The following is a 57,671-nucleotide window of genomic DNA, read 5'->3' as shown; positions in this document are numbered from 1 at the left end:
AACAACCTCATCGGCGTGCTGGAGGGCGTGAAGGACACCATCGGCAAGACCCCGGCCGGCCACGCCGGAGGGCAGGTCATCTCTGAAGGCGACATCCTCGCCGACCTGGAGTCCGGGGAGCTGCCCTTGGCGGGCTGAAGCACCGGACGTGATGGGGGCACTCACTGGTACGGGTGAGTCCGCCCCGGCTCGCCTGCTAGCTGGCCATGCCCGACTGCCGATCCAGGCCCAGCCCCACCCGAACGCCGAGCTTCGGTAGACCTACATCGATCCCATGATTACCGGCTTAGCGTTACCGCTGTTCCCCGAGGCCGCAGTAACGCGTCACCGCCCGGCCGCGGGGCCGGGCCTGCGGCCGGGATGCGACAGCCCGCGCGTGTGCACGCCGTCCGCCCGGGCGGGTGCGCAGGCGTCACCCGGCCACGCCTGTCCGGCCATGGGTGAGGGTGCCCGGCCGGGGCTCTGCGGGGGCAAGCGTGGCCTGCGGGCGGATTTCCGGGCGCCCGCCTGCCTTCGGCTCGGTGGCTCTGTCCGGCTGGAGCCGGCTCCTCTGGCGTCATCCGCGTACAGGGGCGGAAGGATTCAGAAGCGCGCTCAGACAGTGATCTTGGCGTCGATCCAGAGGCAGGTCTCCACCCGTGCATCGGCCAGGCAGGCCCTCGGGGAGGGGCGGGACGGCCTGTGGCCACGCGGCTGGCGCATGCCGTTCACTGTCCTGGCCCGGTGCGCGGGTTGACGGTGCGGCGCGGTCAGGAGAATTCCACGAACTTCCACTGCTGGAGCTTCGCCAGCGAGTCGCTGCGCCTCCTCAGCCACGGAAGCAGGCCCTCTCCGTGGAGCCCCTCTTCCATCGTGCGGGCCATGTCTTCCTCCTGGGTCTCGCGTCGGTTCAGGTTCAGGTGCGCGATGGGCTCCTCTTCGTAGGTGCTGATGTCCGCGTCCGCATCCCCGAAGTCGAGCACGGTGAGAACCTTGCGGTCGTCTCCCTGGACGGTGATGTAGCCGTCATCCGCCTTCAGGACCGACAAGTCGTCCTGCCCTGTGCCCCGCAGTGAGATTCCGTCCCGGAAGCTGCCGTGCAGAGCGAAATCTCCATACGGGTCGAAGTGCATGCGGTGTACCAGCAGGTTGGTCGACGTTCCGTGCGAGTTCTTCGCGGTGTCGAGGTACCAGCCCTGGAACCCGTTCTTTCCGGACGGCAGCCTCGGCTCAAGCACCGGCCGCGGCGGATTCGTGAACGTCCGCACCTCCGCCGAGCCGTTCACGTGGTTGATCTGTTCGTCCCTCGCCACGCCCTTGACACCCGGACGGGCTGCCAGACACAGGCCCGACTCCTCGTTCACGATGAGGAACTCACCCGCAGGGAATCCGTTGACCGACACGACCCCCACCACCTTCCGACTCAGTTGCAGTTCTCTGGCTGGTCTGACGCCGACGCACGGCAACCAGACCTCCAGGTGATTGTGCGATCACTATAAGTGACATGGCGTGATGGTTCGTCCGTCCGGTCGGACCGGATTGACGAACCGGCGACCGGTGCCCAGCGGAGGGCTATAAGATCGCCGAGTAGTTACGTTCTGCTCCTTATCTGCGACTCTCCGTGAGGGAATCGCTGGCTGGTGAGCGTTCTACCCAAGGGAGATCTCCATGAGCAACAACCATGTGACCGTCGAAAGCACCGACCAGATGAGCTTCGCCAGCAGGGAGTTCACCATTGACAAGAGCGCGAAGGAGGTCACCGTCAAGCTCACCCACTCGGGCAGCCTTCCGAAGGACGTGATGGGCCACAACCTGGTCATCGCCAAGACCGCCGACATGCAGAGCATCGCAACCGAGGGCATGACACAGGGCCTCGATAACGGCTACCTCAAGCACGACAACGCCGCGATCATCGCCGCCACCAAGATGATCGGTGCCCCGGAGAGGGAAGACTCCGTGACCGTCGAGACCTCGAAGCTGGAAGCCGACGGGGACTACTCGTTCTTCTGTACCTTCCCCGGCCACATTTCCTTGGAGAAGGGCAAAGTCGTCGTCAAGTGACGACCAGCAGATGCACCGCGGGCCGCCGGTTCCACTGAGCTGGCAGCCGTCGCCCCTCCGCCTCACACGGCGGGTTCCGCGTCGGCCGGATCCCTCAGCGGACGGCGGCCGGGTTCCTGAGGCCGGAAGAAGGCGTACCGGCCCAGGAAGTTGATGTGGTCGAACTGGAGTGGTGACAGGCGGGCGAGTAGGTCGTCGGTGACGGGGAATCCGTCGGCGGCGAGCTGTTTGGCGGCGCGGTCGAGGTAGAGGCTGTTCCACAGGACCACGCCGTTGAGCGCGAGACCCAGCGCCCCGAGCTGGTCCTCCATCCCCTCGCGGTAGTGCTGGCGCAGTTCGCCGCGCTGCCCGAAGAAGATCTTCCGGGCGAGGCGGTGGCGGGCCTCGGTGATGTTGAGCTGTTTGCCGATCATGCGGCGGTAGCCGGTGTCGGAGACGAACTGGAGCAGGTGCAGGGTCTTGAAGATCCGCCCGTAGTACGCGAACGCGTCGCCGAGCCCGGTGTGGCGGCCGTCCCGCGACAGCATGCGGATCAGGTCATAGCCGCGGACCTCGCCCGTAGTCAAGGAGCCGGCCACACGCAGCATGTCGCCCCAGTGCGCGCGCACCCGGTCGAGGCGCACGGTGTGACGGGAAGCTTCCTGGAGGGGCCCGTAGTCGGCGGTGGCGTGGGTGCGCCACAGGCGGGCGTCGCCGATGTCGGCGATCCGCGGGGAGAACTGGTAGCCGCAGATCGCGAACAGTCCGAAGACAATGTCGGAGTACGAGGCAGTGTCGGTGATGACGGTCTCGGGCTTCGGTCCGCCGTCCCGGTTGTGGAGGGCGTCGAGGATGCGCCGTGCAACGCGCCGGCGAGTTCGGCCAGGTGCGCGGCGGGCTCCGCGTCGAGTCCGAGCGCGGTGAGCACGGTGGGCTGGGCGCTCTCCCAGCGGTCTCCGCTCAGGAGCTTGGCCCGCGGGTCGCCCCACCGGTCGCCGCGCCGGGCGTAGACATCGCGGCGGCGCAGGGAGCGGTGCAGGTGCTCCAGCACGCAGAAGGAGTAGGCGGCCTTGTCCGCCAAACCGGGCTCCAGGCCGGGGGCGGCGAACACCAGCCGCCGCCACGAGCCGCTCACCAGGGTGTCGGAGACCTCGGAGGCGTCGATCTTCTTGCGGCCGATCAGATGCGGCAGCTGCTTCAGTGCTTTCACCACCGGGGCGCCGGCCTGCACGGCGCCGAAGTCGACGACGTCGACCAGCAGCCGGATGAAGCCGCGCACGGTGCTGTAGCGGGTGGCGAGCGCGGCCCGCCACTCCGCGTCCTCATCCCCCTCCTCCTCGGGGACGACCTCGGCGATGATCGCGAGGGCCTCGGCGAGCTTCTCGCGGGGCACGACCTTCTCGATCGCCGACCACGCGTCGACCACCGAGACCAGCTCCCCGGTATCGGTCGCCGGCGCGGTCTCCAGCAGCACCCCGACCGCCTTCGCGACCCGCCCCGCCGCCCGGCGCAGCCTCGGCAACGACCTGAGCTTCTCCTCCTTGCCGACCCGCTCCGCCCGCGACAGCAGCCGGGACGACATCAGGACGTCCAGAAGGTCCAAGGCGTCATCGACGGTCGCGGTCTCCAGATGCTGCACCGTGGCCAGCAGCGTCGCCGTCTTCCGGGACTCCTCCAGGTCCCGCAGGGTGGGCGCCTTCGAGCCCATCCCGTACCGGGCCAGCCCCGACATCCGGGCCGCCGGCACCACCGACGTGGGCACCAGGTGGGCGCCCAGGCCCTGGACCTCCTTCGCCCGCTCCAATGCCGCGGTCATCGCCGTCCCCGAGACGCGCATCGGCGGTGTCCGCAGCCGCTCCAGCTCCGAGACCCGCTTGCCGTCGGGAACCTTCAGCAGGTCGCGCATCGACTGCCTCAGGTCGTCCGGGACGGCCTCGTTCAGCGTCCGGTACAGGGCCGTGCTCTCGCTCGCGCGGACCTCGGCGACCAGCCGGGTCAACGTGGTGATCCCCGGCAGCAGCACCCGGCTGTCCACCAGCCACACCACCGCCCGGTCGAACAACGCCCGCGGCCCCTCCAACGACGCCCACACCCGCGCCGCCAGGAACGCGCGGACCTCGTCCTCCGCGGCCGGGAACTCGCGGTAGCCGCAGGCGTCCCGAATCTCCCACGCATGCTCGTACCGGTTCTGCCGCCGCGCCCCGTAATCGGCGAACTCCTCCGGCCCAATGTCGAGCTGCTCGGCCGCGAACCGCACCACCGCGGCCGGCACGACGGACAAGTCCTCGGTCGGGAACACCCCGAGCATCCGCACGCAGCCCCACTGCACCGCCCACCCCAGCCGGTTCGCCGGAGCCCGCTTCCCGCGGGCCAAGGCGAGTGCCTGCGCGTCCAGGCGGAAGAACTGCTCCAGCTCACCGGGAGAGGGCACGGCAGCGAACCGGCCGAAACGGGAGACCTGATCATCAGAGAGGAAATCAACTGGCATGACCCGGACCGTAGGACCGCTGAACAGCGGAAACAGCGCGAGTCATCGAACCGCAATCAAGATCGGCCAGATGTCGCTACTGGCCGTTCCGATCCTCCCCGAGGACCATGAAGGTCAACGCGCCACTGTGTGGACACCTCCAAAGCTGCTCGCAGTCGTGGTGGGTGCTGCCGAGATTGCGGTTGCGGCGCTTGCCGGAGCTCGTCGAATGCCGCACGGCAGGGATTGCCACCGTGACCAAACTGGTGGAGGCCTTGGCCTGCCGTCGGGAAGCAGTTGCCCCCGAAAGTGGGATATGGCGGCAGGGCGGGAGAGCCCGTAGCGGCCACCAAGGGCCTTTAGTCTTTATCGGATTTTTTATCCCATTTTCATTTCCTTGGAGATGGGCGGCTTGTATCTGTCGCTGCCGCCCGTGACGGCGGGGTCGACTGCCTACCTTGATGTCCGCGCGGTTCGCCGATGCTTGAGGCGGAGCGTGTCAAGCGCCTTGTCATGAGGGTGATGGCGGACCACGTGATCAGGGTTTCGGAGTGCTGGATGAGGCGTTCGTAGTCCCTCGCGTGCCGGCGGGCGTGCATCATCCAGGCGAGCGATCGTTCGACGACCCAGCGGCGGGGCAGGACGATGAAGCCGGAGGTGTCCTTGGGGCGGCTGACCGGCTTGATCGTGAGGTTCAGTCGCCCTTTCGCCCAGGTCACGAGCTTGCCCGTGTAGGCGGAATCGGCCCAGACGATCGTGATCTCGGGGTGGGTGAGGCGGAGCCGGAAGAGGATTTCCTTCGCCGCGTCGCGGTCGCTGAGGGAGGCGGGGGTGACCATCACCATCAGTGGCAGGCCGCGAGTGTCGACCACCAGGTGCCGTTTGCGGCCGTTGATCTTCTTGCCCGCGTCGTAGCCGCGGGTGGCCCGGGAGACGGTCTCTGCGGCTTTCACGGACTGGGAGTCGATGACCGTGGCGACAGCTCTGGGAGCTTTGCCCAGCTCGCGGCGGATCCGCGAGACGAGATGGTCACGGATCTGGTTGACGGTGCCGGCGGCCGCCCAGCGGGCCATGAACCCCCAGACCGTGCGCCAGGGCGGGAAATCCGCGGGCAGGGCCCGCCACTTGCAGCCGGTGTCCACGACGTAGCGGATCGCGTCCACGATCTCCCGCCTCGGATGCTTCTCCGGACGCCCGCCGACCACGGTGTCGCAGGCCGGGATGGGCAGAAGCTGTTCGATCAGGGCCCACTCGGTGTCGGTGGTGTCGGTGGGATAGCAGCGCCGGCGCATGACAACGGGTACCTCCAGGCATGGATGCGGGGGGCCGGACGGCGAAGCCGTCCGGCCCCCGCCAGGGTGGGATGGGTCAGGCCGAGGCGACGAGGTCGAGGGTGGATTCGATGGAGTTGAGCTGGGCGACGATGTGCCGTACCCACTTGTCGTTCGGGTGGGCAGCCGCGTGCGGGGCGACGGTGCCGGTGATGAACCGGCGGAACTGGGTCAGCTTCTCGCCCACCACCTGCCGCTCGTAGGCTTCCAGCGCGGCCCGTTCCGCGCCGAGCTGGTAACCGTCCGCGCGGGTCCAGATCAACGGTGGCCAGCCCTTGGACGCGGCCTCGTCCTTCAGCGCCGCCAGCCCGGAGCGGACCTGGTGCGGGGACAGTGCACTGGCCCGCACCAGCTGGTGGAACTCCAGACCGGCCGGGCGGGCTTCGAACAGGACGAAGCGGACCGTGTCCGCGTGCCGTCTGGCGGCGTCCCCCTTGCGCCGGGAGGCGCGGGGCACGACTACTCGCCCCGCAGCATGGCCGCGAGCTCGTCGTCCATGTCGACCTTGCCGGTATCGACCGCCGTCTCGATCCAGTCCAGCGTCGCCCTCACCTTCGCGACGCCCCGGTGCACGATCGCCGACTCGTCCTCGGACAGGGTCCGGTCCCGCAGCCCGGGGACGGCGCGGCCGGCCGCGGCGACGAACGCGTGGCAGGCGGTCACCAGGTCGAGAAACTCCACCGTCCGGTCGATGCTGCGGACCGCCGGCGCAACAGGGTCCGTGCGTTCGAAGTGGTCGTGTGCTTGTCGGCTGCGTTCGTTCTGAGCATGGTTGACCTGGAAGCGGGCTGTGTCGTCACTCATCGCCTTGAACGCGACGTCCGGCCGCCGGAGCAGGCTGGTCGCCGCCGTGGTGGCGACGTGCTCGTCCCGGGTGAACTCCTCCACCACCCGCACCTTGTCGTTCCGGGACACTTTGGCCGCGACCTGGGGGCGCTTGAGGAAGTCGGTGGTCACCGCCGCGGCGACCTCCGCCTCCTGGGCGAGCGAGTGGATCGCAGTGACCTTCTCCTGCCGGGAGACCGGCGTCTCCACCTGGAAGCCGACCCGGCGTTTGGCATCGTCCACGGTCCAGCGCTTCTTGCCGACGGGCAGTTTGCCGATCTCCGCGAACCGGTCGGCTTCACCGTCGATGCTGGCCAGCACCCGGTGCACTGTGAACGAAACCCCTGGGCGGCGCCGGTCGGCCGGCCAGCGCGAAGCCGTCCAGCGAGCGGTCTTGACCGTCGACAACGACAGACCGATATCGCCGGCCAGCATGTCCAGGGACGCTTCCACCGACCAGGCGTTCTCCGAGACCGGGCCACCGCGGGGGCGCATCGGCTCGACCTCCAGGGCGCGGTCCCCGATCGTGAACTGCCCGCGCGTCTGCTGTTCGACCACGTCCCGCAACTCGGCCACGATCTGCTCGTAGCGGGACAGAGTCACTTCTCCGACGTTGCTGTTCTCCTCCGGCATGGTGCACTCACCATCCAACTGCGGACATCGGTACGGCACTTCGGGCCGCATTGGACCGGTTCCGCTTCCTCCACGGAGAGTCAGACCAGAAGTAGGAAGATCACAACAAAAGATAGAAAATAACCGGCTTTGACTGGATCAGGTTCGTGGAAGCGTTCGCCTTACGGTCACTGTGACCGAGTCCCGAACGTTTCCTTCCGCGACCGCCAGGCGGCCACCTTGCACCGCTTCGAGCAGTAGACCGCCCGCACACTCCGGTCCACCCCCGCCGTCCAGCCCGCGCCGCAGACCAGGCACGACCTCCGGCCATCCTCGCCGCGGACCGCCGCCAGGCGGCGCCGCAACCGACGCCGCGACCGCCACTGCCTGGAACGACACGCTGCCGAGCAGAACACCGCGTGCGGCCGGGCATCCGGCCTCAGCCGTTCACCACAGCCCTCGCAGACCCTCTCTTTGGCCCTGTCGACACCCTCAACCACCGCATCAGCGTAGGGCTCAGGCTACTCACCAACGGGGGATCAGAAACGGGTTCTAAGGGCTCGCAGAGAAGGGTGAACCGTTCCGGGTTCGGTAGAAAACGTAGATTGTGGTGGTGAATTCTATCTAGGCGGCGGGCACCACTCCCGCGCAGAGCGCAGCGAGAAGTCCCCACGCCATACCGGCGAGCCGCCTGCGGCAGCTGCGACCCCGAGCATGCCGACCACGAGTGCGTTGCGCGGCTGCAGGGTGTCGGTCACTGCGCGGGCAACGCTGTTCGTCGTGGATGTGGCCGGACCCGGCGGATTCACTCTCGTCCTTCGTCGATCGGAGCTGGAACCTGTTCGTGGCGGCCGGGCGAAGGTCGCACCCAGCCGCCGTCCTGTCGGGCTAGCGTCGGATCGTGGCCGTCAGGGAACCCATGGTGACGTGGGGCGTCTGCTGCGGATCCGGGTGGGTGCGGATCAGCCGGTGCCCGACTCCCCACACCAGGGCGCCCAGTGCGAACCCGTACACGACGACCAGTCCGTGCCCGTTCTCCTGGGCGAACCACATCGCCAGGCCGAGCACGGGTGCCGCAATGGCGAGCAGGCGGTCCTTGTGATTCTTGGCGTGCAGCAACAGTCCTGCGGCGAGGGTCGCGGCGAGGAAGTAGGTGGCTCCCGAACTCCCCGCGAAGTTACGGGGATCGGTGCTGCGGCTCGTCTCCATGAACAGCGAGTCGATGTGCTGCGGAAGAAGGATCCCGGCCACGAACAGACAGAGCATCAAGGGCCCGCCCCAGAACCACTCCGCGAGGGCCGCGATCACGGCGAGGGTCGCGATGTTCCAAGCCCCGCCCAGGAAACCTCCGTTCTGCATGAAGACCGAGGTGGCCGGGCGCCACCAGCCGGACCTGCTCGGATCCGCGTCGAAGGCGTCCATGGCCCCCGCCCAGCCGAGTTGGGTCACCACTCCGGCGACTGCGACCGCGAGCACGGCTACGGCGGCCCAGGGGATGCGCCGCTGCGGGATCGACTCTGGGCCGAGCAGTGCCATGCCCGCCTTGAACATCAGCACGATCAGCGCTGCCGTGGTCACGTTGAACAGCAGATTGCCCATGACTGTCTCCCCCGTCGTTCGCAAGCGTGGTCGAATGCGGAGGTGACGCTACTGGACGTGATCCGCTCAGTAGGGGCCGGATTCCCTTGCTGAGCTGGTTCTTTGCGAACTCTATGCAGTCCGCGCCGTCAGGACACCCCACCGCCCGGATCCGCTGGGGGTCGCTCCGTCCGCAGCACAAGGGTCGGTCCGGCGGCCTTGGGACTGCAGGCGTTCGCTGGCGAGGAGCTGCTTTCGGGGCCATTCGCCTGCGAGGGATCGTCCGATCGGCACATGTGGTGGTTTCTAGCTGAATCACAGGTCGTTGCCGTTGTCGCGAACGCCCGCGAGGCGGTCGGACTCGATGAGCGTGCCGTCCAGGATGACGTGCGTCGATCGGCGACATCACCCGCGCCGCACTCGTCCTCAACGGAACCGCAGGTCCCGACGCCACTGCCTGGAACGACATGCCGTCGAGCAGAACCTCGCCCGAGGCGGAGCGTCCGGCCTCAGATCGCAACAGCTCTCGCACACCCGCTCTACAGCCCGCCCGGCGTCCTCGGACACCCAGCCAGCCTAGGTCACAAAGCTACTCAAAACCGGGGATCGAAAACAGGCACTCACAGGTTCGGCCGATCGACCGCTGAGATCTGAACTCCTGCTCCTGAAAGACCGTGCCGCTGCTGGCCGGCGTCCGGAACAGGCACGGCTGCGTCCTGTGTGGTACCGCCTGTCGTGCCCGGGATGGGTGTGGTCAGGGCGCGGTCGTGGGCGCGGCTGAGCAGCAGGACGGAGAGCACGGCCCCGATCAGGCAGCAGAACATGTCCCACTGGGTGTCCCAGACATCGCCCTGGGTGGCCAGGAACGCGTCCGCGGAGTGGCCGCCGATCAGCGACGACCACCATTCCAGCATCTCGAAGAAGGCGCTGAAGGCCAGGCAGGCGCAGACCGTGAGCGGCGCGAGCCAGCGACTTCGGCGCAGCGGCGACGTTCTGACGAGCAGCTCTCGTACCAGGACGGCGGGGACGAAGCCCTGCATGAGGTGGCCGAGCCGGTCGTAGGGGTTACGGGAGAGCCCGAGGGTGTCCCGCACCCAGTTCCCGGCCGGGACCTGGGCGTACGTCCAGTGGCCGCCGACCGCCAGAACGAGAGCGTGCAGCACCAGCAGCCAGCACAACAGGTCCGTCAGCGGGAAGCGCCGCCAGAACGCGAGGACCAGCGGCACACCGATGATCACCCAGAACGTCTCCATCACCCACGTCACCCGGTCCACCGGCTGCCACCCGGACACCGCCATGATCACCAGCACTGCCCCGAGCGCCACCACCGGCCCCCGGCGCCGCTCCGCCGCCCGCGTCTTTTCGCTCATACCGCCACCCCTGCCGCTCGACTCCCACCCTGTCTTCCTGTGTCAGTGCATGACGGTGAAGGTCGCGGCCTTGGGTGCGAAGGTCGTGTCGCGGTCCTTGGCAGTGGCGAGCACGGAGACGTACCAGGTGCCCCCGGGCATCGCGGCCGCGTCCGTGGCGGAGTCCTTCACCCTGTAGGTGCACACCGAGGTCGTGGGCGACGTCGCCCTGCACGTGGCGTTCTCGACGGCTTTCATCTCACCGGCCTTGGGAGCCAGGCCCGAACTTGCCGGCCACGCCAGCACCTTCAGTCCCTCCACGCCCGAGTTGTCGGCCACGACAGCGGTGAAGGTCAGCGACGCCCCCGCTCCACCGGCCGGCAGGGCGTAGTGGGCCGCGGCCTTCGTGATGGCCGGCTTCGCGGGCGCCGCGGCACCAGCGGAGGTAACCAGCGCGACGGCGCCGACAGCGACAGCACCAGCTGAGACGAGCGAGATGACGACGGTGCGCTTGGACATGGAATCCCCCAGAAATTGGCTACTGCTGCCTCACCGGCGGGCGGTCGGTTGGTACACCCGCGGTGTGGTGTGACCAGCGTGCGGCAGCTGCCCTTCGCTCGGCATGAGTACACCTACTCAACCCGCATACCTACGACTCGGTGCGGCTGTCACGGGCGGCCTGTAGCCGGAGTGAGATCTCTCGAACCTGAGACACCGTCACTGAGGTTTTCTCAACGAAGATCATTTCCAGGTTCCGTTGGAGACGAGTGCGGCGCGGGTGATGTCGCCGATCCGGCTGGGGCTGAGGGAGACGTGTTTGAGTGCGCGCCAGCGTTCCTCGAGTTCGGCGGCTGCGCGTTCGCCGAGGGCGCGCAGGTCTCTGATCAGGGTGTTCGTGGTGCGGGTGTCGGTGTGGAGGGCTTGTTCGGACCTGCCCTTGGGGCGGCGGACCGGGACGTGTATACCGATGCCGGCGCCGATGTAGCCCTTGTCGGCGAGTGTCGGCAGGCCGTCGGTGGCGGCCTTGTAGAGGGCGGGCAGTGCGTGGATGCGGACGGCGGTGATGCCGGGCGTGGAGCCGGGCTCGACGTCGGAGACCCACAGCGGAGTGCCGTCGGGGGAGGACAGAAACTGCACGTTGCCGCCGAATGCCTTGTGTTTCTAGCTGAACCACAGATCGTTGCCGGTGTCGCGGACGCCCGCGAGGCGGTCGGACTCGATGAGCGTGCCGTCCAGGATGACGTGCGTCATGCCGTCCCGCCGACAGCGGTTCAGGACGTCGTGCAGGTCTGGAGCCTGGTCGGCGAGGACGTCAATGCCTTCGTGCAGGTAGCGGTAGCCGGTGGCCTGGGAGATTCCGGCGTCGCGGGCCAGGCGGTGCACGCAGGCACTCACGGAACCAGCGCAGGACCAGCACGGCCTAGCGGAACGGGCCCAGTGCCCGAGATCCTCGCGGGGTGCGCAACTGCCGCCGATGGGCGGCCAGCAACCGGGACAGGTGGTCCACGACGTGGCGCGGGACGTCGAGCGTGGCAACATAGGTGACCAACGTGAAGCCTCTGGTGGTTCAGACACGATCTTGTGGTGAGACCTGTCCTACCAGGGGCTTTACGTCTGCCCACGACCAGGATGCGTTCGTCCGATCCACCCCGGAACGAACGGTTCACGAGGTTTCGCGAAGATCATTTCGCTGAGAAAACCTCACTGGTCTCGGCGCCCTGGTCATCGGCATGCCGCGCGAGGCAGCAGACCAGGCACTCGCCTGCCCAGCTGGCCGGCTCTAACACTCACCTCGTAGCCTCCGCGTATGACTTCTGATCCGTTCCAGTGCCGCTGCGTCCTCTGCCATGACTACGGTGACCGAGACGAAGCGGACCGTATGGATCTGACGATCATCGAGAATGTGCAGCGGCACGGATGGCACGTCGTGATGGTTCCCGAGGACGATATCGGTCCTGGATTCGCCTACACGATCGGCCTGTCACACACTCACAGCGCACCTGAACTCGCCGTGTTCGGACTCGATATCCACGGCATGCACCGCATGCTCAACAGGCTCGGAGAGAAGTCCGCCGCGGGCGCTGTACTGGCTGAAGGCCAGAGACATCCTGACGTTGGTGACGGTCACCAAGTCGCGCTCAGGCAGGTTGATCTGCGCTGGTACCGGACCTTCTTCGGACAGGCCACCGGGTTCTACCGGCGGCCTCCCTTCCCCGTGCTGCAGGTCGCGTGGCCCGACGCGGATGACCGCTTTCACTGGGAAGAACAAGCAGAGGAGAGGCATCAGGGTTCCCAGCCTCAGTTGTGGCTGCGCCCGAGTGAGCACCCTGTCGGGATCTGGACGACCGAACTCTGACCGGTGCCGACCAGCGACGGAGTGAACCGGCGCGAGAAGCTGCTGGAGCAAGATCATTTTGTGGAGCAGTTCGAATCCGGCCCAACCGTAGAGTTGCCGCTTGATCTTCTTGATGCCTGCGTCATAATGGACGAGCTGCTCGGGGCTGAGGATGCTCAGGGAGCGGATCCAGAGCAGTTCCAGGCGTCGGGCCGCATCGAAGGCAGGATTGATTCGGGCCGGGAACGGAAAATGGAACGGGCGGGGTTCACTGCCCATGAGCCCGGTGTCGGCTCGGTCCACCGTGGTTGCGGACGGACGCCGAAGGATGCGGACTGCCGAGGTACCCAGACCGGTCGGGCCTGTGGGAACAAACACGAGTCCTCCAAAGCGAGCTCAGCCATACGCCGTCAATTGATTACGTCGTGTGCCTGCCCGTCGCGTGACAGGCGATCACTGCCACGGCGTTCCTCGTTCGAGTGGTCCTTGCAACAAACTTTGCTATTCCCGCCTCTGGGCGGGCCGTGAGCCAGGACCACCGGATGCTCGCCAACGTTCCCTTGGTGGCAGTCCGCTCGCCCCGGCCGAACGGGGCGAGCCGCTGAGTCGTTACCAGCTGCGGTCACAGGCGCAGTGCACGCGGAGGCGTCGGCCAGCGACCGGCCGATCACCCCGCGTTCCGCGAAGGTGGCAGGTGCTCAGCGTGGATCCGGCTGGGGGCGATCTCTGGCCCGCCGCGAGAACTGCACACCTGATTCGACGCCCGTCATGCGAGACATCCGGCGTGTGGACGCTCGGGGCCCCCGTCGGCTCGCGATGGCTCATCGGCCACCTCGGAAGGCGCATCGGATGCGGTGATTCCGAGCTGGGCGAGGATGCGGGTGGACAGGTCAGCGAGGCTGGGTGAGTTGAGCAGGGTGATGGCGGTGAGCGTGCAGCCGAAGGTCCGCTCCACGGCTACGGCGAGTTCGGTGGCCATCAGAGAGTCGATGCCGAGGTCGCTGAGCCGGCCGGAGCGGCCCAGCCGCTCTACGGGGATCCGGAGAATCTGGGCGATGGAGTGGGCAAGGATCTCGATGGTCTGGCTCCCGACCTGTGCTGCCGGCAGAGCAGCGAGGCTCTCACGGAGCTGGCGGGGGTCCCTTTGCTGGTCGCCATGACTGGCGGCCGGGATGACAGCGCTCAGGCGCGGGACGTTGATGGCGTAGCGCGAGCGGCTGATGCGCTCCCAGTCGAACGCGCCACTCACGGCGACGACATCCAGGTCCGGTCGGGCGAAAAGCCCTTCCAGTGCCGCGAACGCGCTGGCTGTGGTCTGCGAGCCCAGACCGGTGCGCCTCAACGACTCGACCCTCTCCTCACGCGCGAGGATACCGACGTCACCCATGAGCCCCCACTGAACCGCGAGCGCAGATTCGCCAGCAGCCTTGCGCTGGTGGACCAGTGCCTCCACGGCCATGTTCGCAGCGACGTAGTTGGCCTGGAGACTATTCCCGACGAGTGCTGCCGTAGAGCTGTAGACGACGAAGAAGTCGAGGCCCCTACCCCTGGTGAGGTTGTCAAGGACGTATCCGCCACCGATCTTCGGGTGGAGAACCGTGCGGTTTCCGGCGTCGGTGAGTTCGTCCAGAGGACCGTCGTCCAAGACCATGGCGGCGTGAATGACGCCCCGAATCGGGGACCCTGATGCATCGGCGGCGTCGCATACGCCTCGCATTGCGGCAACGTCGGCGGCATCGGCGGCGTACGGGATGGCTGTGACTCCGCGGGCGGTCAAGTGCTGGAGGAGAGCGGTTGCCTCGGGTGTGTGCGCACCGCGTCGGCCGACCAGGGCCAGCCTCCGGGCGCCGTGGTCGGCGAGCCAGCGGGCGGTCGCTGCACCGAAGCCCCCGAGCCCCCCGGTGACCAAGTAGGTGGCATCCGGATCAAGAGCCAAAGGGGTGGGCTGCGGATGGACCAGAACAGGTTCGTCGAACGTCAGGACGACCTTGCCGGTGTGGCGCGAGTGGCGCAAGAGGTCGAGAGCCTCGCCCACCCGGTGTGCGGGGTACGTGTGATGCATCAACGGCTTATAGATGCCCCGGTGGACCCGCTGTGCGACTTCCTCGAACAGCTCGGGGCCCGCCGGGTCACGGCCCTCCACCAGCGGGGTGATGTCAGCGCCGAAGAATGCGAGGTTGTCCAGGAACGGGCGCGTGGGCAGTGGAGCATTGCTGAGGAAGTCCCGCTTGCCGAGCTCTACGAACCGGCCTCCGCAGGCCAGCAGCTCGAGACTGCGGACTTGGGCCTCCCCGGAGAGCGCGCTGAGGACTACATCTACGCCGCGACCATTGGTGATCTGCCGCACTTGGTCTGCGAACTCGAGGGTGCGGGAATCGAGGACATGTTCAACACCCAGCAGCCGCAGAAGAGTCCGCTTGGCCTCGGTCCCCGCCGTTGCGATCACCCGGGCACCCCTGGCCTGCGCACACTGTAGTGCGGCGAGGCCGACCCCTCCGGCGGCGCTGTGCACCAGGACGGTCTCTCCGGCCCGGAGACGAGCCAGATACTCCAAGCTGTAGTGGGCGGTGAGGTACACGACCGGCAGGGTGGCGGCATCTGAGAAGGCCATACCGTCAGGCATGAGGGCGACCATGTCGGCGCGTGCGAGTGCGAAGGCGCCCAGGGCGGCAGGGGCAACAGCGAAGACACGGTCACCGGGCGCGATGCCGGTCACGTCTGGCCCGCACTGTACGACCGTGCCGGCGCACTCAAGTCCCAGCTGCGGTACGCCGTTGCGTTCGTGGGCCGGGGGGACCAGGCCCATCGCGGTCAGCGCATCGCGGTAATTGACTGCGCTGGCCCGCACGCGGATGGCCACTTGGCCGGGGCCTGGGGCGGGCTCCTCATCCTCTTCCCAGTCGAGCCGGTACGACATACCGATGTCGTGGACGCGCAACCCGTACGCGGAAGGGGAGTCGGCGGCGACCCAGTCAGCCTGCTCAGCGAGGTCCAAGACGCGAGGCACGAAACGCCCTTGCGGTCCGAGAACGACTTCGTCCTCGAGTGAGCCTGACAGAAACTCACGGGCAAGCGCTTGCGCGGCGTCTGTCGCCTCGGGCCCGGACGGGCCGTGATGCACAGCGATCCGCTTGACCTTGGTCCGGCGCTGTTCGTTGCCGAGCGATCGTCCTGCCCCCCACACCGCGGCGTCCGCGGGCCGGGTGGAGGGCAGCACCGTCATTCGCCCCTCCTGCCCGATGTTGACGATCCACAGGGTGACTTCCACGCCTTCGGGCAGTGCTGCACAGGCGCGAGCGACCGCCTGGAGCACCAAAATGCGCGCAGCCGCTTTCTCTACAGTCCCGCCCGGCGTGTCGTCTACGGTCGGCGGAGTGGACTCGCCCCATAGGAGAACGACGTTGGCGTGCTGCGCGTCCTGGGGCAACAGGTCCGGCCAGTTCACGTCGCACGCGTTCAACGCAGTAGTGCGGACATTCTGTTGATCCGCGGCGGCCAGAGCGGTGGCCAGTTGCTCGACGGCCGCAGTGTTGCCCTCGTCCGCGGCGAGAAGCCAGGACGTGTCGCTCGGAGCGGAGGGCTCCCATGTGCACGGATCCTCGCGTGGCTGGCGGGATGCGAGGAGCACTGAGCAGGTTCTGGCTCCGGAGGTGTCGTCCTGCCCCACCCCGGCCACATCGCAGAAGCCGACCTGGCCGAGCAGGGAGGGCCAGTCATCGCTCGGCAGCCATGGGGTATTGGGACGTAGCCGGGTGTCGGTGGAGGCCCAGAAGCTATCGAGCAGCCCGAAGATGCCAAGGCTGGCCTCCTCGTCGTGCCATTCCACGGCCAGCAGGTGCCCGCCGTCGGCCAGGAGGCTGCTGACATACCCCAGAGACTGGACGAGGTTCTTGGCCGTGTGCAGGGAGTTTGCGGCGATGACGATGTCGAACGAGCCACGGACGAACCCCTGCTCGACAGGGTCCCGATCCAGATCCAGTGCGCGGAAGTCGACGAAGTCGTAGGCGGCGAACTTGCGTTGGGCCCGCTGGAAAAAGCCCGAGGAGATGTCGGTGAAGACGTACTGAGTGCGACTGGGAGGTAGATGGGGCAGCAGCTCGGTGGTGATGCCTCCCGTTCCGCCACCGATTTCCAGAATCCGCAGGGGCCGCTCCTCGGGCCACGACGAGACGGCGGTCTGCAGCAGAACCTCTGCGATCCTGTTGTACGGCCGCAGCAAGTCGTAGAAGCGTTCGGCCAGCCAGTCGCCGTCGGAGAAGAGCAGGTCGGTCGGATTGCATCGGCCACGCAGGACGTCCGACAGGTTGCCGCCGCAGTTGCCGAGCAGCATCAGCGCGTCGGCGAACGAGGGGAGCTCGCGCACAGCTTTCTGGAGAACCTGCTCCGGCTCTGGCACAGCATCCAGGTACCAGCGGCGGTCCCCGGCGCGGCCGGACGGGCGGAGCAACCCCTGACGTACCGCGCTGTCGATCAACAGGTTGAGGAAGTGAGAGTGCTTGCTGTCCACACCGGCATTGATCAGGTCCGTCACGCCAAAGTCGACTCCCCCCTCGTGTTCCCCGTTATGCGTCCGCGGCAGAATCGTGGTGATCGCGGCGGTCGTAAAGTGTGCCGCGAGCTCCTTGAGACCCTTCAGGTTCTTCTCAAGGCTGACAAGGTCCTCCGCCGAGGTCCGGCGAGAGAGTTCTTCCGCACACGCGGACACGACTGCTGAAGGAGCGGGCAGCGGGGAAGCCTGTGCACCAGCGCCCGGCAGTGGGGCCCCGCGCAGCTCCGTGGTCAGGAGCGTACGTCCGGTGTCCTTCCCGTCACGAAGACGCCGCAGCACACAGCCGTTCAGTTCCCATGCCACAGCGCCGGACGAGTCAGTGACGGTGACGTCCAGCACGCCGTGCTGCGAGTTCACGGCACGGGATCGGACATGGACGAACCCGCTGTGCGCGGGAGTCCGCCACGGACGGACCGACTCGATGAAGGTGGGGATGAACGGCTGGCTGTCGCTGATCTCCAACCACAGGGAAGCCGACGCCTGCAAGGCGCCGTCAGTCAGTGTGGGGTGCGCGCGATAGCCCTCTGAGGGCGACGCTGCAGTGTAGGAAGCAAGCACTTCGCCCGATCCGGCCCACAAGTCAGTCAGGGTGTGGAAGGCGGGCCCGTAGGGCAGGTTGACACCGGTGGTCATCCGCTGGTGTTCTTCGGCAGAGATGTGCCGGTTCATGCGGGCACGCACCGCGTCGAGATCGATCGCCTCCGGGGGGCGGCCCAAGAGGCGGCGGACACGGCCGCGCGCATGCGCGTGCCATGCCGCGGATGACCCTGTCCGGCTGGCGATGGAGACCCGCCCGTCATCCTTCGATAGAGACGTCTGAAGACGTACATCCATGGCCGGGTCGTCCCAGGGCAGCACCAGTGCGCTGACGAGGTCCAATCCATCGAGTTCGACCAGTTCCCCCTCGAACGCCCGGTGCCCGGCGGCTAGCGCCATCTCCACGTAAGCGGTCCCGGGCAATACCACATCTGCGCCGACCTTGTGATCGCCCAGCCACGGAAGCCTCGCGGGCTCCAGCGAGTTGTGCCAGGCCGGCTCAGCAGTCGGCACACGCAGCCCGAGCAGAGGATGGCCTCCGGCTTCGACGGCATCCGGCTGCTCCGGCTCCGGCTCGAAGCCGGAGGGCAGCCACCATGACGGATCACCATTCCAGTGCCGCTCCCGCTCCCAGGGATAGGCCGGGAGATCCACAACACGGCCGGGCCGGGGGAAGTACACCTGCCAGTCGACATCAGCCCCGGCGGCCATGAGCCGCGCGACGACAGCGTCGAGGGCTGCGGACGTCGCGGCGGAGCGGGAGAGAGTGGGAACCACCGCCGCTTCATGCCCGAGCTTCGTGGCTTGGCGTCGGACATACCCGGCCAGCACCGGATGCGGACCGACATCCACCACGGCGCTGCATTCCAGGGAGTCCAGCAGGTGAGTGACCGCGTCCCCGAACAGCACCGGCTCGCGGACATTGCGCCACCAGTACTCCGCATCCAGTTCAGGCCCGACTGCCACCGCACCAGTGACAGTAGACACGAACGGAATGTCGCACTTATTCGGGCTCAGCCCGGCCAGCGCCTCCAGCAGGGGCCCCCTGGTCCGGTCCATCGCCGAGGAGTGGAACGCGTAGTCCACCTCCAACTCGCGGAAAAACACGCCTTGTGGAGCCAGTTCCTCGTACAGATCCTCCAGAGCGTGAGCGTCACCGGAGACTGTGACGTCCTGGACCGTATTGACTGCTGCCAGCTCCAGGCGCCCGCCGTGGCCAGCCAGCACCTGCTGCACCTGCTCCGCGGGCAACCCCACAGCCGCCATACGCCCGGCGCCTGCCGTAGGCGCCTGCGCACGGCTGCGCTCGGCCACCACACGGGCAGCCTGTTCCAAGTCGAGGGCCCCTGCCGCGTGTGCAGCGGCAACCTCCCCGACGCTGTGTCCGGCTACGGCCGCCGGTGACACCCCGCGCTTTGCCAGCGCCGCGACCAGGCCCACCTGAACTGCGAACAGAAGGGGCTGGGCGATCTCGGCCCGTTCCAACCGTTCAGGGCTCACCGCCTTGGCAAGTTCTGCGAGGACCGACCACCCGAGCAACGGCGACAGCAAACCGTCGACTTGCTCTACAGCTGTCTGGAACTCCGCGTCCTGCTGCAAGAGGCGGATCCCCATCGCGGCCCACTGCGAGCCGTTGCCGGCGAAGACGAATCCCACGCGTCCTCGCGGGACGGCGCTCGCCGCCTGCACGGCCCCTTCCTGGCCCGCAGCAAATGCCCGCAGCGCAAGGGCCGCCTCGGCGGGACACGCAGCCAGCACGACTGCCCGCTCGCTGTGCTGGGTATGTCGCCTGCTCGCGGTCCACGCCAGGTCGTAGAACTCGTCCTCAGACGCCGCTTCCAGGCGAGCTGCCATCAGCTCCGCGGCTCTGGTCAACGCCGTGCGGGAACGGGCAGACACCATCACGGGCAACTGCCTGACGTCCGCTACTCGGGAAGGCGGCGGACAGGCCGCCGGCTGGGGGGCCTGTCCCAAGACGACGTGCGCGTTCGCGCCACCGAAGCCGAAGGAGTTCACCCCGACCAACCCTCGGCTGGCCGAGGAGCCCGCCGCCATACCGACAGGACGTGCCCGCAGCACCGGCTCCAGCCCAAGCCCCTCGAAGTCGATCGCCTCACTGACCGGCTCGGCGTGCAACGTCACCGGGATCTCTCCGTGCCGCAGGACCAGAAGCGACTTGAACACCCCGACGATGCCCGACGCCTGCTCAAGGTGGCCCATGTTGCTCTTCACGGAGCCAATTGGCAGCGCCGCCCCAGACGTGCGCCGCTTCCCCAATGCCCTCCCCAGGGCCGCGCACTCGACAGGGTCCCCGGCAGGAGTCCCGGTTCCGTGAGCCTCCACGTACACCAAATCGTCAGGATCCAGTCCGGCGCGGGAGTAGACATCCCGGAGCAGTTCCTCCTGTGCCTGCGCACTCGGCAGAGAGATTCCCTGGGTTCGGCCTGCTGCGTTCACTCCGGTCGCCAGCACCAAGCCATGAATCCGGTCTCCGTCGGTAACCGCGTCCGGCAGCCGCTTCAGCAGTACGACGCCGGCACCCTCCGAGCGCACGAAGCCGTCGGCCTGAGCTGAGAAGGCATGGCACCGGCCAGAGGGCGAGAGCATCGACGCCTTGGCATATCCCACGTAGTCGCTGGGGGCCAACAGCACATTGGCCCCACCGGCCAGTACCAGTGGAGCGGGAGTCGTCCGCAGAGCCTCGCACGCCTGATGCAGCGCGGTCAGCGAGGAAGCGCACGCCGTGTCGACGGCGATAGAGGGCCCGTGCAGATCAAATGCATGGGAGATGCGATTCGCCGAGCTGGCCACGCCGCCGGTCATCGTATATGCGTTCGTGCTATCCGGGCGCAGTTGCTGAAGCTGTTTGTAGCCCGGCGTGGAAACGCCCATGAAGACTCCGGCATTGGACCCCGCCCAAACAGCCGGATCGATACCGGCATCGTCGAACGCTTCAGTCGCGCACTCCAGGAGGAGCCGTTGCTGCGGGTCCATACGTGACGCCTCGCGTGGGAGCACCCCGAAGTACGAAGCATCGAATCCAGCGATGTCTTCGAGGAACCCTCCTGCCACGGTGTACGTCTTCCCGGGCCGTTCGCGATTCGGGTCCTTGAATTCTGTGACGGGAAAGCGGTCCTCCGGAACCTCGGTGACGAGATCCCGGCCCTGCGTCAACGCCGACCACAGCTCATCCATGGAGCTGATGCCACCGGGCAAACGGAACCCCACACCCACGATTGCCACGGCATCAGCGTAGGACCGTTCTGCGTTTCCGACTTCCCCATTAACGTCACGAGAAATCATCGTCACACCTCTCACCTGAACTGTGGCCTTCATCGCCTTCGGTTCCGAAACCGGACGGGGACATACTCTCTACGGTATCGAGATAGGCTAATTGCTGAAGCGGTTCGTTCTGGAAGAATCGCATGATGAGATCGGCGACTTCGGCAGGGCGCTCCGCATGAACGGCATGGTCCGCCTCTTTCACCGTCGCGAACCATGCTTCCCCAATCATGGATGCCACCCTCCTCCCCTCCCGCGGGGGTGTGGCATGGTCGTATTCACCCGAGACGACCAGTGTCGGAACCCCGACCAACCCACCGGGCGGAAGCGCCTTTTGCACGCATGCCCGCTGCAGCACATCCATGAGATGGGCGTTACTGTTCGGCCTGCTGTAATAGTCTTCCAACGCGCGGATTACGAGGTCTCGATTACGTACCGTACACGATGGATCGCGATTTACGATTATTGAGATCACGTAACGTCCGAAGTCTTCGATTCGCCCCTGCGTAATATGAGCCTCAACGGATTTCATGGCACCTCTGTGCCACCTCGGGATCTCGGGAGCGACTCCGAGCAGCACCATACGGTTGATGCGGGAAGGGAAGCGCTGGGCAAACACGTATGCCAGAGCGGCACCGTACGAGGTACCGACGACATTGACTCTTGGCGCATCAATCTCATGCAGCATGTGGCGAATTGATGCCGTGAGGAACTCTGCTCCACGAGAAGGAGGGAGCCGGTCGGCCGCTCCTTGACCGGGCAAATCTGCGGTGATCACTGACGTGAGAGGTGTCATATGGCTTTCCATCTCACGCCACCCGCACATGTCCATGAACGCACCCCCCACCAAAAGAACGGGGTTTGTGCTCGGATTGGGGTGCATGACGGTGCGGCATGAATACGAAAATCCGTCATAGGTAAGCCGCCGAACGGTTTCTACAGTCACCAGACTCGACTCCAGGAGAACTTCGGGGTCTGGGTGAACGCAGCCAGCCCGCAACCGCAATGCCTTTGCGAACTCTACCGACGATCCATCAGAAAGGCCAATTTCCACGCAATGCGCACGGAGCGTTCAAGTTCCATAATATCTATGGCTGAGTATGTTATAACTGACGATAAGATCGACGAATTTACGTATCTTTGTAAACGAGAAGGGCGGCAGGCGCAAGGACGCCTGGCTGTGTCGAAGTTCCTCGGAACGTCGTTGTCTGCCCCCGGAGATGCGGTATGTCCGGCCGACCGCTGACGTCCGCGAACTGAGTCAGAGCTGCTTCGCCAGGAGATGCCGCGTCGACGCGCGCCGCTGCGCCACCAGCCCCGTCAAGCGCCCGACTTGGTCCCGGGCCCGTCGCCATCCTGTGCTCTGGCGGTGCGCGGGCAGGCCTCCCACGTGGCGCCGCGCCGTCCGCCGCTGCCACTTGGTCGCCTGACGCACTGGGTTGCCCAGGTGCCGGGCCCCGTGGAACGCGGCTCGGTCGCGCTGGTGACGCAGGAATTCCGTGCCGCCGTCGCCCAGAGCGCCCCTGCCCCTCCCGGCAGCCATTGCGCTCGGTCGCTCAGCAGGGCCGCGGGCATTCGCCTGGCGGTTTCGGAGCGGGTGGTGTTGTCCGCCATTCGAGTGCAAGCGTGACAGAGAACGAATGCCCGTTTGAGCCTTCAAGTAGCTTTCAGGGCATGGTTTTTGAGCAGGCCAACCGGCCGGATCTCTGCGGGCCGGTGCTCGCCTCGGGCTGGGGGCGCTCTGGGGCGGTGGTCGAAGCGACAGCGTTGCTGCGGCGCCGGGTGGAGGAGCGGGTCGAGGGTGACGGGGCGTTGCGGGAGCCGTGCCGGAGCCGTGTTTTGGAGTCGGCTCTCGTTCTGGCGCTGATGCGCCGGCTGATGGCTTTCTCCGGTAGCCGCGAGCGGTTGACCCGGTATTTGTGGCTGCGGTGCCAGAGCGACGATCCGCTGGAGAGGTCCCTGGCCCTGGTGGGAAGCGGGCGGGGGCCGGCACCGGAAGGGGAGGATTTCCGTGCGCTCATTCTGGGCCAGGTGCCTTCGTACGTCGCGCCTCGACGGCGACTGGTTCTCGACGCGGTGGCGGTGATCCTCAGCGGGCACAGCGAGGGCCGCCCAGGGGCGGGCGCGGAAACGTTGGCTGATCGCTCGGAGCGTTCATCGCGTGGCGTCCTGCATCCCTGGGCCCGGGTGCAGAGCGTCGCGTCCGCGGTCATCGTTGGTTCCCCACATGGCGGATACGCCGGGATCAGTCTGGAGGATCTCGCGGTGCTCAGGGCGACTCAGGACGGCACGGGCAAGGTGTGGGAGGGGCATCTGCTGGCCCACGTATTGGCTCTGCACGCGTTGGCGCGGCTGCCCGGTCACGACGCCCTGGTGCGTGACGGCCTGGCGGCGATGCTGCCCCTGCAGCGTGCTGACGGGGGATTCCCGTTCGTGTCGGATATCGATACCTGGTGCACCACCACCGGAGGCCTGGCCCTCGCGGTGGCAGGGGCGCCGGAGCCGGTACTGCACCGGGTGGCGGGATATCTGGTGGGGGAGCAGAAGCCGTGCGGCGGCTGGTCCATCACGGCCGGCACGCGCCTCACGGACACTGACGACACCTCCGTGGCCCTGGAATTCCTTCAGGCTCTGAGCCCCGTCCGCTACCGGCACGAGATCGACGCGGGCCTGGCCAAACTCGCGGGGCTGCGAGGACCGGACGGAGGGTTCCCCACCTACGTCGCGGGCGGGCCCTCGGAGGCATGCATGACGGCCGCCGCGGTGAACGCCTTCACTCCCACCGGACACAGGGACACGCGGCTGCTGGAGGAAGCACGCCGGTTCCTGGCGGCCAGCCAGCACAGGGACGGATACTTCGAGCCGGGCTGGAGCAACAGCCGGCTGCACGTACTCTTCCGGGCCCGGATGGCAGCCGGTCCGACCCTGCCGGGACTGGCCATGGCCGCCCGGATCAGGCAACTGGTCACGGACACCCAGAACCCGGACGGAGGCTGGGGCAGAGAACCAGGCCACCCCAGCGACGCGATCAGCACCTCCTACGCCCTGCTCGCCCTCGGCAGACGGGCGGCCGCCGCAAGCCCACCGCAACTGGCGGGAGCCCGATGGCTGTGCGAACGCCAGCACTCAGACGGCGGATTCGCCTCCCCGCCGGACATGGTCGGCCCGCGCCCCTTCACTTACGACGTGCCGCTGCTCACGGACATCTGCGTCCTGCGTGCCCTGGGCCACCTCACCCGCCCACCGGCCGAAGGCCCGCACGACGGAGCCCGGTGGGGCATGCCCGCACCAAACCGCACCGACGGGCCGCCCGGCGGCCACGTGCAAGATGCCTCAGTGCTGGGCCGCCCTGCCTGGCCCAGTGGCCGTGTACGCGGTCCGCGTGGTCTGCAGCCCGCGGTGGACCTCTCCTCGCGACCCTGGTCCCGGCCGGCGAAGGGGCTTTCCGGGCAGAGCTTCCGGATGCCGGCACTCGCACACGCTCTGCCCCGCGCCCTGCACACCGACAGCGAGCGACTGGCGGCACAGACCCGGGCCTGGGCGCACGAGCACCTCGGCTTCGCCTACGACGGCGATCACGACCGCATCGAGCACAACACCGACGGGACGCTCTTGGTCGCGCTGAGCATCCCCCACGCCGGCTACGACCTCACGCTTGTGTGCTCCAAGCTCATGAACTACCTCATCGGGATCGAGAACAGCCTCGTCGACCGGGGCGCCCTGGGCGGCAGCTCCTTCGCGACCCGCGGCGTCTTCTCACGCCTCATGTCGGACCTGGTGGGCTGGCAGGACGGCGCCACCCCGCTGACCGCCGAATTCCGGTGGCTGCGCCGGCGCATGCCCCCGCCTGCGTGGCAGCGGTTCGTCGCCTGTATGGAGGACTTCGCCTATGGCTTCACCACCGAACTCGAACACTGGCGCGAAGAGGAGTACACCGGCTACGAGGAGTACCTGCACCAGCGACGAAGCAGCCTGGGGGTGCGCTGGCTCTTCGGATTCGCCGAAGCACAAAACCCCGCACTGCCGCTCCCCGAGGAGGCATTCCGCCGACCGGAGATGCGGGAACTGCACGACACCGCCGTCGACGGATACACCCTGATCAACGACCTCGTCTCCTACCGGCGCGAGGCCGCCATGGGCGACACCATGAACCTGGTGCACCACCTCCAGGAAAGTGAGGGACTCACCACCGGGGACGCGATGAACCGGCTGTGCACGCTCATCGACACAACCGAGGCACACTTCCTGGACCTGCGCGAGCAGGTGGTCCGGCACCACAGTGCCCACTCCACACCGACGCCAGCCCCCGACGGGAAAACGAGCGAAAACGCACACGAGGCGGGTGGGAATGATGAGGGGTTGCGGAGCTACCTCGACACCATCGGCCACATCATGACCTCGAATCTCTGGTGGGCCACCCTCAGTAACCGCTATGAACACGGCGGTCTCCATTGGGACGGAACCCGCTCGGGCACCATGACCCTTCATGCCGACCGGACCGAGTTCGTACCCGACTGCCCCTGAACACCCGGGACTCCGTCCGTTCGGACCCGCCCGGCGAGGGAGCCGTCGGGGGAGGTGTGACAGCGCTCACGTGCCCAGGAGGGTGAGTCGTAGCGCGCCGTCCCCCAATGGACGCGCAGGCCTTGATTGGCAGGCGTCGACACCGGGCGGCCCATGTAACGGCTCCGGGTTCCACGGGCCGGACGCCTTGTCCCACGCGCCGCACTGGCCCCCAGCCTCCGGTGACAGCTGCCGTGCGTGAAGAGTGCAGAACCCGCGGCGTGTCGCCCAGGACCGCTGCTCGTTGGGCCGGAAGAGCTGCGGGTTCGCGATCGGCATCCGCCGGCAGTCCGGGCAGGCGAAGGAGACGTTCGTGACCACTGGCATTCCGGCCGCGGGCTACCTTGGGGACCGTGCGGCACAGGACGGAGCGTGGCGAGAGCTGGTGCGGTTCGCGCGAGAGCGCTCGCCCTACTACCGCGATCTCTACCGGGACGCTCCCGCACATCCCGGCGCCCTTGGCGAGATGCCGATCGTGGACCTCCCGTCCTTCTGGGCCGCCCACCGCGCTCCGGTGAGTGGTGTTCTCACCGGAGCGCACCATGACGGGATCGTGTTCGCTACCGGCGGTACGACCGGAGAACCGAAACGCACCATGTACTCCCGCGAAGAGTTCCGCGCGACCAGCACGCTCAGCGCCGCCTGCATGTCACACGCGGGACTGCGGGCCGGCGACCGCGTCGCCAATCTCCTCTACGCCGGCGACCTGTACATGAGCTTCCTGTACGCCACCCACGCTCTGCGTGACAGCCCCCTGCCCGTGGTCGAACTGCCCGTCGGCGGCCACATTCCCAACGACCGGGTGGCCCAGATCATGGAAGGCGACAGAGCGACGGTCGCCATCGCCACCGCATCGGCCCTGACATCACTGGCGGCATACCTGTCCAGCCACGGACGAGTACTGCCCCGAGTGCGGCTGCTCCTGTTCGGCGGGGAAGCCCTCCACCGCGACCAGCAAGACCTGCTCGCCCGGGCCTTCCCCCACGCTCGCCCCGCACCGTACGCCTACGTCAGCGTCGACGCCGGCATCCTCGCAACCCCCGACCCCGACTCTGGCGATCTGCGGCACTACCGCCCCGCCGAACCGCACACCATCCTCGAAATCGTCGACCCCGATACCGGCAACCCCATCACCGAACCCGGGAAGACCGGCACCGTGCTGGCGACCAGTCTCCTTCGCCGGCTCATGCCCGTCATCCGCTATCCCGTCGGCGACCTGGCCCAGTGGACCGACCCCGCCTGCCGCCGACTACGCCTCCTTGGACGCGCAGCCGGTCACGCCCGCGTCGGCACCACCACCGTCGACCTGGATGTTCTGCGCTCCCGCATCAACACCCTCTCCCGCGACGGTGGCCCGGTGCCCCTCCAGGCCGTCCTGCGTCATCGCGACACCATGGACGAGCTCGTCCTGCGCATCGTCGGCAGCACCCCCGACCCCACCGCGTACCACCGCGCCCTGGAAGCGCATCTGCACACCACCCACCCGTCGTTCGACGAAGAAGTCACCTAAGGCCGACTCCACCGGCTGGCCATCGAATGGGTCACTCCTGACCAGCTCGACACTCACCCACGGACCGGTAAAACCCTCCCGCTCGTCGACGAACGCAACCCCACCCGACTCCTCTGAGGTGACCCTCGCCTATTTTCTGGAAGGTCGGGCCACAGCGCCGGTAGCGTGCCGTCCGGCTTGGGGATTCCCGCTTGGTTCGCCCGGCGTCCAGGACGCTTCTGCCGTCGTACGGGCGGACCGCGCATGGTGTCCGTGCGGGGACGGCCAAAAGGCAGGCGGGCTCCCGCCCTCGCGAGTGCGGGGCTGAACTGCGGGCTGTCCGCAGACAGCCCGCAGTGGTCTACGGCAACCGCGCGCAGGTCTTGCTTCCTGGCTCATCCTCGGCGCTTGACGCTGCCGGGATTGTGGCTTACGCGTGGGGGTTGAGGAGGCCGGTGGCGGATTTCACGACGTCGAAGCTGGCGTTGCCTTCGAAGAAGGTTTGTCCGGCCGGTACGGGGGTGGTGCCGAACGTCGCGGCCAGTGTCTTCGCGCCTTCCGGGGTCAGTGTCATGGGCAGGTCCTCGGCGCTCACCTTGGTCAGTGAGAGCTTCGCTCCGACGCGAGTGGAGGAGAACATGGCGATGCGCCGTCCCTGGTATTCAGCGGTCCATGTCCCGGTCATGTCCGGGCGCAGCGAGACTCGGGGGGTGGTGAATTCGGCGCGTTTGCCGTTGCGCTGGAAGGCGAAGCCGCCGGTGCCCTCACCCGCCAGCCCGGTCAGGTCGGTGTTGATCTGGCCGCTCTTGAGAGTCCCGCGCATGCACTTGTGGCCCTTGTATGTCACTACGGTGTTCGGCGCGACCGCGTCGAAGGTGATGCGGGCCTTGGACAGTGCCTTCTGGGCGCCGTCGGTCAGGCAGAAGAAGTACGGTTCACCCGCCTTCAGCTGCAAGGGCGGAAGAACGCTGGGCCGCGTCGGAACGAAGCCGGACTGCTGGGCGGAGGCTGACGGCACTACCGCCGCTAGGACGGCCAGCGAGCCGGTGACGAGGGCGGCCAGGCGCAGGGTCGACTTCTTCATAGCGGAACTCCCGAGGATGTAACGGATGGGCCTGGACCGGAATCGGATCGGGTCAGCTTCCTCAACGCTGCCGTTTTCTGGTCGTCACGGCCGCATTGTCTATGACCACTCAATTGCTCGAATCCGCTGCCGCTGGCACGCACCTGCGGCACGGAAAATCCGCCGTGCGATAGGCGAGGAGCGGGAGGGGGGAACGTGTTGCGTGGCAGGTACGAGCACCGGTTTCGACGAGTACGACACGGATGGGGATGGCGCAATGGGGTCCGCACCCGCGCCGACAAGCGGCAAGGGGCGCCCGCGGGTGCCCGGTAGAACGGACACGAAACCGCGCATTCCCCGCCTGCGGGGAACGGTCCACGGCCGCAATCCGTGGAGCGGCACGGGCGGACCGGTGGGCGTGGAGGCCATCGGATCATCAACTGAGGTAGGTCCTTTCGGGTGACCTGCGGCATGGTGAACCGTTTTTCCTGGTCAGTCTCCTGGCGTGCTGAAGAATCCTGAATGCCGCCGTATCGCCATCACTTCCCGGGCTGCTCAGACCCGGTGGCGGCAGCCGCACCGGCCGACACCGCTGTTTCTGCCGTGCCTGCGGGGGCGATGGTGGCTCCCACCTCATCACTCACCCACAGCCCCGCGGTGCGGGAGTGACAGGCTCGGGCAGCACAGTGCGGCGCGTCACCAGCGGTGGTGTCAGCCGTGACCGGTGGAAAGTGCCCTGCAGCCCCCGGCGCGGTTACGCGGGTGCGGATCGGCGATGTCGTAGTGGAGCAGGGCGGCCCCTTCACGCTCATCGCCGGGCCCTGTGTGATCGAGAATGCTGATATGGCACTGCGTCATGCAGAGCGGATCGCTGAGATCGCTCGGAGAGCCGGGGTCCCCTATGTGTTCAAGGCGTCCTACGACAAGGCGAATCGAAGCTCCGTACGCTCCTTTCGGGGCCCCGGTCTTCAGGAGGGCCTGGACACTCTGAGGCGAGTTCGGGCGGAAGTGGGGGCCCCGGTGCTCACTGATGTACACGAACGCCAGGACGTTGACGCGGTGGCAGAAGTCGCGGACGTGCTGCAGGTTCCGGCGTTCCTCTGCCGGCAGACCGACCTCCTGCTCGCGGTGTGCGCGGCAGGGCGTCCGGTGAACATCAAGAAGGGCCAGTTCCTTTCCCCCGCACAGGCTGGGCCAATGGTGGAAAAAGCGCGCTCGGCCGGCAACGACGCGGTCATGGTCACGGAGCGGGGCTTCGCGTTCGGCTATGAGGACTTGGTGGTGGACTTCCGGTCGCTGGTGATGCTGCGCGACACCGGTGCGCCGGTGCTGTTTGACGCGACGCACAGTGTGCAGCAGCCCGGTGCCGCAGGAGACACAACGGGCGGCCAGCCGCAGTTCATTGCCCATCTGGCACGGGCCGCCGTCGCAGTCGGTGTCGCCGGGGTGTTCATGGAAGTTCACGAGGATCCCCCGCGGGCCTTGAGCGACGGCAGCAACAGCCTGCACCTGGACCGCCTTCCGGCGCTGCTCGCCGAGCTCAAAGCAATGGACGAACTGGTGAAGGGAAACCGATGACACCGCCCCCCGAGGGCATCGGTGGCCGGGCAGACATCGCGGCGCAGATGCGGATGTGGATGCTGCAGGAGGCGCACGAAGTGCGCTCAGCGGCGGAGCGTCTCGAGCGCGCCGGGCCCGCAGAAGTATTCGGCCTGCTCGCCGGGTGCCCACGGCTCGTGGCAGTCACGGGTGCCGGGACCTCGGGACTGGTAGCGGCCAAGCTCGCGGCAACCTTCACCTCCTCCGGCACGGCGGCCCTCTTCCTGCACGCCAGTGACGCTCTGCACGGCGGACTCGGAATCGTCGCCGAGACAGACGTGGCGATCGCGGTCAGCAAGAGCGGCCGGACAGCAGAAACTCTGCTGGTGGTCGACGCCCTGCGCGGCGCCGGCGTTTCGGTGATCGCGCTCACCGGGGCTCCGGACAGTCCGCTCGCGAGGGCCGCTGATGCAGTTCTCGACGCGTCCGTCGCCGCCGAGGCATGCCCCTTGGGCATCTCGGCGACCGCCAGCAGCACCGTCGCGCTTGCTATGGGGCATGCCCTGGCAATGACCCTGGCTGCGCATCGTGGCTGGTCCCTGCGCGACCTCGCCCGCGTGCACCCGGCCGGAGCCCTGGGCAGTCTGACACGGGAGGAACTGTGAAGACCGTCGCTGGGGCATGGGGGGTCATCCCAGCCCGGTACGGGTCGACAAGGCTTCCGGGCAAGGTGCTGTGCGACATCGCGGGCAGCCCGATGATCGAGCACGTCTGGCGCCGCGTGATACGCGCACGCACCCTGGAACACGTACTCATCGCTACCGATGACGAGCGGATCGCCACGGTCTGCACCGGATTCGGCGCCACGGTGTCCATGACCTCACCTGCCCATATCAGCGGAACCGACCGGGTTGCCGAAGCCACAGCCGGCAGCAGCGCCCAAATCGTGGTGAACATCCAGGGCGATGAACCACTGGTCGACCCCGACTGGATCGACCAGCTCACCCTCACCCTCTCCAAGAACCCCGACATGCCCATGGCCACCCTCGCCAGCCCGATCAGCACCCCCCAACAGGTAACCGACCCGGGCGTGGTGAAAGTCGTCTTCGACTCCGCGGGCCACGCCCTGTACTTCTCACGCGCCCCGATCCCCTATGACCGCCACAACACCCACATCACCCGCTACCAGCACATCGGTCTCTACGCCTACCGTGCCAGCTTCCTCACTCAGTACACCCACATGCCGTCCGCCCCGTCGGAACAGGCCGAAGGCCTCGAACAGCTCCGTGCCCTCCACCACGGCCATCGCATCAGCGTGATTACCGTCCAGGGAGAGAGCACCGGCATCGACACGGCTGCCGACCTGGAGCAGATCCGTACGCGCCTCACACAACAGGACCGCTGACCCCACCCGAGGAAACCCAGCGGAACGACACCGAGCCGGAAGAATCGAGGCAGGAAAGGTACGACGTGCGTGACCAGTTGCAGGCCTCTTTCCAGTGAGCACTCCGTCCACTGTGGGTGCGCACCGGGCGTCAATAAACGGTGGGAGGAGACTCGTCTGAGTTGGCACGGGTTCGGTCAGGTGTGTGCAGATTCGTCACGGAAAGGATGCTGTTAACCCCGGGCCGAGTGCGGGAGCCGGGGTTCGTCGAGGCGGAGGTCCGTGGGTGTCGAACGTACGTGAATCCATTGCGGGGGAGCGGTCCTTCATCCCGCTGCCACCCCCTTCCACACCGCCTCCCTGGCGGAACACGCCCACCCGTCCTCCGCAGCCATCACCCCGCCGGACCCTCCCAGGGCCGACCGGCTTGGGCACCTCCGCTGCCCATGTCACCACCATGTTCACGTCCGGGCGAGGTCCCGGCAGCGTTGTGGCCGGTGCCCGCCCAGTTGAGCAAACGGACGAAGACCATGACTTCGAGATCCCGGAGATCTACGCGCCGTTCACCGACACGGTCAATCCGCACGCGCCCTTCGTGAAGACCATCGCCGAGCGATGGATCGAGGAAGCCGGACTCACCCCCACACCCGGCGCCCGGGACCGGATGCGCCGGACCGACCCGTACGGGGCCGCCGCTTACACCTGGCCCCACGCCAACTTCCCGGAACTCATCCTGATGACGAAATGGCTCACCACCGTCTTCCGCCTCGACGACCAGCTCGACGAGGGCCCCACCGGATCCCACCCCGGCCAATGCGCCGCCGTCATCTTCGGGCTCTACCAAGTACTCGACGGCCACCACCCACGCTCGCCGAGCCCGATCCTGAACGCCTTCGCCGAACTATGGGACCAGACCCGCCACCTGCTGCCCCAGCCGTGGACAGCAACACTCACCGCGAACATCAAACGCTGGCTCTCCACCTACCAGGAAGAATCCCTCCTGCGAGCGGCCGGCATCATGCCCGACCTCGCCACCTACCTCCAACGCCGTGAGTACTCCGTAGGCATGCCCTGGCTCTACGACCTCGCCACCCTCAGCCTGCACCCCCTGCTCCCGGCCACCACACTCACGAGCCCCTCCATGCGTACCCTGCGCCGCGCAGCGAGCCTCCACTCCGGCCTCGTCAACGATCTCCACTCAGCCACCCGCGAAGCCCTCACCGGATACCCCTGCAACGCCGTCCTCATCATCGAAAACACCACAGGCACCACCCGGCAGAGAGCCGCCGACACAGTCAACGACCTCATCACCACCCTCGCCCACGAAATGACCGCCGCCCAGCACACCCTCACCACCGAACTGGACCATGCCCACACCCCGCCACCCGCCCGCGCCGCCGTACTCCTGCACGCAGAACGCATCACCGCCTGCACCCGCGGACAAATCACCTGGCACGCCACATCACCCCGCTACGCCACCGACGACTTCACCAGCGGAACGACTGGCTACCCCGAAGACCTGTAATGGCGTTCAAGCAGGATGCCCACTCGATGAGCCTCAGAGGCCGTTCCGTATATCCGCACCTGGGAGGACCCGCACCGCCATTTCTCGGTGAAGGAGGCGCTTTCGGTGGCGTTGGAGAGCGAGTCACCGGCATTATCCGAGAATTCGATGCCACCGATTGGGTGTCAATTACTCGCAACCTTGCGCAGCTGTGCTGCGGCAGCTTCAGGTAGCACGTCGTTGACGAAAACGCCCACTCCAGCTTCGGAGCCGGCGAAGAACTTCAATTTATCCGCAGCTCGGCGAATAGTGAAGAGTTCAAGGTGGAGAGCAAATTCTGCCTCCATATCTGTATCGCCTGCCTTGGTGAATGGGGCCTGGTGCAAGGCGGAGATGTATGGTGTGGGCGACGCGGAAGCGCCGAACAGCCGATCAAACCTGCGCAGGAGCTCCAAATAAACCCTGGGAAACTCCACGCGAGCATCGTCGTCGAGCTCCCTGAGATCTCGCACCCGTCGCCTGGGATAGAGATGCACCTCATAGGGCCAGTGCGCAGCATATGGCACGAAGGCAATCCAGGAATCTCCTTCCCACACGACCCGGGTACCTTCATCTCTTTCGCTAGCTACGACGTCATCGAAGAGGTTGCGCCCTGTTTTTCTCCGATGCTCGGCAGCCGAGCGGAGCATAAAGGTGGTGTGTGGGGTGACGAAAGGGTAGCCGTAAATCTGGCCGTGCGGATGGTCGAGGGTGACGCCGATCTCCGCGCCCCGATTCTCGTAGCAGAACACCTGCTGAATCTCGGGCAGTTTGGCCAATTCTGCCGTGCGGTCAGTCCACGCCTCCACGACAAGACTCGCCTGCTCCTCAGTGAGGTCGGCGAAAGATGCGTGGTGATCAGAGGTAAAGCAGACGATCTCGCACCGACCTGACTCTCCGACGAGCGAAGGAAATCGGTTCTCGAAGACAGCCACGGCGTAATCACCGTCAGGGATTTCACTAGGCTGCCCATCACGGGATGGGCAGAACGGGCAGTGGTCGGACGGCGGATGGTAAGTACGGTCCTGACGATGCGGGGCCACAGCGACTGAGTCGCCGAGTAGTCTGTCGTACCGAATCTCTGAGGCCACGGTGATCGGGCTGAGAACCCGCTGGTCCACAGCAGAGCGTGCATCGCTGCCGCAGGCATCGTAATAGAACAGTTCACGACCATCCGCGAGTTTCGTCGAAGCTTTTCGCACAGTTGACTCCTCGCTATGAATTAGTTAGGCCGGTACCAGAATTCCAGTTCCGGGCGCTGCGTGCAGTGTAGGGGGGCTAGGGGCGGGTCGAGCTGCACTGATGACAGAAAAGCGCTTCGCGCGACGCCAGGAGACAATCTGAGTTTGACTGGTAACAAGAGCTTGTTCGCGTGGGCTGGTGGGGTGCAATCGGTGTGACGATTCGGCCGTTCGTGAGGGTGCGGGTACTCGACAGCGGATCTTGGCCGATGAGTTGTGGGCTCTGATCGAGCCGTTGATGCCGTGGCCGGAACGGCCGGCCCGGGCAATGGAGCACGGGCCGTTGGAGAACGAGCGGGTCTTGAGACCACACGTGACCAGCTTGCGTTCCCACCCGGCAGTCGGGCCCCTTCTCCGAAGCGAGATCTCCGGCAGCGTCAGACGCTGACGTCCGAGGCCTCATCAGCTCGGAGCATTCGAGTGATTCGTCGTCAAAGGCCGGTAAGCGCGAGTCGGATCGCTCGCGGCCTGCAGATCTCCGAGAGTTTCGGATCATGATTGTATTCGGCAAGAAACCCGTGACTCTCAGCGCTATGACGTTCACCGTCGCTGCTCTCTCGCTCGTTGCTTTCCCCGCGAGTGCCGCCACCGGGGGGTTCCCGCCACCGAACACCCCGTTCACGATCAAGACGGTTCTGGAGGATGGTAAAGCCCGGTGCGTCAGCCGTGCCGAGAATCCACGCATTATGCTCATGCGCTTCCGGCCCTGCGACACCAACGACAAGAAGCAGCAGTTCGTTCAGCGGTCCGTCGATGCACGCGGCTACGGCATCGTGTGGAATGTCGATGGATCATGCCTGGTTGGGAAGGTCATCGTCTCTGGCGCGCTGTGCAAAGGGCTGAACCCGACGAACAGTTCTTGGAAGCAGGCCAGCGACGGCCGAGTGGTGAACAACGGCGCCAAGAGGCTTGAATACTGGGGGCATGTCGGTTCGGGAGACACTGCCACCTTCTCGATCGGTCCCCTCTATGAGGTTGCGGCGAAGTTCGACCTGCTCCCGCTGCCCTCAAAGAACTGAGCCCATTTCCACGGTGGGGCCCGGGCCAGGACGGCCAGGCCCCACCGTGAACAGGAAGTGCCGAGGCCAACGGGCGCGATCCACGGCCGAGTACCCACACCATCACGAACGACCGAATCCTCACACCGGGCAGGGCCAACCAGCACGTCTCACCAAGATCGTGTTACGAGCTCTACCGCCGCAGAGGACGCGGGCGTTATGAGGGGCTCCGCCTCGGCGCGTCTTCGCTCGTACTCGAATTTACTGCCGTTCTGGCGGTCAGAGGTGCCCGTGGTCGGCGCCCCGGCAGGGCCGGGGCGCATCCTGGAAGGGCGTTCACTACCGAGCCCGCCCCTGGCTCCGCGTCTTACTCCTCGGGCGCGGCATCGTCCGCAAGCGCGTACGCCGCCGTGCGCGCCACTGCGGACGGCCCCTCCGCCGCGCGCTCTGCGGCGTACGACTCCTTCTCCCCGAACGTCTCCTCGGATTTCGCCCGGGACGACGCGCTGGACGCCGAAGCCTCCCCGTGTGACTCCGGGTTCGGTCCCGCGGCCGAAGCCGTTCCGCCCACCATCAGGCTGGCCAGCCCAATGAGGACGCTACAAGCGAGTCCAGAGACTGTCTTACGGGTGTATCCCATTACGCCGTCCCTTACGATGAAGAATGTCACGACTAAGGGCTGTCCCGTAATCCCCGGCGGGCGCACGACGACAGCTACGGCGCCTCGCCGCGTTGTCGGAACGCCCGAATACATCCAGTATGCGAGCGCCCTTCCGCCTTGCGATGCACCGCATCTGACGCCCCGCGCTGATCCACCAGGGATTACGGGACAGCCCTTAGTAGTCGATACGTAACCCTATGAGACAGTACTTCTCGGCTGATGACGGTGCGGCTCGCCCCCGAGCACCCAGTTCCGGGGCTGAGACGAAGTTCCCGCCCCTGCTGATCGTCCTGGCCGACAAGAAGAAGACCACCCTGGACAACCGGACCGCCGACACCCTCGCGGGCATCCGCACCCTGCGCGGCATCCACCGCCGCGAACTCGCCGTCGGCATCACCACCCTCCCCAACCTCCAAGAACACGGCCCCCTCCACCCGATCTGGCACAGCCCCACCAGCGAGAAGTCGCTGCGCCTGGCCGCGCTCATCAACGGACGGCGGGAGCACGGCGGGTGACGACCGCGCTCTGCTGCGAGTTTTTGTTGGTGGTGGTTCGGGGGTCGTGACGACGTCAGAACCGCAGGTGTGGGGCCGCTGTCTGTGGCGGTGTCAGTAGAGGAGGCAGGCGGTGACGGTTTTGCCGCCGCCTGCCTGGCGCGTGATCGCGGTGGTGCTGGCGAGGCGGTTGACCATGGGCCAGCCGAAGCCGCCGCCGGTGCCGGTCAGGTCGGGGGTGCGCATGCGCGGCAGCTGTGGGCTGGTGTCGTCGACGGCGACTTCGATGGCGTCGGGGCGGGCGTTCAGACGGAGGCGGAACGTGCCACCTCCGTGGCGCAGGGCGTTGGTGACGAGCTCGGAGACCACCAGGACGAGCGTGTTCGCCATGTCTGGATCGGGCGCCGGGGTGAGGCGGTCAGCGAAGGCACGAGCGGCCTGGCGGGCCTCGCCAATGCCGGCCGCGCTCTCGCCCTGGACCACGGTCGAGACGGGGAGCGCCGAGGTCCTGCTGACTGCTGTGCCGCTCATGCGCGTACACCCCACCTGTGATCGGTTGTACCTCTTATGACGTGACATCCCACCTGCCCGCTCTAATCGTCCTTCACGCTTCCCGGCGGATATGACCCAGTGCAGTTTTCACGTGCTGCGCACCGCAGGACATCACTGTCAGTCCTCACAGAAAACCTGTCATGATGGAGGTAGACATCTGGGTCTTGGTGGGGTTAGTGTCTTGTCCGTAGCCAAGAGATCGAGCAGGCCCGGCAGAGATGAACTGCGGGGAAGCAGGACACGTAAGTGCAGGTCGGTGCGGTGGTGGAGTTCCGAAGCCAGGTTTGTTGCAGGAAGGCGACGGGACTGACCCCGGACCGGGTGGCCCGCAGTAATCAGGGGCCACCGTGAGCAGTACCGCAGTACGCAAGTTGCAGTCCGCAGTACCAGTAGTCCCTCGGTAAAGGCGTCAGACTGCGGCGCGCGTACCGGGAGGTTCGGCAGTGGGGTTCTAAGCCAGAGCAGACGCAGGACGGGCGACGGGGCTGGCTGCCGGAACGTGGCGCTTTCGCAGGCCACGAGCAGTTCGCATCACCAGCAGTACCGAATGAGAAGCACCCGCAATTCGCAGTTGATCCCCCAGAGCGTAAACGGACCGCGGGGCCGACGGAGAGTTCCCGTCGGCCCCGCGACTGGTGGAGGATCAGGCGGTCGGGTACGAGCCAGTCACCGTGATGATCTCGCCCTCCTTGGCCCCCTCGCTTTCCCCGTACAGGAAGCCGACGTTCTCCACCGCCGCACCGTTGGCAGTGCCGGTCACCCGCAGGCGGTCAAGCTTCGAGCCGTCCGACCCCGCATAGATCTGAGCCTCACCGATCCACACGCCGCTGTCGGCGTCGCGGCCGTCCAGGGACAGGTTGAAGACGTAGCGGACACCGGCCTTCACGGCCTTCGGCAGGGTGAGGCCGAAGCCGTCCTTGGTCGCGGCGTTCGTCTCCTTCTTCGCCACGATCTGGGCGGTGAAGGTGACGACGCCGTTCGCCTCGACGTACTCGCCGGTGCCGTTGGTGCCCTTCACGTTCGTGAGCTTCGGAGTCCAAGCGGTCACAGTGCATGTCCTCTCATAGGTGTCTGCCAGTGGGGCAGACACCGCGGAGAGTGCACGTTCACGCGCCCTTGCGTCCCGGGCCCGACTCAGGAGGGAAGACGTCGCCCGGCCGAGGTAAGCCCAAAAGCCGCCAGTACTTGATCTTGGATGCTTCAGACGCCCCTCCGGCGCGTGTCGGCGCCTTCGAGCAAGTGCATCCTTACCACCCGAGCCCTACCGGGCTCTCGAACCGAACGGCTGGCCCTGTCCCGGAGACTGCAGGGAAATCAGTCTCTATCGCCGAAGTCGACTCCGTGGATACCGATCAGGTCGGTTGCGCATCCCTCCTGGCCGCACTTCCTTGCCGACTCCAGTACCAGGTCATCCTGCGAGTCACCGGAAACCTGGTGCGCCCTCTGGGCCACACCCGAAGTGGAACTGGAGGTATCGGGCGTGGCCGCAGCAACCGGGCTGATGCTGACCAGAGAAGCCGTGGCAGCCAAGGCGGTAGCGGCAAAGGCTGTGCGCAGGTACATGAAACACGTCCTATTTCACTTGGTGAGGACACCACGCGATCGATGGGATTCCTGCCCTTCGGCCGAAACCTCATCTCGAAGCATCGAGTAGTGGGTCACGCCCCATGGGGCGAATTCCATGGTCCTACGACAATGGTCCTGCGGCTTGCAGGACACTCGGCAAGGCGTGCGGATCAACTCATTGCCCATTTGATGCGCATCTCGGTCACGCCCCTTCACGCGCCCTTGCGTCCCGGGCCCGACTCAGGAGGGAAGACCCTGGTAGTTCGCCCTCTCCGAGACGTTGCTGACGACGACCTCGGGGGACGCCTCCAGCGCGCGCTGCACCGCGGCGGCCGTGCGCCGGGCCTTGCCTGGGTCGGAGTCCATGAGGGAAGAACGGAGGAATTGAGCGCCATCAGGATCGCCCGGGCGGAGCTTTGAGCCCGGGTACCGCAGGACATCGATAGTGAGGTGGTCTCCGGTCAAGCAACCGCGATCCCCGCGACCCCGACACCTTCCAGGCCGGGTCAGCGGAAACAGAAGGCCGGCGCAGTACCAGGGCCGGCAGATGGTGTAGCAGTTCCTTCGGGGCCCTGGTGCCACATGGCACCAGGGCCCCTCCAGCGCGTTCCTTAGAGAGGTGCAATGACAGCAGACGACTCGTTCGGCCGTCTCGACGACGACGACTACCCCGCCTACACCATGGGCCGGGCCGCCGACATGCTCGGCACCACCCAGGGCTTCCTCCGCGCCATCGGCGAAGCCCGTCTCATCACCCCGCTGCGCTCCGAGGGCGGCCACCGCCGCTACTCCCGCTACCAGCTGCGCATCGCCGCCCGCGCCCGGGAGCTCGTCGACCAGGGCACCCCGATCGAGGCGGCCTGCCGCATCGTCATCCTCGAAGACCAGCTCGAAGAAGCCCAGCGCATCAACGCCGAACACCACCGCGCCGCCGAATCGCAGAACTCGCCGTCCGCGGCCTGAGACGCCGGGCGTCGGCAGCTTCTTCGCGTCCTTTCACGCACGTGGCCCGAGACACCGTGGTGTCCCGGGCAGCAAGGGCCGGCAAGCCGCAGAAGCCGTTTTCCGTCCGGCCGCCGAGGGATTGGGGCCGCTGGAGACATCGAATGTGCGTGTGCATAATGTGAAGACAATGCGATGTAATTATGGGGGAAGCCGTGGGGAAGGCCGAAGAACGCAGCACCCTCTACCACCAGTTCCTCGGCCTGGCGGAACAGATTCAGCGCTTCATGAGCCCGGATCGAGGCCAGGCGCCGTTCCAGCCCGCGCGCTGGAAGGAGCTCACCGAGCCGGAGGTGAGGAGAGTCCTTCACCGCCGGGACTACATCCTGGTTCCCGGCGCTATCCCGTCCGCTGACACCCTCCGCGAGTGGAACGCTCACGCGGCCCGCGTGCTGAAGACAGCCGACGGAGTTCAGCTCAGAGATGACGCAGCCGAGTGCGGGCAGCGAAACGTTGAGTACGAGCCCGCCCCGTAGCAGGCCCCGCACATCGAGCACGGCGCGGCCGATTCCCAGTGGGTGGCTGCAATCCTGATTGGATGCCCGGCGGCGCCCATCACCGAAGCCGATGCCGCCGCCGGGTGTCCTGTGGCGTCCGCGTCCCGCCGGCGCCTTCCGGCGCGGGGTTTTCCGCCCCCGGCCTGCTCGGTCACGGCCTCGGCGCCACGCTCCGGCCTCGGCCAGCAGCGCGTCCGCCTGGTCGATGAGCCTGGAGGCGTCGATCGCCGCCGCCAGTCCGCAGCCGGGCTGTCGCCCTCGGATGTGGTCGCCGGTGGGGGCGGATGCGGGTCGTAGGCTCAGCAGCAGCGGGAGAGACTGCCGTCAGCGCAGACGGCCAAGATGGACAACACTCACGCGGACCTGCTGGTCGGTGATCTCGTACATCACGCGGTAGACGCCGACGTGGATGCGCAGCACGTCGGTGCCGCCGAACGCGCCCTCAGGTCTGGGCTCTTCGCCGAGACGGTCGACGGCGGCGAACACGACGCCCGGCAGGCCCCGCCGACGCCTGACCGGCACGCGGTGTAAAGAAAAGCTAAGAGCCACGCGCATGCAGGGTCGTCGGCCGGGCACATGAATGACTGCAGTCAACGAACGGTCCTGATCACGGCAGTGCCGGAGTCAGGAAGCAGGTGACGCCTTGCTCGACGACGCGATCACCGCATACAGAGAGATCGGAAAACGCATGCTTATTCTTGGCCTCATTCTGCTCCTCATCGGCGTGCTGGTGGGTGTCCCGCTGCTGACGACGGTTGGCGGCATTCTTCTCGTGGTCGGCGCCGTCCTGTGGATCCTCGGTGCGACGGGCCGCGCGGTCGGCGGACGCAAGCACTACTTCTAGACCTGCGGCGACCCGGGCCCGCGGATCGCAGACCACGTGACGCTGCCAGGCAGGCGGCTCACCGCAGACCGCCCGTGCCGAGGGCCCGGCTACAGACGTCCCATGGCAGCTCCCGCGCGTTCCGTTCGCGCCGGGGGCTGTCGCGCGTCCGCTGACCGGCAGGATCCTGCGGCGCCGTAGTTCCCGGCGTACGGCCTTCGAGTCGTACGCCTTGTCGCCCAGGACAGACTCGGGGCCCCTCGCGTCGGCCGGGCCGGCCAGCGACGGGCGGGATGCCGTCGACCAGATTGAGGGTCTGGGTGATGTCGTTGACGTTCGCCGCGGTGGTGATGACCTTCAGTGGAGTGCCGTGTCCGTCGCAGATCAGGTGGTGTTTGCTGCCCGTCTTACCGAACCCTGCGGCCTGCCCTGGGACGGCACAGCCCTCGGCACCCTCACCCTCCACAAGGGCCGCGCCGACTTCACCCCCACGCCCGGGGAGGGCAGATGGGGCTGAGCGGTCGTTTCATCCTGTTGTTTCATCTCGGGATGCGGCTTTGGCGTGCTGGTGTCGGGTCACCCTGCCCGGCAAGTCGAGGCTCTGGCATCCCCACCGCCTGCGGCGGTGGCTGTTCTCCGCCGCCCGTTTCGTCACCACCGACCCCACGTGATATCTACCCACCAATGGCTCCGGACCGGCGTGATCACAGGCGCGATCCAGTGACTCGACGCAACCCCGAACGCTGGATGACCAGCAGTAACGGTCCGTACCGACGAACTCGAACCACACACCGGAGCTGTGGAACCCGGCGCAGCCCGACGCGACAGCCGGGTAATCGTCGTACGGGCCGCCGGAGAATCCGGCGGCGCATCACGAAAGATCGATACTAAAGAGGCATTTCGGTTATGTATGAGCGTTATCGTATGGATGGTGCTGTTTTGCCTATAACGTGCATGCTGACCGATCAATCGAGCCAAAGGTTTACCATGCTCCTCAAGAAGCGCTCGTGCGCTCGTGCAGCATTCATCCTGGCCGGCGCGGCCGCTCTGGCGGCGACCACGCTCGCCCCGGCCAACGCCGATATCCCGCCGGCAGGCACGACCTTCCAGATTCGAACCCAGTTCGAGGGCAAGGCCATGTGCGCCGAGGAACCCAAACCCAACGACTTCGGCGTCCTCTTCTACCCGTTCTCCCACTGCGACAAGAGGAACCCCTACCAGAAGTGGCGGCTGAGCAAGAACGGTGAGGGCATCCAGAACATCCAGTCGAAGATCTGCCTCCATGACCACCAATACCTCGCCAAGCACTGCGTGTCGGTGCCTCGCGGGAAACTGGCGTGGAAGCAGGACGGGAAGGGCCACGTCTTCAGGCAGGATGGGGACGCTATCACCAGGAAATTCTGGTACGTCATCCCCCACAACTACAAGGGCCTGATCATGTCCTTCCAGCGCACCACGAACAACACTGTCCCCTCCAATGCAGGGACCTTCACGTTCCCTACGGTCTAACACGACGGGTCCGTGCCGCCGTAGGACGCGCACTTCCTCTTCTTCCGGGACAGAACAAGCCGATGGTCGGGCGGGTCTCGGGCCTGCGGTCGTGGCTGGCGGCGGGTTCATAGCATTTCGAAGGAACCCGGCGAATCCACGGGGCTTGTGGCGGCGCCCGCCCTAGCCTCGGGCTTTCACGTGGCTGGGTGTCCGATGCGTGATCGAAAACGTGAAGAGTGCTCCTGACCTGCGACGATGGGACTTGTCTAGGGTCCAGGTCGTTGCATGAAAGAAGCACTCCTCAGGTGAAGAAGCGTATCGGGTCCTATCCGCGTGTCCGCATCGAGGGCGGTGGCCGGGCGGTGGTTTCCCAGGCCGGAGTGGTGCTGCTGGTCGAGACCATCCGCAAGAGCGGCCTGGACACCGCGATATCGGCGGCGCTCGCGCCGTGGCGGCATCCCCGGGCAGTGCATGATCCGGGGAAGATCCTGCTGGACGTGGCCCTGGCGGTCGCGCTGGGCGGGGACTGCCTGGCGGATGTCGCGATGCTGCGGGCCGAGCCGGCCGTGTTCGGGCCGGTGGCCTCCGAGCCGACCGTCTCCCGGCTCATCGACAGGCTCGCCGCGGGCGGGCCGAAGGCTCTGACCGCGATCCGCTCCGCGCGGGCCGAAGTACGCCAACGAGTCTGGAAGTTGGCTGGCGCCTCGTCGCCGGACGCGCGCGGCTCTGTGATCGTGGACCTGGACGGAGTGCTGGTCCTGGCTCACTCCGACAAGCAGGACGCGGCCGCGACCTGGAAGAAGTCCTACGGACACCATCCGCTGGTGGGCTTCGTCGACCACGGACGCGGTGGCACCGGAGAGCCGGTGGCCGCGCTGCTACGGCCCGGGAACGCGGGCAGCAACACCGCTGCCGACCACATCACCACCACCCAACTCGCCCTGGCCCAGATCCCGAAACGTCACCGGCGCGGCCGGTCCACACTCATTCGCACGGAGTCCGCGGGCGGCACCCACGAGTTCGTCGCCTGGCTCTCAAAGCGGGGCAGGTGGCTGTCGTACTCGGTCGGGATGACCATCACCGACGCCATTCACCAGGCCGTCCTGAAGGTCCCCGCCTCCGCCTGGACGCCCGCCGTCGAGCCCGGCGGCGAAATCCGCGACGGCGCCTGGACCGCCGAGCTCGACGGTGACCTCCTGAAGGGCTGGCCGAGAGGGATGCGGCTGATTGTCCGCAAGGAACGGCCACATCCAGGTGCCCAGTTGCGGTTCACCGATGCTGACGGGCTGCGGCTCACGGCGTTTGCCACCAACACCACCGACGTCCCGATCGCCGCCCTGGAACTGCGGCACCGCCAGCGCGCGCGGGCCGAGGACCGTATCCGCAACGCGCGCGCCACCGGCCTGCGCAACCTGCCCCTGCACGACACCGCGCAGAACCAGATCTGGCTGGAGATCGTCCAGCTCGCCCTCGACCTGCTGGCCTGGCTGCCCATGCTCGCCCTGACCGGCAAGCCCCGGCTCTGGGAGCCCCGCCGTCTGCGGCTACGACTGTTCTCCGCCGCCGCCCAACTCGTCACCACCGCCCGCCGCCGGCACCTGAGATTCACCCGCCACTGACCTTGGACCGACGTGATCACCAGCGCAATCCAGCGCCTCGACGCATTCCCGAACCCCGGCTGACCAGAAGCAACAGCCCATCCCGACGAACTCGAACCGCCCACCGGAACCGTGGAACCCGGCGCCACCCGACGCGACAGCCGGGCCCTCAGTCTGCCCATCACCGACCCGACAAGCCAAAACGGACCGCCGGAGAATCCGACGGCCCGTCACGAAAGATCGAGGTTAGTCGTCCGAACCCCAGCCGCCGTCCTTGTTCTGCGTGTACTCGTAGCCCACGCTGTTGTTGCCGGCGGAGATCTGCGAACTGAAGTGCTGGAAGTCCGCGTCGTCATCAGCCTGTGCGGACGTGACGGCGATTCCACTGAGCACCAGGGATCCGAGGAGTACAGCGGCGATACGGCGCATTCAAGCGTCTCCACTCAAGTTGGTTGCTATGCGTACCCACCCATATTTGCCGGGTGACACATCAGGACGCGTGCGACGCGCCTGGGGCCGGCTGAGGGAACGATTCACCATCCGCGTCATTAACCTCGGGGTTTCATGAGGTGGGCTGTCCAAAGCGTGATCGAAAACGCGAGAAGTGCTCCTGACCTGCAACGATAGGACTTGTCGAGGGTCCAGATCGTGCCGTGGAAAGAGGCACTTCTCAGGTGAAGAAGCGTATCGGGTTGTACCCGCGTGTCCGCATCGAGGGCGGTGGTCGGGCCGTGGTGTCCCAGGCCGGGGGCGTGCTGCTGGTCGAGACCGCCCGCAAGGCCGGGCTGGACACCGCGGTATCCGCGGCGCTGGCGCCGTGGCGGAAGGCTCGGGCAGTGCACGATCCAGGCAAGATTCTGCTGGATGTGGCCCTGGCCGTCGCCCTCGGCGGAGACTGCCTGGCCGACGTCGGCATGCTGCGGGCCGAGCCGGACGTGTTCGGCCCGGTGGCCTCCGCCCCGACCGTTTCCCGCCTCGTCGACACCCTGGCCGCGTCCGGCCCGAAGGCTCTGAACGCGATCCGGTCAGCGAGAGCCGAAGTGCGTGAGCGAATATGGAAGTTGGCTGGAGCCTCGTCGCCGGACGCCTCCGGGCAGGTGATCGTGGACCTGGACGGGGTGCTGGTACTGGCCCACTCCGACAAGGAGGACGCAGCCGCGACCTGGAAGAAGACCTTCGGACATCACCCGCTGATGGGGTTCGTCGATCACGGAAGCGGCGGCAGCGGGGAGCCGGTGGCCGCACTGCTGCGGCCCGGGAACGCGGGCAGCAACACCGCCGCCGACCACATCACCACGGCCCAACTCGCCCTGGCCCAGCTACCGAAGAAGTACCGACGAGGACGCCAGACGCTGATCCGCACCGACTCCGGCGGTGGCACCCACGAGTTCGTCGCATGGCTCGCTCAGCGGGGAAGGTGGCTGTCGTACTCGGTCGGCATGACCATCACCGACGCCATCCACCAGGCCGCCCTCAAGATCCCGCCCGCCGCATGGACGGTGGCCGTCGAACCGGGAGATGAGATCCGCGACGGAGCCTGGGTCGCCGAGCTCGACGGGGACGTCCTGAAGGGCTGGCCGCAGGGGATGCGGCTGGTCGTCCGCAAGGAACGCCCACACCCCGGTGCCCAGTTGCGGTTCACCGATGCTGACGGGCTGCGGCTCACGGCGTTCGCCACCAACACCACCGGCGTCCCGATCGCCGCGCTCGAACTGCGGCACCGTCAACGCGCGAGAGCCGAGGACCGCATCCGAACCGCTCGCGCTACCGGCCTGCGCAACCTGCCCCTGCACGACACCGCGCAGAACCGGATCTGGCTGGAGATCGTCCAGATCGCCCTCGACCTCCTCGCGTGGATGCCGATGCTCGCTCTGACAGGCAAAACCCGCAGGTGGGAGCCCCGCCGTCTCCGGCTCCGCCTCTTTTCCGCCGCCGCCCAGCTCGTCACCACCGCCCGCCGCCGACACCTGAGGTTCGCTCGTCACTGGCCCTGGACCGACGTGATCACCAATGCCCTGGCACGGCTCGAAGCTCTCCCGGACCCCGGCTGACCAGCACATTCCCACCCCTGCGAGCAGCATCACCCCGACCGGAGCAGTGGAACCCGGCATCCACCCGACACGACAGCCGGGCCATCAGCCCGCCTGCCACCAGCCACACAACCGAAACGGCCCGCCGAAGAAACCGACGGACCGTCACGAAAGATCGAGGCTAATGGCGGCGGGGAGCCCGAGAGGGCTGGTGGGCGTGTCGGGCAGGTTTGGGATCAGTGGGCTGGGTTGGATGGGAGGGCTTTCCCCTATTAGAGGAGTTTCGATGCGTTCTTGTCGTGTGCTTGTGCTGTTTGCGGTGGCAGTCGTTGCCGGTCTGGCCGGTGTTGGTTCAGCGAGCGCGGGTGTCGCCCGGTCTGCCGGTCATGCAGTCGTCAGGGCTGACGGGGGTGATGGTGCCGGCCTGCAGGATCCGTACGAGGACACACGCGAGCTGGTGGATATCTACAGGCTGCACAGGATGCCCGACGAGGCTTCGTAAGGCGCCATTTGGTTGGGGCGGCGACGTTGCGGTGAGCTGACAGACAACCAGCTCCAGACTCGTTGGAGTGGGCTTGGGCCGGCACTTCCTCGCTGGCCGATCCTCTCGCTGGACGGCCATTGAACTCTGCGGTTACGCACCCAGCTGCTCATACACGTAGCTTGTCGAAGCTCGACGGCAGCAGCACTAAACCGGCCGGCGTTCGTGTTCTTCGATCCTGTAGCCCAGAGGTCACTAACGGATGTTCCGGCCCCTTTCCGCCGCCGCGCGGTGGAAAGAGCGAGTTGGTGAAGAGGGGACCATTCGTGTTCGGTAAACGCGGCGAAGGGGGACGGGGCCCCGCGAACTTCGACCAAGGGGGCGGCGCGCCGCCTCGTGCGGCGGGTGGTGTTCCCGTCTTCGGTCATGTCGGGGAGCTGCGCCGGGATCCTCTGGGATTCCTGCGGTCGCTTCCTGCTCAGGGTGATGTGGTGGAGGTGGGTCTGGGCCCGGTCAAGGCGTTCGTGGTCTGTGAGCCCGGGCTGGTGCGGGAGTTGTTGCTGGACGACCGCACCTTCGACAAGGGTGGCCGGTTCTACGAGAAAGGCCGGCAAGTGGTCGGTGACGGTCTCGCCACCTGTACGCATGACCGGCACCGACGGCAACGCCGCCTCCTGCAGCCGGTATTCCACCCCGGGCGGTTGCCCGGCTACGCCCGGGTCATGACGGAGCAGGCACAGGTGGTGGCCGGCTCTTGGAGTGATGGCCTGGTCATCGACGTTGATGCGCAGATGAGGAAGCTGGCGACAGCGACGGTGGTGCGGACGCTGTTCACGCCCCATGCGGGAGTAGCGGCGGAGACGCTGACCGCGGTGACGCATGATCTCCTGCGGGGTCTCGACTGGCGTCTGCGGAATCCGGTCAGGGCCCTGGAGAGGCTTCCTACGCCCGCCAACCGGCGCTTTCGGCGGGCGAAGGAGCAGATGCGCAAGGCGGTCGAGCAGGCCGTCGCCGCCTATCGGCGCCTTGGTGCGGATGAGGGTGACGCTCTCTGGGTCCTCCTTCAGGGGAGCGGTGACGAGGGACTCGATGCCGGTGAGATCCACGACCAGGTCCTCACATTGCTGATCGGTGCGACCGAGACGACCACCGACACCTTGGCCTGGGCGCTCTATCTCCTCGCCCGGCATCCCGGCCTCCAGCAGCGACTGCACGAAGAGTGCGTTGCCGTCACGGGGGGAGAGCGTCCGCCCTGGTTCGAGGATCTTCCCCAACTCGGTTTCGCCGAGCAGTTCCTGACCGAAACCCAGCGCCTCCACCCCGCGGTCTGGGTGGTGACCCGCAGGGCCCGCAGGAGCGCCATCCTGGGCCCTTATGCCCTGCCGCAGGGCGCCACCATCATCTTCAGCCCCTACTTGGTCCACACCCGAGCCGACCTCTACCCGCGTCCGGAAGTGTTCGACCCCGGCCGGTGGGCCGACCGGCCGGTGCGGCCGTCCGTGGACGGCACCTACCTCCCCTTCGGCGCCGGACCCCGAAAATGTATCGGCGACCGCTTCGCCATGACGGAAATGACCCTGGCCCTGGCCCAGATCGCCCAGCAGTGGACGCTGGAGCCCCTCGACCAGGCCCCCGTGCAGCCTCGCGCCCGCGTTGCCCTCACCCCCCATGGCCTGCGCCTGCGCGTACGCTCCCGCACCTGAACCGCCCGCCACGCCTGACACCCACCACCCCTGTTCCTCGGCGGACGACCGCGGGGCAGGGGTGGTTGCGTGCTTGGTGCGTGACGCGATCATCACGGGCGCGTTGATCACACGCCCCCTTCCGATCAGTTGCAGCACCAGGAGCTCTCTGTGCACTCGCCCTTCTTCCGCGCCCTGACGGTCGGTCTCCTGGCCGGAGCCGTGACCGCACCCCAGGCCACAGCCGCCCCGGCCCAAGGCCTGCTGCCCTCCCTTCCGATCGCCGGCGGCTCCACCTTCGACTTCTGCCTCACCGACGCCTCCGCCTCGGCGCTGTCCACGGCTGGGATCGCCATGGACGCCATCGCTCCTTCCACTGTGGTCAGCGACCAGGGTCACCGATGTGTCCGCACGGTCCTGGCGGGCGGGAAAATCAACTCTGATCTCTCTGGGCTCACCGCGACCGCCAAGGACGGCGGCTTCGCCTTCCACCACGGTTCCCACCGGGCCGAGTTCACCGCCATTGCCGCGAAAATCACACCTGACCGGACCGGGACCATCACCGTCACCCATCACAAGCAGCGGATCGACATTCTCACCACCAAACTCACCGGACTCAAGCTTTCACTGACGAAAATCACCGCGAAGAACGTCCCGATGAACCTCACCCCGGCCGGCGCGAACGCACTCGCCAAAGAATTCACCACCAGCCCCCTGCCCGCCGGCCACGAACTCTTTGCTGGAAACTCCACCGCCCAGGTCCTGCACCTGACCCCCTCCACAGGTCAGTAACACCACCCCAGCACCCGGCACCCGGCCCCCTGCCCCTGCCCTGGCCCCCGGCACAAGGGCGGGGGCCAGGGCATGCTGCTTCGCCGGACTGCCGCACCGCACCGGCGGCCCCCGTAACCCACCCCGGGGAGGCCCACCCGCTCCGCGGAAAATGAGAGAGCAATGACCAGTCCTGCACGACCGGTGTTCGACAGCGAAACCCGGATCACCATCCCCGAAACAGCCCTGACCCTGCCGGCCCTGCGCCATCCCGACCACGCGGAGATCGAACGGGCCAACCAGCACTACATCCGCACCCACCTGTGGAACCTGTACCGCAGCGAAGAAGAAGCCCAGAACAACCTCCGCGACCGGCACGCCCAGTGGGCCTGCCTCGCCAACCCCAATGGCCACAGTGAAAGGGTGCGCTACCACGCCTACTGGGTGAGCGCGTTCTTCCTCATCGACGACGCCCTGTCAGACCCCAACTGGCACGGCAGCTCGACCCACGCGGCCGACACCATCGTCAGCGAACTCGTGTCCGTCCTGGAGGGCGACCTCACCGCCCCCGGCAGCGGCGGCGGGCCGTACAAAAAGGTCGCGGCCATGGTCCTTGAGCCCATCCTGGAGGGTATGGGGCCCGGGCTGCGCGCGAGGTTCCTGGCCGACATGCGCCGCTACATTCACGAATACCGCGCGGAAGTCGCCCTGCGGGCAACCGGAAAGGTCCCCGACTTCGACACCTACATGGCCATGCACACCGCCTCCGGGTGCGACGCCGTCACCACCCTCGTCGAGTACGGGCTGCAGATCGACCTCACGGGAGCCTTCCGGGCACACCCCGCACTCCACGAGCTCAAACGGATCGTTCACGACAACTTCATCCTCGTCAACGACCTGTTCTCCTTCCACCGCGAACACAGCCAAGGCGACTACACCAACGCCCTCTCCGTCCTGGTCCTCGCCGAAGGAATGCAGCTCCAGGACGCCATCGACAAGGTCTGCCATCTCATCAGAGAAACGGAAACGCGGTTCATCAAGAAGAGCGGCGAGATGCTGACCAGCGCCCTCGGTGCCGACCCGGACATTCGCGCATACGTCGAGGAAATGGCATACGCCTTCTCGGCCAGCTCGCAGTGGTCCTACGAGACCCCGCGCTACCACAACGGAGAAAGGGGAGTCACACGCTTCCCCAGCGGAAGCGCCACCCTCACCCGCGACCGAATCACCTACGCATCAGCCAAGTGATCTGCACGACCAACAAGGCCCACCGCGATCCGCACCAGCCCCCCATGACGGTCAGCAGCCTAGGCCTGACCCAAGGGGGAGACGGGACGAGAGCGATCCTGGAACCCACGCCCCGGGCCTGCTCCGCCAGGCCGTGATCCGGGCCGCCTGATTCGCGTGGGCGGCGGGTCACCCGGCCCGCCGCCCACACCATCGGACGTTGGAGGTTCAACTCAACGGCCGGCCAGGCTGGTGACGTCACCAGCCCGAGGGGGACGGTTTCCCTTCCTCAACGCCTGCTGGGCTCTGGAGGGCCAGTACGGCCCGGTCTTGGAAGTCGGAGATGGATTTGGCGCACCATCGGCCACCACGCGAAGGCGACCGGCCTCGACCTCGACGCAAGAACACCCAAGGCGACGCTGTCGGACTGCATCGACCTGTCGAAGTATCAGACCTACGACACCAAGGCACACAAGGTTATCCCGCTACCCTCCGCCCAGCCGCTGCGCTACGTGACGACCGCCACGGCCGCGGCCGGTGGATGGTGACCGACATCAATCTAAAAGGCGGCCCGGGGTGCTGAGACGGGCGGCGGCCGCCGCGCTGCTCCTGGTCGGCGGGCTCGGTCCGGTCACGTACGCGGGCGGGTCTGGCGTGGGTGCTTCCCGGCCGCGACTGGCCGACGCGGTGACAAGGCGGGCGGCCCGGGCCCGCAGGGGTGCCCAGCGCGCAGTCTGGGGAGAGCTCCTTGCACGATCCAACCTCCCGCTACATCCCGCTGAGAGCTGTGGATTGCTCGCGATTCTGTGGACGCCCCGCACACCCGAGGCCCCGCCCAACACGACCCCCACGCACACATCAGGGCAGCTTGATCCCGGGGTCGACTCCGTCCAGTGCCCGCGCGCAGTGGCACGCCTTCGACTGCTCAGGAGTTAGCCCGGACACCGCGTCGAAGAGCACCGTGCGCAGCCGGTCCACATTGGCGGTGAAGACCGTCGTCACCTCGCCCTGGGAGACCCCTTCGCCTGCCTCGGCTCCCGCGTCCAGGTCCGTGACCAGCGTCATCGACGTGTAGCAGAGGCCCAGTTCGCGGGCGAGGACCGCTTCGGGGTGGCCGGTCATGCCCACCACGGACCAGCCCATCGCGGCGTGCCAGCGCGACTCGGCCCTGGTCGAGAATCGCGGTCCCTCGATGACTACCAGCGTTCCGCCGTCCACCGGTTCCCACTTCTGCCCGCGGGCCGCCGTGAGCGCAGCCTTGCGGCCCTCCGGGCAGTAGGGGTCGGCCAGCGACACATGCATCACGTTCGGGATGCTGCCGTCCGGCAGCGACTCGCCGTCGTAGTACGTCTGGGCGCGGGCTTTCGTACGGTCCACCATCTGGTCCGGCACCAGCAGCGTCCCCGGCCCGTACTCCGGCCGCAGCCCGCCCACCGCGCACTGGCCGAGCACCTGCCGTACGCCGAGGGACCGCAGTGCCCAGAGATTCGCACGGTAGTTGATGTAGTGCGGGGGCAGGTGGTGGCCGCGCCCGTGCCGGGGGAGGAACGCCACCCGCCGCCCGGCGATTTCGCCGAGGAAGAGGGAGTCGCTGGGCTTCCCGTAGGGGGTGTCTACCGCGACCTCGGTCACGTCGTCCAGGAAGGAGTAGAAGCCGGAGCCACCGATGACACCGATGTCCGCTGCTGGGGCCGCGACGTCTTTAGCGGTCACGTGGTCTGCCGAGTACGCCACATTCACCATGCCAATCACACTAGCCGGGGTTCCGGATTCGCTCCGCAGCGAAACGGATCGGTGGCGGCAGCAGGTCGATGCCGCCTCCCTCGGCCGGGCCAAGACTGCGATCCCGTAAAAGGTGCCGTGGCTTTTGGTCTCGCGGGCCTCCTCCGACGCGCGTCGGAGGAGTAGCCCCAGTTATGTCGTCTCAGTCTGCTCATAAGCCGCAGACTCACCCGCGAAGCCACCCCGAACTGGCGCGACACCTGAACCTCGAACCAAACACCCCCGCCGGCTCTTCGAGGGCGGCAAGGCCGTGTTGGAAGGCCTTGCGCTTAGCCGGGCCCGTTCGACATATCGGGGAACATTGTGCGGGGTCGGGGAAGGCGACGGCGCGGGTGAAGAAGTCGCCATACCCACCGACCCACCGGGTCGCGCGCCGTACGCTCTGCCGGTGCCGGCCCCGCCGGGCTGTCGGACCCGCTACCCCCGGGCCGGAGCAGAGCTGGAGTTCCCACCCCTGCTGATCGTCTTGGCCGACGAGAACGAAGCTTCTCCGCCGCGAACTCGACGCTGGCATTACCACCCTCCCCAAGCCCCGGTAGTGCGGCCCTCTCAACTCGATCTGGCACAGACCCATCAGCGACAAGCCGCGGCGTCTGATTGCGGTCATCAACGGACGGCGGGTGACAACTCGCCCCTGTGGATCGCTGATCCCCATATGAAAACAGATCTATATGCCCTTAATGAGAATATGTGTCCATGAATCGCTTTCCGGTTGCGAAGCTTCCTTCCCCTGCCACGCTCGTCGGGTGTCATGTCCGTCTGGAACCGCTGACCCCGGCGCACCTGTCGGATCTGTACGCCGCAGGCGGTGGCGACGAGGAGGTCTGGCGCTGGCTCTCGGTCTCTACCCCACGTACTCAGGGTGAGATGGGGGGCCTGCTGGATGGTCTGCTCGCGGACTGCCAGGCCGGGGCTCGGGTGGCCTTCGCGGTGGTCCGCCTCTCCAGCGGGCGGGCTGTGGGCTGGACCAGTTATGGGTTCTTCAGCGCCTGGGATGCTCGCGTGGAGATCGGCTGGACGTGGTATAGCCGTGCTGTCTGGCGTACCGCGGTCAACACCGAGTCCAAACTGCTTCTGCTTTCCCACGCTTTCGAGGATCTCGGCATGGAGCGGGTGTCCTGGCGCACCGACCGTCAGAATTTCCGTTCACGCAGGGCCATCACCCGTCTCGGAGCCGTGGAGGAGGGTGTTTTTCGCCGTGAGACGCGACGCGCCGACGGCAGCTGGCGTGACAACGTCTACTACGCGATGCTCAGCGACCAATGGCCTGGTGCAAGAGCACGGCTGACCGCCCGTCTGGCCGCCGGCACTTCGTGGCCCACCGAGCCGGACCTCGCCCCGTCCGCTTCCGGCCGACTGGCTGACGGCGAGGGCCGCTGAGTATCGCGGCAAGTTCAGCCCGGTCGCCACCGGCAGGGCCTGGTAACGCAAGAATGCCCAAAGCAACCAAGGGGCGGGAGCGTTTGCGGCCATTGGAGTGGAATGGAATAGCGCTTGGCCCGGCAGGCCGGACTTGTGGCACAGAGTTGTCACGGATGGGAGGGTCCGTCGTCTTGATGAGGGAGGGAAGCCAGAGTGTCCGCGATCGACTCTGCTGCGGTCCGCCGAGACCCGGCGGACCGTCAAACCGACATGTGGCTGGTGCTGGGGCCCGGTCTGACGGAGCGGCCGATCACGGGCTTGATCGCTGACGCTTTGACCCGGGAGTTCGGCGAGCGGTTCGCGGTGGTGTACAGCGAGGAGTTGCTGATAGGTCTCCGGCGCGGTCGGCCTACGCTGCACGACCTGAAGGGACGTGAGCTGATCGCGCCCAGGCTCGCGTACGGACGCGTGTGGACGCCCGCGGCGAGCGCGAACCGGGAAATCACGCTGTTACGGCACCTTGAGTCGATGGGGACCGTTCCATTGAATTCCGCCGATGCTGTGCTCATCTGTCTGAACAAGTTCTGGCAGATGCAGCAGCTTGCCCGCGCGGGGCTTCCCACCCCGGACACCCTCGCCTACGCCGGCGCCTCGCTGGACGAGGTGATCGACACAATGCCGCTGCCGTGTGTGGTCAAGGCCGTGCAGGGGCACCGTGGCGAGCAGGTATTTTTGGCCCCCGACACTGCGGCCCTCCGAGAGATCCGTAGAAATCTCGACCAGAACACCCCATACCTGTTCCAGGACTACGTGGCGCACTCGCACGGTCGTGACCTGCGAGTGGTGGTCATCGACGGGCGCGCGGTAGGGGCACAGGTACGCGCCGCCACCGAGGGAGAATTCCGCTCCAACCTGGCTTTGGGTGCGATCCCCACGCCCTGCACGGGCCGCTACCCCCAGGGCGAGCGTCTCGTGGTCCAAGCTGCCATTGCCCTGGGGCTAGGCGTCGCTGGCGTTGACCTGCTGTTCACCTCCGACAACGGATTCACGATCTGCGAAGTCAACGCCAACGTCGGCTGGCGTGAAGAGCGGAAAGAGATCACTGCCGCACTCGTCTCCGCCTGCCGAAACCGACTCACCCGATGGTCATAGCAGTGAATCGTCGCTTCGGAAGCGGAAGCCGCCGACGGAGCTCCAAACCCGAACACTTCCTGGCCTTCACCCCCATCGCCACCAGCCTCATCAACTACCGCCGCCTCACCAACTGAAACGACGTCTAACCTCGGGCTTTCACGTGGCTGGGATCCGATGCATGATCGGAAACGCAAAGAGTGCTTCTGACCTGTAGCGATGGGACTTGGCTAAGGTCCAGGTCGTCGCATGAAAGAAGCACTCCTCGGGTGAAGAAACGCATCCGGTCCTTGCCGCGTGTCCGCGTCGAGGGCGGAGGTCTCCTATAGCCCGCCTCGGTTACTCACAGGGTGAGAGTTGCTGGTCAGACCGACCGTCAGACGGCCAGCGGGCCCTGACAACCTCCATACGGCCCCTTCGTCCGGCTCCACCCAGGGAAAGGGAAGGCGGGTGGAGTCGGACGGCGCGGCCGGCCTCGGGGCTCGGCGCCCCTTTGCCTTTCAAGCGCGTCGGCTACGCCTCCGCGGGTCGGGTTCGGCTACGTCCTCGCGATCTGGCTGGGTGCTAGGCCGTGTCTTCAAAGCTGTTTTAGGTGTTGAGGGATCATGTCGGTTGTGGTGCGTCGTCATGAGCTGTCGGATGCTGAGTGGGCTGTCCTGTCGCGGTTGTTGCCGAGTTCGGGGACGGCGGGGCGGCCGCGGTCGGATGACCGCGTGGTGCTGAACGGGATTGTGTGGAAGTTGCGCACGGGGTCGGCCTGGCGGGATGTGCCGGAACGCTACGGCTCCTGGCAGACGCTCTACACGCGTTTCCGCAGGTGGGCACTGGATGGCACGTTCTCTCGCATGCTGCGGGCTCTGCAGGCGGAGAAAGATGCGGCCGGGGACATCGACTGGCTGGTGTCGGTCGATTCCACGATCGTGCGGGCCCATCAGCACGCCGCCGGCGGCAAAAAGGGGTCACCGAGGGGGACGAAGCGGGTGATCACGCCCTCGGCAGATCCCGAGGCGGACTGAGCACCAAGCTCCACCTGGTCTGCGACGGACACGGCCGCCCACTCGCCTTCGTTCTGACCGGCGGGAACGTCAACGACTGCACTACCTTCGAGGAGGTCCTGGACGCCATCTGCGTTCCCCGCATCGGTCCAGGCCGGCCACGCACCCGGCCCGACCACGTCATCGCGGACAAGGGCTACAGCTCCCGTAAGATTCGCGCCTACCTGCGAAAGCGCGGCATCCGCCACACGATTCCCGAACGCATCGACCAGGCCAGCGGCCGCCTGCGCCGAGGCTCACGTGGCGGCCGACCACCGCGTTTCAACAGGGAGGTCTACCGACTCCGCAACGTCGTCGAGCGCTGCTTCAACCGGCTCAAACAATGGCGCGGCCTGGCCACCCGCTACGACAAGACCCACGAGTCGTTCCAGGCCACCGTCACCATCGCCTCAATCCTGTTATGGATCTGACCTTTGAAGACACACCCTAGTGTTCCGAGTCAGGAATTCCGCGTATATGTGTAGGCTTGTTATATGGCGCGGATGGGGCGGCCGAAGGCCGAGTTGACTCTGTCGGATGAGGAACGGGCCGCACTTGAGGAGTGGGTGCGGCGTCGTTCCACGCCGCAGGCGTGGGCATTGCGGTGCCGGATCATCCTGGCCTGCGCCGAAGGTACCTCCAACAAGGACGTGGCTACTCAACTCGGTTCCACACCACAGGCGGTGGGCCGCTGGCGGGCCCGGTTCGTGCAATATCGAATCGCAGGTCTGGGTGACATGCCACGTCCGGGTGGCCCCAGGACGGTGACGGACGACCAGGTCGCCGCGGTCGTCACCAGGACGCTGGAATCCACCCCGAAGAACGCGACACACTGGTCGACGCGGTCGATGGCGAAAGAGATGGGTCTGTCTCAGTCGTCGGTGTCCCGGATCTGGCGGGCGTTCGGCCTGCAGCCACATCGCTCGGAGACCTTCAAACTGTCAACCGATCCGTACTTCGTCGACAAGGTCCACGACGTCGTCGGTCTCTACTTGGACCCGCCCGAACGGGCGTTGGTGTTCTGCGTGGATGAGAAGTCGCAGATCCAGGCCCTGGATCGGTCGCAGCCGGTGCTGCCGATGATGCCCGGTGTTCCCGAGCGGGCGACCCATGACTACGTCCGCGCCGGCACCACCACGTTGTTCGCCGCACTCGAGGTGGCCACCGGCAAGGTGATCGGCTCCTTGCACCGCAGGCACCGGGCCGAGGAGTTCAAGAAGTTCCTAGTCAAGCTCGACAAAGAGGTGCCTGGTGACCTGGAAGTCCACCTCGTCTGTGACAACTACGCCACCCACAAGACACCCGCCATCAAGAAGTGGCTGGTGGCCCACCCCCGGTTCCACCTGCACTTCACACCAACCGGCTCGTCCTGGCTCAACCTCGTCGAGCGATGGTTCGCCGAACTCACCAACAAACAGATACGGCGAGGCGTCCACAAATCCGTCCAGGCCCTTGAGAAGGACATCCGCAACTGGATCAGCGCCTGGAACACCGACCCGAAGCCCTACGTCTGGACGAAGACCGCCGACGAGATCCTCGAACGCCTCGCCAGCTATCTGAACAGAATTCCCGACTCAGAACACTAGGGGGCAGGGGCGAACAGAATGTTGGCGACCTTGTTGTCGTTGAAGTTGCTCTTGTCGGAGAGCCCCGGGCCCCCGGTGGTCTGGTGGGCGCCCTGGATCTGCGACTGCTGCTTGATGATCATTCCGTGGCCGGTGTCCGCGCTGGCGCCACTGGCGCTGGCGACGATGGCGGCTGCGGCGAGGGCGGCTGCGGCGAGGGGGAGCGATGCGAGAGCTGCCATCAGACGGATGGTGCGGGTGCTTGCCATGGGCTGGTCCTCCAGTGAACGAAAGCGTGGTGGTCCGGTGGTTGGCCGGACCGACTCTCAACGTCTGCAGTGGGGGCGAGTCACGCTGGTTGGACCGTTAGGCGCAAGGCTCCCGCCCTGGCGTCTGTGTGGACGTGGGTGGCCCGTTCAGGGCGTGTAGGCCCGGTTGGGTGTCCCGGTCTGGGGAGGCCGGGAGAGGCCCGTACGCGGCCTCTGGGTGTGGTCCGTGGTGTGCGGGTGGGGGTGTGGTCTGGTTTCGCCAATCCAACATGCTGCATCAGCTTGACACAGCAGGGGCAATCAGTGGTTCTAGGATTCACTATCCACGGAAATAAGAAAATTCCTGGAGAACCTTTTCGGCGGGCGGATTGAATTCCCCATGACTTGACGGTTCGGTGCCGGTTGGCCGAGTTGAGGTGGCGTGCCGGGCTTGCTTGTCTGAGTGTGGGGGATGCGGGCCTATCCGGGTCCGTTTCACCAGCGAAAGAGGTTCTGTGATGGGTATCGAGGATCGGTTCCAGAACAAGCCAGGGGATCTTCAGGACAAGGCGAAGGACGCTGTGGGGTCAGCGGAGGACGAGGGGAACGAGAAGGCTCGACAGACCAAAGACAAGGCCGATCAGCGCACGCAGGATGAAGCTCAGGACTTCGACGCCTGACCGGTGTAGCCACCTGCTCGGGCTGCCCCATGGGGCAGCCCGAGCAGGTGGGGAAACTTAGCTCCACCCTTTGCTAGCCCTGGCGTAGCCAGGTGGCCGGGGAGCGGAGCGGACGGGCCGGGGGTGGAGCGCAGCGGAATCCCCCAGTTCACGCGGAGCGGGAATTACCTTTCCTTTTGTGGAGCGCAGCGAAAGAAAAGGTAATTGCGGCGCAGCCGCAATTGGAAGGCGCGCAGCGGCTTTTACGAATTGCGCAGCAATTCGTTTCGCTCATATCGCGCAGCGATATG

General features: G+C 66.6%; 45 protein-coding genes and 4 pseudogenes (1 of these 49 running past the window's edge). 26 read left to right on the top strand and 23 right to left on the bottom strand.

Annotation, left to right across the window (positions count from 1 at the left end; genetic code table 11):
* A protein-coding gene (locus tag OG917_RS00240; RefSeq protein WP_328315421.1) for a hypothetical protein crosses the window boundary here: on the top strand, nt 1-138 show its 3' portion. The gene continues 117 nt to the left of window position 1, outside the view; only the last 138 of its 255 coding nucleotides appear in the window; its start codon lies off the left edge, out of view; its stop codon occupies nt 136-138.
* A gap of 611 nt (nt 139-749) precedes the next feature.
* Here the strand turns inward: OG917_RS00240 and OG917_RS00235 are convergent.
* Nucleotides 750-1,382: a hypothetical protein gene (locus OG917_RS00235; protein WP_328315420.1), complete on the bottom strand. Its 633-nt coding sequence runs from the start codon at nt 1,380-1,382 to the stop codon at nt 750-752.
* Between the two features lie 265 nt (nt 1,383-1,647).
* On the opposite strand from OG917_RS00235, the gene azu reads away from it, so the two are divergent.
* A complete protein-coding gene (azu, locus tag OG917_RS00230) occupies nt 1,648-2,040 on the top strand; it encodes an azurin (protein WP_328315419.1) in 393 nt (130 codons plus the stop codon).
* 62 nt (nt 2,041-2,102) lie between these two features.
* Here the strand turns inward: azu and OG917_RS00225 are convergent, their stop codons facing one another.
* The 9 genes and pseudogenes from OG917_RS00225 to OG917_RS00180 form a co-directional block, all read right to left on the bottom strand.
* Nucleotides 2,103-3,008: a Tn3 family transposase gene (locus OG917_RS00225; RefSeq protein ID WP_328315418.1), complete on the bottom strand. Its 906-nt coding sequence runs from the start codon at nt 3,006-3,008 to the stop codon at nt 2,103-2,105.
* 998 nt (nt 3,009-4,006) lie between these two features.
* Nucleotides 4,007-4,507, bottom strand: a pseudogene (locus OG917_RS00220) (DUF4158 domain-containing protein); the annotation flags it as partial.
* Nucleotides 4,508-4,875: 368 nt separating this feature from the next.
* On the bottom strand, nt 4,876-5,778 hold the full coding sequence (locus OG917_RS00215; protein ID WP_328315417.1) for an IS5 family transposase: 903 nt from the start codon (nt 5,776-5,778) through the stop codon (nt 4,876-4,878).
* Nucleotides 5,779-5,854: 76 nt separating this feature from the next.
* The gene (locus OG917_RS00210) at nt 5,855-6,274 is read right to left on the bottom strand and encodes a RacP protein (RefSeq protein WP_328315416.1); all 420 of its coding nucleotides are present in this window, start codon (nt 6,272-6,274) and stop codon (nt 5,855-5,857) included.
* Nucleotides 6,275-6,276: 2 nt separating this feature from the next.
* Nucleotides 6,277-7,275 carry a DUF6192 family protein gene (locus tag OG917_RS00205; RefSeq protein WP_328315415.1) on the bottom strand — a complete coding sequence of 333 codons (999 nt, stop codon included), beginning with the start codon at nt 7,273-7,275 and terminating at the stop codon, nt 6,277-6,279.
* An 867-nt stretch (nt 7,276-8,142) separates the two neighbouring features.
* Nucleotides 8,143-8,853 carry a hypothetical protein gene (locus OG917_RS00195; RefSeq protein WP_328315414.1) on the bottom strand — a complete coding sequence of 237 codons (711 nt, stop codon included), beginning with the start codon at nt 8,851-8,853 and terminating at the stop codon, nt 8,143-8,145.
* Between the two features lie 599 nt (nt 8,854-9,452).
* Nucleotides 9,453-10,130: a DUF2238 domain-containing protein gene (locus OG917_RS00190; RefSeq protein ID WP_443059044.1), complete on the bottom strand. Its 678-nt coding sequence runs from the start codon at nt 10,128-10,130 to the stop codon at nt 9,453-9,455.
* 114 nt (nt 10,131-10,244) lie between these two features.
* Nucleotides 10,245-10,700: a DUF5707 domain-containing protein gene (locus tag OG917_RS00185; protein ID WP_328315412.1), complete on the bottom strand. Its 456-nt coding sequence runs from the start codon at nt 10,698-10,700 to the stop codon at nt 10,245-10,247.
* 222 nt (nt 10,701-10,922) lie between these two features.
* Nucleotides 10,923-11,730, bottom strand: a pseudogene (locus OG917_RS00180) (transposase family protein).
* A 258-nt stretch (nt 11,731-11,988) separates the two neighbouring features.
* On the opposite strand from OG917_RS00180, the gene OG917_RS00175 reads away from it, so the two are divergent.
* Nucleotides 11,989-12,537, top strand: a complete 549-nt coding sequence (locus tag OG917_RS00175; RefSeq protein WP_328315411.1) for a DUF4262 domain-containing protein — start codon at nt 11,989-11,991, stop codon at nt 12,535-12,537.
* Between the two features lie 745 nt (nt 12,538-13,282).
* Here the strand turns inward: OG917_RS00175 and OG917_RS00170 are convergent.
* The gene (locus OG917_RS00170; protein ID WP_328315410.1) at nt 13,283-20,845 is read right to left on the bottom strand and encodes an SDR family NAD(P)-dependent oxidoreductase; all 7,563 of its coding nucleotides are present in this window, start codon (nt 20,843-20,845) and stop codon (nt 13,283-13,285) included.
* Nucleotides 20,846-20,891: 46 nt separating this feature from the next.
* A complete protein-coding gene (locus tag OG917_RS00165; protein ID WP_328315409.1) occupies nt 20,892-21,830 on the bottom strand; it encodes an alpha/beta fold hydrolase in 939 nt (312 codons plus the stop codon).
* A gap of 1,319 nt (nt 21,831-23,149) precedes the next feature.
* Here OG917_RS00165 and OG917_RS00160 point away from each other — a divergent pair.
* Both OG917_RS00160 and OG917_RS00155 read left to right on the top strand, forming a co-directional pair.
* Nucleotides 23,150-25,408, top strand: a complete 2,259-nt coding sequence (locus OG917_RS00160; RefSeq protein WP_328315408.1) for a terpene synthase family protein — start codon at nt 23,150-23,152, stop codon at nt 25,406-25,408.
* Nucleotides 25,409-25,760: 352 nt separating this feature from the next.
* Nucleotides 25,761-26,957, top strand: a complete 1,197-nt coding sequence (locus tag OG917_RS00155) for a phenylacetate--CoA ligase family protein (protein WP_328315407.1) — start codon at nt 25,761-25,763, stop codon at nt 26,955-26,957.
* A gap of 409 nt (nt 26,958-27,366) precedes the next feature.
* Here the strand turns inward: OG917_RS00155 and OG917_RS00150 are convergent, their stop codons facing one another.
* Complete coding sequence (locus OG917_RS00150; protein ID WP_328315406.1) at nt 27,367-28,020, bottom strand: hypothetical protein; 654 nt, start codon at nt 28,018-28,020, stop codon at nt 27,367-27,369.
* Nucleotides 28,021-28,716: 696 nt separating this feature from the next.
* Here OG917_RS00150 and kdsA point away from each other — a divergent pair.
* The 4 genes from kdsA (at nt 28,717) to OG917_RS00130 (ending at nt 32,447) form a co-directional block, all read left to right on the top strand.
* A complete protein-coding gene (kdsA, locus tag OG917_RS00145; protein WP_328315405.1) occupies nt 28,717-29,577 on the top strand; it encodes a 3-deoxy-8-phosphooctulonate synthase in 861 nt (286 codons plus the stop codon).
* The gene (locus tag OG917_RS00140) at nt 29,574-30,203 is read left to right on the top strand and encodes an SIS domain-containing protein (protein WP_328315404.1); all 630 of its coding nucleotides are present in this window, start codon (nt 29,574-29,576) and stop codon (nt 30,201-30,203) included. Before kdsA ends, OG917_RS00140 begins: the two co-directional genes overlap by 4 nt.
* Nucleotides 30,200-30,943 carry a 3-deoxy-manno-octulosonate cytidylyltransferase gene (gene kdsB / locus OG917_RS00135; protein ID WP_328315403.1) on the top strand — a complete coding sequence of 248 codons (744 nt, stop codon included), beginning with the start codon at nt 30,200-30,202 and terminating at the stop codon, nt 30,941-30,943. The genes OG917_RS00140 and kdsB overlap by 4 nt, the downstream gene beginning before the upstream one ends.
* Before the next feature lie 406 nt (nt 30,944-31,349).
* Entirely contained in the window at nt 31,350-32,447 is a 1,098-nt protein-coding gene (locus tag OG917_RS00130; protein ID WP_328315402.1) for a terpene synthase family protein, read from the top strand.
* 164 nt (nt 32,448-32,611) lie between these two features.
* Here the strand turns inward: OG917_RS00130 and galT are convergent, their stop codons facing one another.
* Nucleotides 32,612-33,667, bottom strand: a complete 1,056-nt coding sequence (gene galT / locus OG917_RS00125; protein ID WP_328315401.1) for a galactose-1-phosphate uridylyltransferase — start codon at nt 33,665-33,667, stop codon at nt 32,612-32,614.
* Nucleotides 33,668-34,239: 572 nt separating this feature from the next.
* Here galT and OG917_RS00120 point away from each other — a divergent pair.
* Nucleotides 34,240-34,725 (top strand): hypothetical protein, encoded by a 486-nt coding sequence (locus OG917_RS00120; protein WP_328315400.1) that lies wholly within the window; start codon nt 34,240-34,242, stop codon nt 34,723-34,725.
* Between the two features lie 346 nt (nt 34,726-35,071).
* On the opposite strand, the gene OG917_RS00115 is transcribed toward OG917_RS00120, so the two are convergent.
* Nucleotides 35,072-35,374 (bottom strand): hypothetical protein, encoded by a 303-nt coding sequence (locus OG917_RS00115; RefSeq protein WP_328315399.1) that lies wholly within the window; start codon nt 35,372-35,374, stop codon nt 35,072-35,074.
* 188 nt (nt 35,375-35,562) lie between these two features.
* Between OG917_RS00115 and OG917_RS00110 the strand changes: the two genes are divergently transcribed.
* Nucleotides 35,563-35,880, top strand: coding sequence for a hypothetical protein (locus OG917_RS00110; RefSeq protein WP_328315398.1), 318 nt, complete (start codon nt 35,563-35,565; stop codon nt 35,878-35,880).
* Between the two features lie 93 nt (nt 35,881-35,973).
* Here OG917_RS00110 and OG917_RS00105 read toward each other — a convergent pair whose 3' ends face one another.
* From OG917_RS00105 to OG917_RS00095, 3 genes are all read right to left on the bottom strand, one after another.
* Complete coding sequence (locus OG917_RS00105; protein WP_328315397.1) at nt 35,974-36,390, bottom strand: ATP-binding protein; 417 nt, start codon at nt 36,388-36,390, stop codon at nt 35,974-35,976.
* A gap of 664 nt (nt 36,391-37,054) precedes the next feature.
* Complete coding sequence (locus OG917_RS00100) at nt 37,055-37,459, bottom strand: hypothetical protein (RefSeq protein ID WP_328315396.1); 405 nt, start codon at nt 37,457-37,459, stop codon at nt 37,055-37,057.
* 758 nt (nt 37,460-38,217) lie between these two features.
* Nucleotides 38,218-38,343, bottom strand: coding sequence for a hypothetical protein (locus OG917_RS00095; RefSeq protein WP_328315395.1), 126 nt, complete (start codon nt 38,341-38,343; stop codon nt 38,218-38,220).
* Between the two features lie 258 nt (nt 38,344-38,601).
* Between OG917_RS00095 and OG917_RS00090 the strand changes: the two genes are divergently transcribed.
* Entirely contained in the window at nt 38,602-38,940 is a 339-nt protein-coding gene (locus tag OG917_RS00090; protein ID WP_328315394.1) for a helix-turn-helix domain-containing protein, read from the top strand.
* Nucleotides 38,941-39,122: 182 nt separating this feature from the next.
* Entirely contained in the window at nt 39,123-39,455 is a 333-nt protein-coding gene (locus OG917_RS00085; protein WP_328315393.1) for a hypothetical protein, read from the top strand.
* 345 nt (nt 39,456-39,800) lie between these two features.
* Here OG917_RS00085 and OG917_RS00080 read toward each other — a convergent pair whose 3' ends face one another.
* Nucleotides 39,801-39,998, bottom strand: coding sequence for a type II toxin-antitoxin system RelE family toxin (locus tag OG917_RS00080; protein WP_328315392.1), 198 nt, complete (start codon nt 39,996-39,998; stop codon nt 39,801-39,803).
* A 121-nt stretch (nt 39,999-40,119) separates the two neighbouring features.
* Here OG917_RS00080 and OG917_RS00075 point away from each other — a divergent pair, with 121 nt between their 5' ends.
* Nucleotides 40,120-40,320, top strand: a complete 201-nt coding sequence (locus OG917_RS00075) for a hypothetical protein (RefSeq protein WP_328322307.1) — start codon at nt 40,120-40,122, stop codon at nt 40,318-40,320.
* Between the two features lie 58 nt (nt 40,321-40,378).
* On the opposite strand, the gene OG917_RS30555 is transcribed toward OG917_RS00075, so the two are convergent.
* Nucleotides 40,379-40,765 (bottom strand): transposase, encoded by a 387-nt coding sequence (locus OG917_RS30555; protein ID WP_443058888.1) that lies wholly within the window; start codon nt 40,763-40,765, stop codon nt 40,379-40,381.
* Nucleotides 40,766-41,286: 521 nt separating this feature from the next.
* On the opposite strand from OG917_RS30555, the gene OG917_RS00070 reads away from it, so the two are divergent.
* Both OG917_RS00070 and OG917_RS00065 read left to right on the top strand, forming a co-directional pair.
* Nucleotides 41,287-41,808, top strand: coding sequence for a hypothetical protein (locus OG917_RS00070; RefSeq protein WP_328315391.1), 522 nt, complete (start codon nt 41,287-41,289; stop codon nt 41,806-41,808).
* A 287-nt stretch (nt 41,809-42,095) separates the two neighbouring features.
* Nucleotides 42,096-43,472 (top strand): annotated as a pseudogene (locus OG917_RS00065) (IS1380 family transposase).
* Nucleotides 43,473-43,634: 162 nt separating this feature from the next.
* Here the strand turns inward: OG917_RS00065 and OG917_RS00060 are convergent.
* Nucleotides 43,635-43,817, bottom strand: coding sequence for a hypothetical protein (locus OG917_RS00060; RefSeq protein WP_328315390.1), 183 nt, complete (start codon nt 43,815-43,817; stop codon nt 43,635-43,637).
* 245 nt (nt 43,818-44,062) lie between these two features.
* On the opposite strand from OG917_RS00060, the gene OG917_RS00055 reads away from it, so the two are divergent.
* The 4 genes from OG917_RS00055 to OG917_RS00040 all read left to right on the top strand — a co-directional run bounded on the left by OG917_RS00055 (nt 44,063) and on the right by OG917_RS00040 (nt 49,600).
* Nucleotides 44,063-45,439 (top strand): IS1380 family transposase, encoded by a 1,377-nt coding sequence (locus OG917_RS00055; protein ID WP_328315389.1) that lies wholly within the window; start codon nt 44,063-44,065, stop codon nt 45,437-45,439.
* A gap of 786 nt (nt 45,440-46,225) precedes the next feature.
* Entirely contained in the window at nt 46,226-47,602 is a 1,377-nt protein-coding gene (locus OG917_RS00050; protein ID WP_328315388.1) for a cytochrome P450, read from the top strand.
* A gap of 150 nt (nt 47,603-47,752) precedes the next feature.
* The gene (locus tag OG917_RS00045; protein WP_328315387.1) at nt 47,753-48,373 is read left to right on the top strand and encodes a hypothetical protein; all 621 of its coding nucleotides are present in this window, start codon (nt 47,753-47,755) and stop codon (nt 48,371-48,373) included.
* Between the two features lie 162 nt (nt 48,374-48,535).
* Nucleotides 48,536-49,600 carry a terpene synthase family protein gene (locus OG917_RS00040; RefSeq protein WP_328315386.1) on the top strand — a complete coding sequence of 355 codons (1,065 nt, stop codon included), beginning with the start codon at nt 48,536-48,538 and terminating at the stop codon, nt 49,598-49,600.
* An 837-nt stretch (nt 49,601-50,437) separates the two neighbouring features.
* Here OG917_RS00040 and OG917_RS00035 read toward each other — a convergent pair.
* The gene (locus OG917_RS00035) at nt 50,438-51,322 is read right to left on the bottom strand and encodes an S-methyl-5'-thioadenosine phosphorylase (protein ID WP_328315385.1); all 885 of its coding nucleotides are present in this window, start codon (nt 51,320-51,322) and stop codon (nt 50,438-50,440) included.
* Nucleotides 51,323-52,057: 735 nt separating this feature from the next.
* Here OG917_RS00035 and OG917_RS00030 point away from each other — a divergent pair.
* The 5 genes and pseudogenes from OG917_RS00030 to OG917_RS00015 all read left to right on the top strand — a co-directional run bounded on the left by OG917_RS00030 (nt 52,058) and on the right by OG917_RS00015 (nt 56,474).
* Entirely contained in the window at nt 52,058-52,741 is a 684-nt protein-coding gene (locus OG917_RS00030) for a GNAT family N-acetyltransferase (protein WP_328315384.1), read from the top strand.
* A gap of 195 nt (nt 52,742-52,936) precedes the next feature.
* Nucleotides 52,937-53,875 (top strand): RimK family alpha-L-glutamate ligase, encoded by a 939-nt coding sequence (locus tag OG917_RS00025; RefSeq protein ID WP_328315383.1) that lies wholly within the window; start codon nt 52,937-52,939, stop codon nt 53,873-53,875.
* A 29-nt stretch (nt 53,876-53,904) separates the two neighbouring features.
* A pseudogene (locus OG917_RS30550) lies at nt 53,905-53,991 on the top strand (IS5/IS1182 family transposase); the annotation flags it as partial.
* A gap of 468 nt (nt 53,992-54,459) precedes the next feature.
* Nucleotides 54,460-55,319, top strand: a protein-coding gene (locus OG917_RS00020) for an IS5 family transposase (protein WP_443058887.1) whose coding sequence is annotated in 2 segments (ribosomal slippage) — nt 54,460-54,820 and nt 54,820-55,319 — 861 coding nt in all. Because the reading frame shifts where the segments join, the coding sequence is not laid out codon by codon here.
* 72 nt (nt 55,320-55,391) lie between these two features.
* Nucleotides 55,392-56,474, top strand: coding sequence for an IS630 family transposase (locus OG917_RS00015; protein WP_266814980.1), 1,083 nt, complete (start codon nt 55,392-55,394; stop codon nt 56,472-56,474).
* Here OG917_RS00015 and OG917_RS00010 read toward each other — a convergent pair.
* Entirely contained in the window at nt 56,471-56,722 is a 252-nt protein-coding gene (locus tag OG917_RS00010) for a hypothetical protein (RefSeq protein WP_328315382.1), read from the bottom strand. The genes OG917_RS00015 and OG917_RS00010 overlap by 4 nt on opposite strands.
* A 497-nt stretch (nt 56,723-57,219) precedes the next feature.
* Between OG917_RS00010 and OG917_RS00005 the strand changes: the two genes are divergently transcribed.
* Nucleotides 57,220-57,381: a hypothetical protein gene (locus OG917_RS00005; protein ID WP_328315381.1), complete on the top strand. Its 162-nt coding sequence runs from the start codon at nt 57,220-57,222 to the stop codon at nt 57,379-57,381.
* Nucleotides 57,382-57,671: the final 290 nt, after the last annotated feature.

It is taken from the genome of Streptomyces sp. NBC_00388 (genome assembly GCF_036061255.1).
In the GTDB taxonomy this organism is placed as follows: Bacteria; Actinomycetota; Actinomycetes; order Streptomycetales; family Streptomycetaceae; genus Streptomyces.
This window is presented reverse-complemented; position numbering and strand designations above follow the sequence as displayed.

Bases quoted from the DNA above. Each gene is read 5' to 3' on its own strand.
- OG917_RS00205 (WP_328315415.1), bottom strand. From the start codon at position 7,275: ATGCCGGAGGAGAACAGCAACGTCGGAGAAGTGACTCTGTCCCGCTAC.
- OG917_RS00090 (WP_328315394.1), top strand. From the start codon at position 38,602: ATGACAGCAGACGACTCGTTCGGCCGTCTCGACGACGACGACTACCCC.
- OG917_RS00015 (WP_266814980.1), top strand. From the start codon at position 55,392: ATGGGGCGGCCGAAGGCCGAGTTGACTCTGTCGGATGAGGAACGGGCC.
- OG917_RS00175 (WP_328315411.1), top strand. From the start codon at position 11,989: ATGACTTCTGATCCGTTCCAGTGCCGCTGCGTCCTCTGCCATGACTAC.
- OG917_RS00010 (WP_328315382.1), bottom strand. From the start codon at position 56,722: ATGGCAAGCACCCGCACCATCCGTCTGATGGCAGCTCTCGCATCGCTC.
- OG917_RS00190 (WP_443059044.1), bottom strand. From the start codon at position 10,130: ATGGCGGTGTCCGGGTGGCAGCCGGTGGACCGGGTGACGTGGGTGATG.
- OG917_RS00185 (WP_328315412.1), bottom strand. From the start codon at position 10,700: ATGTCCAAGCGCACCGTCGTCATCTCGCTCGTCTCAGCTGGTGCTGTC.
- OG917_RS00095 (WP_328315395.1), bottom strand. From the start codon at position 38,343: ATGGACTCCGACCCAGGCAAGGCCCGGCGCACGGCCGCCGCGGTGCAG.
- azu (WP_328315419.1), top strand. From the start codon at position 1,648: ATGAGCAACAACCATGTGACCGTCGAAAGCACCGACCAGATGAGCTTC.
- OG917_RS00150 (WP_328315406.1), bottom strand. From the start codon at position 28,020: ATGAAGAAGTCGACCCTGCGCCTGGCCGCCCTCGTCACCGGCTCGCTG.
- OG917_RS00060 (WP_328315390.1), bottom strand. From the start codon at position 43,817: ATGCGCCGTATCGCCGCTGTACTCCTCGGATCCCTGGTGCTCAGTGGA.
- OG917_RS00110 (WP_328315398.1), top strand. From the start codon at position 35,563: ATGAGACAGTACTTCTCGGCTGATGACGGTGCGGCTCGCCCCCGAGCA.
- OG917_RS00120 (WP_328315400.1), top strand. From the start codon at position 34,240: ATGACGTTCACCGTCGCTGCTCTCTCGCTCGTTGCTTTCCCCGCGAGT.
- OG917_RS00140 (WP_328315404.1), top strand. From the start codon at position 29,574: ATGACACCGCCCCCCGAGGGCATCGGTGGCCGGGCAGACATCGCGGCG.
- OG917_RS00105 (WP_328315397.1), bottom strand. From the start codon at position 36,390: ATGAGCGGCACAGCAGTCAGCAGGACCTCGGCGCTCCCCGTCTCGACC.
- OG917_RS00040 (WP_328315386.1), top strand. From the start codon at position 48,536: ATGACCAGTCCTGCACGACCGGTGTTCGACAGCGAAACCCGGATCACC.
- OG917_RS00005 (WP_328315381.1), top strand. From the start codon at position 57,220: ATGGGTATCGAGGATCGGTTCCAGAACAAGCCAGGGGATCTTCAGGAC.
- OG917_RS00085 (WP_328315393.1), top strand. From the start codon at position 39,123: ATGGGGGAAGCCGTGGGGAAGGCCGAAGAACGCAGCACCCTCTACCAC.
- OG917_RS00030 (WP_328315384.1), top strand. From the start codon at position 52,058: ATGAATCGCTTTCCGGTTGCGAAGCTTCCTTCCCCTGCCACGCTCGTC.
- OG917_RS00215 (WP_328315417.1), bottom strand. From the start codon at position 5,778: ATGCGCCGGCGCTGCTATCCCACCGACACCACCGACACCGAGTGGGCC.
- OG917_RS00035 (WP_328315385.1), bottom strand. From the start codon at position 51,322: ATGGTGAATGTGGCGTACTCGGCAGACCACGTGACCGCTAAAGACGTC.
- OG917_RS00070 (WP_328315391.1), top strand. From the start codon at position 41,287: ATGCTCCTCAAGAAGCGCTCGTGCGCTCGTGCAGCATTCATCCTGGCC.
- OG917_RS00195 (WP_328315414.1), bottom strand. From the start codon at position 8,853: ATGGGCAATCTGCTGTTCAACGTGACCACGGCAGCGCTGATCGTGCTG.